The 57,671-nt window shown below is 65.8% G+C and carries 46 protein-coding genes, 1 tRNA gene and 1 riboswitch (1 of these 48 only partly in view); of the genes, 23 read left to right on the top strand and 24 right to left on the bottom strand.

The window, feature by feature from the left end; genetic code table 11:
• Positions 1 to 86 precede the first annotated feature (86 nt).
• From ABIC78_RS01555 to ABIC78_RS01505, 11 genes are all read right to left on the bottom strand, one after another.
• Positions 87 to 1,499, bottom strand: coding sequence for an ammonium transporter (locus ABIC78_RS01555; RefSeq protein WP_107716457.1), 1,413 nt, complete (start codon positions 1,497 to 1,499; stop codon positions 87 to 89).
• Between the two features lie 23 nt (positions 1,500 to 1,522).
• Positions 1,523 to 1,861 (bottom strand): P-II family nitrogen regulator, encoded by a 339-nt coding sequence (locus ABIC78_RS01550; protein ID WP_022674711.1) that lies wholly within the window; start codon positions 1,859 to 1,861, stop codon positions 1,523 to 1,525.
• Between the two features lie 175 nt (positions 1,862 to 2,036).
• A complete protein-coding gene (locus ABIC78_RS01545; protein WP_107716456.1) occupies positions 2,037 to 2,765 on the bottom strand; it encodes an endonuclease/exonuclease/phosphatase family protein in 729 nt (242 codons plus the stop codon).
• Positions 2,766 to 2,782: 17 nt separating this feature from the next.
• The gene (locus tag ABIC78_RS01540) at positions 2,783 to 3,652 is read right to left on the bottom strand and encodes an alpha/beta fold hydrolase (protein ID WP_022676508.1); all 870 of its coding nucleotides are present in this window, start codon (positions 3,650 to 3,652) and stop codon (positions 2,783 to 2,785) included.
• Positions 3,653 to 3,786: 134 nt separating this feature from the next.
• On the bottom strand, positions 3,787 to 5,310 hold the full coding sequence (locus tag ABIC78_RS01535; RefSeq protein WP_022676507.1) for a peptide chain release factor 3: 1,524 nt from the start codon (positions 5,308 to 5,310) through the stop codon (positions 3,787 to 3,789).
• 12 nt (positions 5,311 to 5,322) lie between these two features.
• Positions 5,323 to 6,210, bottom strand: a complete 888-nt coding sequence (locus ABIC78_RS01530) for an aldose 1-epimerase family protein (protein ID WP_062783519.1) — start codon at positions 6,208 to 6,210, stop codon at positions 5,323 to 5,325.
• A 151-nt stretch (positions 6,211 to 6,361) separates the two neighbouring features.
• Positions 6,362 to 8,752 (bottom strand): phenylalanine--tRNA ligase subunit beta, encoded by a 2,391-nt coding sequence (gene pheT / locus ABIC78_RS01525; protein ID WP_354487421.1) that lies wholly within the window; start codon positions 8,750 to 8,752, stop codon positions 6,362 to 6,364.
• The gene (gene pheS, locus ABIC78_RS01520; protein ID WP_354487419.1) at positions 8,749 to 9,849 is read right to left on the bottom strand and encodes a phenylalanine--tRNA ligase subunit alpha; all 1,101 of its coding nucleotides are present in this window, start codon (positions 9,847 to 9,849) and stop codon (positions 8,749 to 8,751) included. The genes pheT and pheS overlap by 4 nt, the downstream gene beginning before the upstream one ends.
• 233 nt (positions 9,850 to 10,082) lie before the next feature.
• A complete protein-coding gene (gene rplT / locus ABIC78_RS01515; protein ID WP_022676504.1) occupies positions 10,083 to 10,445 on the bottom strand; it encodes a 50S ribosomal protein L20 in 363 nt (120 codons plus the stop codon).
• Positions 10,446 to 10,457: 12 nt separating this feature from the next.
• Positions 10,458 to 10,661 carry a 50S ribosomal protein L35 gene (gene rpmI, locus ABIC78_RS01510; protein ID WP_022676503.1) on the bottom strand — a complete coding sequence of 68 codons (204 nt, stop codon included), beginning with the start codon at positions 10,659 to 10,661 and terminating at the stop codon, positions 10,458 to 10,460.
• A gap of 209 nt (positions 10,662 to 10,870) precedes the next feature.
• Positions 10,871 to 11,767, bottom strand: coding sequence for a homoserine O-succinyltransferase (locus ABIC78_RS01505; protein WP_062783514.1), 897 nt, complete (start codon positions 11,765 to 11,767; stop codon positions 10,871 to 10,873).
• 73 nt (positions 11,768 to 11,840) lie between these two features.
• Positions 11,841 to 11,952: riboswitch (SAM-I-IV-variant riboswitch) on the bottom strand.
• A gap of 144 nt (positions 11,953 to 12,096) precedes the next feature.
• On the opposite strand from ABIC78_RS01505, the gene ABIC78_RS01500 reads away from it, so the two are divergent.
• Entirely contained in the window at positions 12,097 to 12,276 is a 180-nt protein-coding gene (locus ABIC78_RS01500; RefSeq protein WP_354487416.1) for a (2Fe-2S)-binding protein, read from the top strand.
• Between the two features lie 97 nt (positions 12,277 to 12,373).
• Positions 12,374 to 12,853 carry a bacterioferritin gene (gene bfr / locus ABIC78_RS01495; RefSeq protein WP_022676500.1) on the top strand — a complete coding sequence of 160 codons (480 nt, stop codon included), beginning with the start codon at positions 12,374 to 12,376 and terminating at the stop codon, positions 12,851 to 12,853.
• 90 nt (positions 12,854 to 12,943) lie between these two features.
• Here the strand turns inward: bfr and ABIC78_RS01490 are convergent, their stop codons facing one another.
• The 3 genes from ABIC78_RS01490 to ABIC78_RS01480 all read right to left on the bottom strand — a co-directional run bounded on the left by ABIC78_RS01490 (position 12,944) and on the right by ABIC78_RS01480 (position 15,893).
• The gene (locus tag ABIC78_RS01490) at positions 12,944 to 14,185 is read right to left on the bottom strand and encodes a Xaa-Pro dipeptidase (protein ID WP_502915633.1); all 1,242 of its coding nucleotides are present in this window, start codon (positions 14,183 to 14,185) and stop codon (positions 12,944 to 12,946) included.
• A gap of 119 nt (positions 14,186 to 14,304) precedes the next feature.
• On the bottom strand, positions 14,305 to 15,075 hold the full coding sequence (locus ABIC78_RS01485) for an SDR family NAD(P)-dependent oxidoreductase (RefSeq protein ID WP_354487411.1): 771 nt from the start codon (positions 15,073 to 15,075) through the stop codon (positions 14,305 to 14,307).
• A 26-nt stretch (positions 15,076 to 15,101) separates the two neighbouring features.
• Entirely contained in the window at positions 15,102 to 15,893 is a 792-nt protein-coding gene (locus tag ABIC78_RS01480) for an inositol monophosphatase family protein (protein ID WP_354487409.1), read from the bottom strand.
• A 151-nt stretch (positions 15,894 to 16,044) separates the two neighbouring features.
• On the opposite strand from ABIC78_RS01480, the gene ABIC78_RS01475 reads away from it, so the two are divergent.
• The gene (locus ABIC78_RS01475; protein ID WP_354487407.1) at positions 16,045 to 16,989 is read left to right on the top strand and encodes a helix-turn-helix domain-containing protein; all 945 of its coding nucleotides are present in this window, start codon (positions 16,045 to 16,047) and stop codon (positions 16,987 to 16,989) included.
• Positions 16,990 to 17,013: 24 nt separating this feature from the next.
• Here ABIC78_RS01475 and ABIC78_RS01470 read toward each other — a convergent pair whose 3' ends face one another.
• Positions 17,014 to 17,949, bottom strand: coding sequence for a ribose-phosphate pyrophosphokinase (locus ABIC78_RS01470; protein ID WP_022676495.1), 936 nt, complete (start codon positions 17,947 to 17,949; stop codon positions 17,014 to 17,016).
• A gap of 170 nt (positions 17,950 to 18,119) precedes the next feature.
• On the opposite strand from ABIC78_RS01470, the gene ABIC78_RS01465 reads away from it, so the two are divergent.
• Positions 18,120 to 19,787 carry an NAD+ synthase gene (locus tag ABIC78_RS01465; RefSeq protein WP_354487405.1) on the top strand — a complete coding sequence of 556 codons (1,668 nt, stop codon included), beginning with the start codon at positions 18,120 to 18,122 and terminating at the stop codon, positions 19,785 to 19,787.
• A 146-nt stretch (positions 19,788 to 19,933) separates the two neighbouring features.
• The gene (locus tag ABIC78_RS01460; RefSeq protein WP_354487403.1) at positions 19,934 to 20,380 is read left to right on the top strand and encodes a hypothetical protein; all 447 of its coding nucleotides are present in this window, start codon (positions 19,934 to 19,936) and stop codon (positions 20,378 to 20,380) included.
• A gap of 319 nt (positions 20,381 to 20,699) precedes the next feature.
• On the opposite strand, the gene rpoC is transcribed toward ABIC78_RS01460, so the two are convergent.
• Together rpoC and rpoB are read right to left on the bottom strand one after the other, a co-directional pair.
• A complete protein-coding gene (gene rpoC, locus ABIC78_RS01455; protein ID WP_022676492.1) occupies positions 20,700 to 24,980 on the bottom strand; it encodes a DNA-directed RNA polymerase subunit beta' in 4,281 nt (1,426 codons plus the stop codon).
• Positions 24,981 to 25,067: 87 nt separating this feature from the next.
• Entirely contained in the window at positions 25,068 to 29,231 is a 4,164-nt protein-coding gene (gene rpoB / locus ABIC78_RS01450; RefSeq protein ID WP_022676491.1) for a DNA-directed RNA polymerase subunit beta, read from the bottom strand.
• A gap of 511 nt (positions 29,232 to 29,742) precedes the next feature.
• On the opposite strand from rpoB, the gene ABIC78_RS01445 reads away from it, so the two are divergent.
• The 15 genes from ABIC78_RS01445 to ABIC78_RS01375 all read left to right on the top strand — a co-directional run bounded on the left by ABIC78_RS01445 (position 29,743) and on the right by ABIC78_RS01375 (position 45,585).
• Positions 29,743 to 30,966 (top strand): GGDEF domain-containing protein, encoded by a 1,224-nt coding sequence (locus tag ABIC78_RS01445; protein WP_354487400.1) that lies wholly within the window; start codon positions 29,743 to 29,745, stop codon positions 30,964 to 30,966.
• Between the two features lie 316 nt (positions 30,967 to 31,282).
• Complete coding sequence (gene rplJ, locus ABIC78_RS01440) at positions 31,283 to 31,798, top strand: 50S ribosomal protein L10 (protein WP_022676489.1); 516 nt, start codon at positions 31,283 to 31,285, stop codon at positions 31,796 to 31,798.
• A gap of 78 nt (positions 31,799 to 31,876) precedes the next feature.
• Complete coding sequence (gene rplL, locus ABIC78_RS01435; protein ID WP_022676488.1) at positions 31,877 to 32,251, top strand: 50S ribosomal protein L7/L12; 375 nt, start codon at positions 31,877 to 31,879, stop codon at positions 32,249 to 32,251.
• Between the two features lie 251 nt (positions 32,252 to 32,502).
• Positions 32,503 to 33,834 carry a chloride channel protein gene (locus ABIC78_RS01430; RefSeq protein WP_354487397.1) on the top strand — a complete coding sequence of 444 codons (1,332 nt, stop codon included), beginning with the start codon at positions 32,503 to 32,505 and terminating at the stop codon, positions 33,832 to 33,834.
• 44 nt (positions 33,835 to 33,878) lie between these two features.
• Positions 33,879 to 35,276, top strand: a complete 1,398-nt coding sequence (locus tag ABIC78_RS01425) for an MATE family efflux transporter (RefSeq protein ID WP_502915604.1) — start codon at positions 33,879 to 33,881, stop codon at positions 35,274 to 35,276.
• Positions 35,277 to 35,472: 196 nt separating this feature from the next.
• Positions 35,473 to 35,760: a co-chaperone GroES gene (gene groES, locus ABIC78_RS01420; protein ID WP_022676485.1), complete on the top strand. Its 288-nt coding sequence runs from the start codon at positions 35,473 to 35,475 to the stop codon at positions 35,758 to 35,760.
• Positions 35,761 to 35,810: 50 nt separating this feature from the next.
• Complete coding sequence (gene groL, locus ABIC78_RS01415) at positions 35,811 to 37,454, top strand: chaperonin GroEL (protein ID WP_054131757.1); 1,644 nt, start codon at positions 35,811 to 35,813, stop codon at positions 37,452 to 37,454.
• A gap of 132 nt (positions 37,455 to 37,586) precedes the next feature.
• Positions 37,587 to 38,540: an alpha/beta hydrolase gene (locus ABIC78_RS01410; protein ID WP_354487394.1), complete on the top strand. Its 954-nt coding sequence runs from the start codon at positions 37,587 to 37,589 to the stop codon at positions 38,538 to 38,540.
• A gap of 77 nt (positions 38,541 to 38,617) precedes the next feature.
• Positions 38,618 to 39,931 (top strand): M48 family metalloprotease, encoded by a 1,314-nt coding sequence (locus ABIC78_RS01405; RefSeq protein ID WP_354488103.1) that lies wholly within the window; start codon positions 38,618 to 38,620, stop codon positions 39,929 to 39,931.
• A 4-nt stretch (positions 39,932 to 39,935) separates the two neighbouring features.
• Positions 39,936 to 40,766 (top strand): DsbA family protein, encoded by an 831-nt coding sequence (locus tag ABIC78_RS01400; RefSeq protein WP_354487392.1) that lies wholly within the window; start codon positions 39,936 to 39,938, stop codon positions 40,764 to 40,766.
• Entirely contained in the window at positions 40,763 to 41,797 is a 1,035-nt protein-coding gene (locus ABIC78_RS01395) for a M48 family metalloprotease (protein ID WP_107716441.1), read from the top strand. The genes ABIC78_RS01400 and ABIC78_RS01395 overlap by 4 nt, the downstream gene beginning before the upstream one ends.
• A 12-nt stretch (positions 41,798 to 41,809) precedes the next feature.
• Entirely contained in the window at positions 41,810 to 42,988 is a 1,179-nt protein-coding gene (locus tag ABIC78_RS01390; RefSeq protein WP_043609233.1) for a sensor histidine kinase, read from the top strand.
• A gap of 103 nt (positions 42,989 to 43,091) precedes the next feature.
• The gene (locus ABIC78_RS01385; RefSeq protein WP_054131754.1) at positions 43,092 to 43,889 is read left to right on the top strand and encodes a LytR/AlgR family response regulator transcription factor; all 798 of its coding nucleotides are present in this window, start codon (positions 43,092 to 43,094) and stop codon (positions 43,887 to 43,889) included.
• A gap of 102 nt (positions 43,890 to 43,991) precedes the next feature.
• Positions 43,992 to 44,855 carry a carboxylating nicotinate-nucleotide diphosphorylase gene (gene nadC, locus ABIC78_RS01380; RefSeq protein ID WP_354487389.1) on the top strand — a complete coding sequence of 288 codons (864 nt, stop codon included), beginning with the start codon at positions 43,992 to 43,994 and terminating at the stop codon, positions 44,853 to 44,855.
• Between the two features lie 16 nt (positions 44,856 to 44,871).
• Positions 44,872 to 45,585, top strand: coding sequence for a ribonuclease T2 family protein (locus ABIC78_RS01375; RefSeq protein WP_169041558.1), 714 nt, complete (start codon positions 44,872 to 44,874; stop codon positions 45,583 to 45,585).
• A gap of 18 nt (positions 45,586 to 45,603) precedes the next feature.
• On the opposite strand, the gene ABIC78_RS01370 is transcribed toward ABIC78_RS01375, so the two are convergent.
• The 3 genes from ABIC78_RS01370 to ABIC78_RS01360 form a co-directional block, all read right to left on the bottom strand.
• On the bottom strand, positions 45,604 to 46,149 hold the full coding sequence (locus ABIC78_RS01370; protein WP_255478278.1) for a GNAT family N-acetyltransferase: 546 nt from the start codon (positions 46,147 to 46,149) through the stop codon (positions 45,604 to 45,606).
• Positions 46,150 to 46,230: 81 nt separating this feature from the next.
• Positions 46,231 to 46,914: an NnrU family protein gene (locus ABIC78_RS01365; RefSeq protein ID WP_309804806.1), complete on the bottom strand. Its 684-nt coding sequence runs from the start codon at positions 46,912 to 46,914 to the stop codon at positions 46,231 to 46,233.
• 168 nt (positions 46,915 to 47,082) lie between these two features.
• Positions 47,083 to 48,882, bottom strand: a complete 1,800-nt coding sequence (locus ABIC78_RS01360; RefSeq protein WP_354487386.1) for a peptide MFS transporter — start codon at positions 48,880 to 48,882, stop codon at positions 47,083 to 47,085.
• 59 nt (positions 48,883 to 48,941) lie between these two features.
• Between ABIC78_RS01360 and ABIC78_RS01355 the strand changes: the two genes are divergently transcribed.
• From ABIC78_RS01355 to ABIC78_RS01345, 3 genes are all read left to right on the top strand, one after another.
• On the top strand, positions 48,942 to 49,271 hold the full coding sequence (locus ABIC78_RS01355; RefSeq protein ID WP_156306535.1) for a hypothetical protein: 330 nt from the start codon (positions 48,942 to 48,944) through the stop codon (positions 49,269 to 49,271).
• Between the two features lie 106 nt (positions 49,272 to 49,377).
• Complete coding sequence (locus ABIC78_RS01350; RefSeq protein WP_022677879.1) at positions 49,378 to 49,659, top strand: integration host factor subunit beta; 282 nt, start codon at positions 49,378 to 49,380, stop codon at positions 49,657 to 49,659.
• A 322-nt stretch (positions 49,660 to 49,981) separates the two neighbouring features.
• A tRNA-Leu gene (locus tag ABIC78_RS01345) sits at positions 49,982 to 50,068 on the top strand.
• Positions 50,069 to 50,111: 43 nt separating this feature from the next.
• Here the strand turns inward: ABIC78_RS01345 and dxs are convergent.
• The 4 genes from dxs to ABIC78_RS01325 form a co-directional block, all read right to left on the bottom strand.
• Positions 50,112 to 52,034, bottom strand: a complete 1,923-nt coding sequence (dxs, locus tag ABIC78_RS01340; RefSeq protein ID WP_354487383.1) for a 1-deoxy-D-xylulose-5-phosphate synthase — start codon at positions 52,032 to 52,034, stop codon at positions 50,112 to 50,114.
• Between the two features lie 98 nt (positions 52,035 to 52,132).
• Positions 52,133 to 53,323, bottom strand: coding sequence for a DUF445 domain-containing protein (locus ABIC78_RS01335; protein ID WP_169041654.1), 1,191 nt, complete (start codon positions 53,321 to 53,323; stop codon positions 52,133 to 52,135).
• Positions 53,324 to 53,424: 101 nt separating this feature from the next.
• A complete protein-coding gene (locus ABIC78_RS01330; RefSeq protein ID WP_354487382.1) occupies positions 53,425 to 56,640 on the bottom strand; it encodes an efflux RND transporter permease subunit in 3,216 nt (1,071 codons plus the stop codon).
• 33 nt (positions 56,641 to 56,673) lie between these two features.
• Positions 56,674 to 57,671, bottom strand: partial view of an efflux RND transporter periplasmic adaptor subunit gene (locus ABIC78_RS01325; RefSeq protein WP_107716434.1) — the 3' portion only. Its footprint extends 154 nt past the window's final position; 998 of the gene's 1,152 nt are visible here — the last part of the coding sequence; the start codon falls outside the window, past its right edge; it ends in the stop codon at positions 56,674 to 56,676.

Here is a 57,671-nt window from a genome sequence, read left to right as displayed (position 1 = left end):
GTCGTTCGCAGGAGGAACATGGTTTGGCGGAGGAGGGGGAGAGAGGGAGAGGATCAGGCCCCCCACCCCGCCAAGCTGGTGAAAACTTACATGTTGTAGGCGCGTTCGCCGTGTTCGGAGATGTCGAGGCCTTCGCGCTCGGCTTCTTCGGTCGGACGCAGGCCGATCGTCTTGTCGAGAGCGATGAACAGGACCGCCGAGACACCGCCCGAGAGCACCAGGGTGACGCACACGGCCTTCACCTGGGTGATGATCTGGGCAACCATGTCATAGGTGCCGGCCTTGGCGGGGAACACGGTGTAGTCGATCCAGCCCTGGCCACCCAGCGACGGGTCGGCCACGATGGCGGTGCCGATGGCGCCGACGATCCCGCCGACACAGTGCACGCCGAACACGTCGAGCGTGTCGTCATACTTGAGGGCGTTCTTGACGGTGGTGACGAAGAAGAAGCAGATCGGTGAGACGACGAGGCCGAGGACGATGGCGCCCATCGGCGCGGCATAGCCGGCCGCCGGGGTGATCGCGACGAGGCCGGCGACGGCACCCGAGGCAGCGCCCAGCATCGAGGGCTTGCCATGCTTGATCTGTTCGACAACCGACCAGGAGACGGCGGCGGCGGCAGTGGCGACGAAGGTGTTGATGAAGGCGAGCGCGGTGGCCGCGTTCGATTCCAGGCCCGAACCGGCGTTGAAGCCGAACCAGCCCACCCACAGCAGCGAGGCGCCGATCATGGTCATGGTCAGCGAGTGCGGCGGGGTGGCTTCCTTGCCAAAGCCCAGGCGCTTGCCGATCACGAGGCAGCCGACGAGGCCAGCGATACCGGCGTTGATGTGCACCACGGTGCCGCCGGCAAAGTCCAGGCCGCCCCAGCCATAGATCAGGCCGGCGTCGGAGGTGTTGGACGACAGGAAGTCAGGACCGGCGAAGTACCACACCATGTGGGCCATCGGGAAATAGACCAGGGTGAGCCACAGCACGGTGAAAATCATCAGCGGGGTGAACTTCACGCGCTCGGCAAAGGCGCCCACGATCAGCGCCGGCGTGATGCAGGCGAAGGTCATCTGGAAGATGACATAGACATATTCGGGCAGGTAGACGTTGTTGGAGAACGTCGCTGCATAAGTCGAGGTGGAAACCCCCGCCAGGAACATCTTGGAGAAGCCGCCGACATAGGGCGAGCCGCCGGTGAAGGCCATCGAATAGCCCCAGCAGACCCAGCACAGCGCCGCGACCGACACGATCATCAGCACCTGCATCAGCACCGAAAGCATGTTCTTGGTGCGCACCAGGCCGCCGTAGAACAGCGCCAGGGCGGGGATGCTCATCATCAGCACCAGAGCGGCCGAGACCAGCATCCAGGCGACGTCACCCTTGTTGACCATGGTGGCCATCTGGTCGGCCGTGGGGGCCTTGATCGGCCCGGTTTGCGCAAAGGCGGCAGAGGCCATGCCGAGGCTGAGCCCGGCTGCCGTCATGCCACTGATCATCTTGCGGATCATATGGTTTCCCCTCTGTTCGGAAGTCACAGCGCCATATCGCCGCTTTCGCCGGTGCGAATGCGCACCGCCGAAGCGAGATCGAGCACGAAGATCTTGCCGTCGCCGATCGCCTCGGTGCTGGCGGTTTGCTGGATGGTCTCGACAATCTGCGCCGCGAGGTCGTCGCTGGCAGCGATTTCGAGCTTCACCTTGGGCAGCATGTTCGTGGAGTATTCGGCGCCGCGGTAGATCTCGGTCTGGCCCTTCTGTCGGCCAAAACCCTTCACTTCCGACACCGTCATCCCAGCAACGCCCAGACCCGACAGCGCTTCACGCACTTCGTCGAGCTTGAACGGCTTGATGATGGCGATGATGAATTTCATTCATGCCCCCTTTCACGGCCTCAACCAGCCGGTGCGGAACCGGCATGAATTGTTAAAGCAAGGGGCGTGCCAAATCCGTTTTTTTACGAAATCAGCGATTCACGGAAACCATATCCATTGTCGAGCGTTTCGCCGCCGCTCGATTCTTGTGCAGCGCACAGAATCTGCCTAAATTTTAGGCAGGAGCTTTCCCACTCAGCCGCAGCCGTGCCCATACCGGCAGGTGATCCGACGCCTGCTGCGCCAGGGGGCTATGGTGCACGCCGATGCCGTCGACCACCCAGTCGTGGCTGGCGACGATACGGTCGAGCTGGCCCAGCGGGCGCCGCGCGGGAAAGCTGCGGCCGGGCGCGAGAACTGAAAGATCGCCGGGAAAGGCCTGGAGCGCGCCGCCGCGCGGCGCCCATTCGTTGAAATCGCCCATCAGCACGCGCGGGCCGCGCCCGGCCGCCGCGCAGGCAACGCGCACCTGCTGGCGGCGGCGCAGGCCCGACAGGTCGAGATGCATGCCGATTACGCGCACGCCCTGCCCGGCCCATTCGAGATCCACCGCCACCGCCCCGCGCGGCTCCAGCGTGGGCAGGGGCACGGCATGGCACCCGGTCACCACCAGGTCACGCCGCACCAGGATGACATTGCCGTGCCAGCCCAGGCTGCCCGCCCGGCGCGCGCGATCGATCACGCCAGGCGCCACCGCACGCCACGGGCTGCCGTGCGCGAGCAGTGTGGGCGGGATCACCGCCTCGCGCGTGCCAAAGCGATTGTCCGCTTCCTGCAGCGCGATCACGTCGGCGCCCACCTCGTGCAACACCATCAGGATGCGCTCAGGATCGCAGCGCCGGTCCGCGCCCACGCCCTTGTGAATATTGTAGCTGGCAAAGACCAGCGAATCGGCCGCCTGCATGGCCGGCACCCGCGCGGTCAGAGGAAATCGCGCAGGGTGGCGACGAAGCGATCGAACTGGTCGTGGTGCAACCAGTGCCCGGCGTTCTCGAATTCGACCACCTCGGCCGAGCGGAAGTGCTCGATCCGCCCGTCACGAATCGGATTGCCCGCCCAGGAATCCGCGCCGTTGAGCAGCAGGGTGGGGCTGGTAATCGCCTCCCACAGCTCGTGCTTGCGGTTCTGGGAAATGTCGTAGGGGTGTTCGATGTGCACGTAGGGATCGAACTTCCAGGTAAACGTGCCGTCTTCGTTGCGGTTGATGCCGTGGATCGTCAGATGGCGGGCCTGGGCGTCGTTGATATAGGGGTTCTGCGCCTTCATACGGGCAATCGCCGCCTCGATCGTGGGATAGCGGCGCGGCAGGCGCCCGGCGGCCTTGCGCTTTTCGGCGATATAATCGCGGATGCGGCGGGCAAAGGGCACGGCGCGCATGCGCGCTTCCCAGTCGGGGGTGGGGAAAATGCCCTCGATCGCCACCAGCTTGGCCACGTCTTCGGGAAACAGCCCGGCATAGCGCAGCGCCACGGCCGCGCCCATCGAATGGGCCACGATGGTCACCGGCGCCAGGCCCAGCTGGTGGATCAGCTGCGCCACGTCATAGACCATGTCCATCACGCGATAGTTGCCGTCAGAGGCCCATTCGCTGTCGCCATGGCCGCGATGATCGAGCGCGATGACATGCCAATCCTCGCACAGCGCCTCGGCCGTCCAGTCCCAGCTGCGACAATGGTCGCGCCCGCCATGGATCAGCAGCAGCGGTGGCTTCTCGGCATTGCCCCAATCCACATAGTGGAGGCGCAGGCGTTGCGAGATGAAGGTGTTCGAAGTGGGACCGAGCAGATTCATGGCCCCACCCTGCCCATGCTGCACTGCGCTGGCAAGAGCGGGAACCATGCTGTCACCGACTTGGGGGAAATACCGCGGGGGTATTCCCGGCGCTGGTACCGCCAAATCCGCTTCAGCGAATTTCGGTCACCACATTAACGCTCCTTGGTGGCACTGAATGCCAGGTCGGGGTTGCGTTCCTGCTGATAGCTCACGTCCCAGGCCGAGCGCGCCATGAAGACGGGATCGCCATCGCGGTCCTTGGCCAGGTTCGACAGGTTGAAATCGGCAAAGGCCCGCAAGGCTTCGGGCGTGCCCTTGAGCCAGCGCGCAGTATCGAACGGCGAGGGTTCGAGCACGGCCTCGACCTTGTATTCCGCTTCCAATCGGCTGATCAGCACGTCGAGCTGCAGCTGCCCGACCACGCCGACGATCCACTGTGAGCCGATTTCCGGGTAGAACACCTGGATCACGCCCTCTTCGGAAAGATCGTCGAGCGCCTTGCGCAGCTGCTTGGTCTTGGTCGGGTCTTTCAGCACCACGCGGCGCAGGATTTCGGGCGCGAAGTTGGGCAGCCCGGTAAAGCGCACGTCGTTCTTTTCCGACAGCGTATCGCCCACGCGCAGCGTGCCGTGGTTGGGAATGCCGATGATATCGCCCGCTTCGGCACTATCGGCAATCTCGCGGTCCTGGGCAAAGAACAGGATCGGCGAATGCACCGCGATCGGCTTGCCCAGGCCTGAGGGGGTCAGCTTCATGCCGCGCTTGAACGTGCCCGATACCATGCGCATGAACGCGATGCGGTCACGGTGCTGCGGGTCCATGTTGGCCTGCACCTTGAAGATGAAGCCGGTCACGTCCTCGCGCGTCGGGTCGATCGTGCCCTGGTCGCTGGCCTGCGGGCGCGGCGGCGGGGCAAAGCGGTCGATCGCGGCGATCAGTTCGGCCACGCCAAAGTTCTTGAGCGCCGATCCGAAATAGACCGGGGTCAAGTCACCATGGCGATAGGCGGCCAGATCAAACTGCGGATAGCCTTCGCGGCCCAGCTCGATCTCTTCGGCAAATTCATCGGGAATGGCCCCAGCGGCCGGATCGCGCTTGCCCAGGAACTCGCGGCTGTCACCTTCGGGGCGGGCGATGGTTTCGCTGGCAAAGTCATAGACGCCTTCGAAGATGCCGCCCATGCCCACCGGCCAGCTCATCGGCGCAACGTCGAGCGCCAGGGCATCGGCCACCTCGTCGAGCGTTTCGAACACCGGGCGGCCTTCGCGGTCCACCTTGTTGACGAACGTGATGATCGGCACCGAACGCATGCGGCACACTTCGAAAAGCTTGCGCGTCTGCGGCTCGATCCCCTTGGCCGCGTCGATCACCATGATCGCCGAATCGACCGCGGTGAGCGTGCGATAGGTGTCTTCGGAAAAGTCTTCGTGGCCCGGGGTATCGAGCAGGTTGAAGACGGTGCCGTCCTTCTGGAACGTCATCACCGAAGAGGTCACCGAAATGCCGCGCTGCTGCTCGATCTTCATCCAGTCAGACCGGGCACGCCGCGCCTGGCCGCGCGCCTTCACTTCGCCAGCCAGGTGGATGGCGCCGCCTTGCAGCAGCAGCTTTTCCGTCAGCGTGGTCTTGCCCGCGTCGGGGTGGGAAATGATGGCAAAGGTGCGGCGATTGGACATAGTCCGCGCCGCTTAGCCGCCCCTGACGGTCACGTCCATGCGGAAGCTGCGGCTCTCGCCCGGGGCAAGCAGGACGATGCCCGGCTTTTGCGTGATATCGCCGGTAAAGCCTTCGGGATCGGCGTGGCCGGCCCAGGGCTCGATGCAGATATAGTGCGCGCCGGGCACCTGCCACAGGCCCAGCATCGCCATGTCGGGGAACGCCACGTCGAGTGCCGGGCCGCCTTCCACGCCATAGGTCAGCGCGCGGCTGGCGAGGTCGGTCCAGATCACCGCGTCGTTGGTGAACAGTTGCTCGCGCAGCGGCAGCATGCGGCCGCGGACCGGGGTGGCATAACGGCGTTCGAGCACCAGCCCGGTCTGCTTGTTGACCCGCGCGATCGGCTCGGGCTCGTCCTTGGTGAAGACCAGGCGGTGGGCATGCTTGTCGGTGCTGCCCGGCAAAGGCCAGGCAAAGGCTGGGTGATAGCCAAAACTGAACGGCAGCGTTTCATTACCCGGATTGCTGACGGTCGCGGTCACCGCCAGAGTCGCCCCTTCCACGGCAAAGGCCATGTCGAGCACGAAGGCAAAGGGATAGACCGCCCGCGTCTCGGCCGAATCGCGCAGGCGGAAATGGGCCGTGGCGCCATCATGGGCGACGAGCGCAAAATCAGACCGGCGGGCAAAGCCATGGCGCGGCAGCGTATAGGCCTTGCCATCGTGATGCAGCGTATCACCCGCCAGCGACCCGACGATCGGGAACAGCACCGGCGCATGGCCGGTCCAGAACGCCGGATCGGCATCGGTCATCCACTGCTGCCCGGCGCGGTCGGTGATCGACCACAGCTCTGCCCCCAGCGGATTGATCGCGGCGGTCAGCGTCTCGGACGCGATCGTGACAAGAGCAGGCTGGGTCATGGCGACAGGGTATGGCCAGAGCGCGCGCTCTTCGCAAGTGCGGTATGATCAGGCGTTGCGCGAGTGCCCTTCGACAAGCTCAGGGCGAACGGACACAGGCAAAACCTGAAAACCCCGTTCGGGCTGAGCCTGTCGAAGCCCAAAGGCTGCTCTAGCCGCGCAGAACCCCGCCCTGCTTGGCCGCAGCGGCGACGATCTTGTCGGAAATCTCCTTGAGGGCGGCTTCGTCGAAGCTCTTGTCGCCTGGCTGCAACGTCACCTCGAGACCCAAGCTGCGCTGGCCTTCGGGAACGCCCTGGCCGCGGAAATCGTCGAACACGCGGGCCGCGACGATGCTGGCCTTGTCCGCGCCCTTGACCGCGCGCAGCACGTCGCCGGCCGGCACCTTGGCATCGACCAGGAACGCAAAGTCGCGCGTCACGGCCTGGAGCGCGGGCGGGGCAAAGTGCGGACGGGCAAAGCCCGGCGCAGCCTTCTTGGCCGGCACGCGATCGAGGAACAGCTCGACCACCGCGACCGGCACATCCAGGCCAAAGGCCTTGGCCGTGGCGGGGTGGATCATGCCAAAGCGCGCCAGAACCTGCTTGGGGCCAAGGCGCAGCGTGGCCGACTGGCCGGGATGGAACTGGCTGCCCGCCTCGCCCATCACCTGCAGGTTTTCCACCGGGGCGCCGGCCTGGGCCAGCAGGGCCATGGCTTCGGCCTTGGCATCGAACGCGTCAAAGGCCTGAGCCTTGCCACTGGCCCAGCCACGCGCCGTGCGCTCACCGGCCAGGACCACGGCCAGGCTGAGGCGTTCGTCGCTGCTGCCATCGTCGGCGCGCAGATAGCGGCGGCCGATTTCGAACAAGCGCACGCTGGACGCGCCGCGATCGCAATTGCGCCGTGCCGCCGCCAGCAAGCCGGGCAGCAGCGAGGGGCGCATCGCCTTCAAGTCTTCCGAGATCGGATTGGCCAGCGTCCACACGAATTGCCCATCGGCAAAGTGTTCGGCCTGGGCCGGGGGCAGGAACGACCAGGTCACCGCCTCATGCAGCCCACGCGCGGCCGCGGCGCGGCGCAGGCGGCGTTCAAGCATCTGCACCGGGGTAGCAGTGGGCCGTGCCACGCCATCGGTGCGCGGCAGCGGGGTGGACGGCACGGCGTCGAGGCCATGCACGCGGATCACTTCCTCCACCAGATCGGGCGCGCCGGCGATGTCAGGGCGCCAGGTTGGCACGGTCACGGTCCAATCCGCGTCCACGCCAAAGCCCAATGCGGCCAGGATACGCTTCTGTTCACCCTGGGCCACGGCAACGCCGCCCAACTGGCCAGCCAGCGCCGGATCATAGGCCAGGCTGCGCTGCGCCACCGGCGGCGTGCCCACGCGCACCACTTCGCTGGCTTCGCCGCCGCAGATCTCCAAGATCAGCGCGGTCAAAAGGTCCATCCCGGTATCGAGGAACGCAGGATCGACCCCGCGTTCGAACCGGCCACGGGCATCGCTGGCCAGCGCCAGCGCCTGGCCGGTGCGGGCGATATGCGCGGGATCGAAATAGGCCACTTCGAGCAGCACGTCGGTGGTCGTATCCGAACAGCCGGAATGCTCGCCACCCATGATGCCGCCGATATCGTGCACGCCAGCGTCGTCGGCAATCACGGTCATGAACGGCTGGAGCACATATTCCTTGCCGTTGAGCGCGACGACGGTTTCGCCTTCGCGCGCCAGCCGGGCGGTGACGGCGCCGGTCAGCTTGGCCAGGTCATAGGCATGGGCCGGGCGGCCATAGCCGAGCATGACGTAGTTGGTGATGTCCACCAGTGCCGAGATCGGGCGCTGGCCGGCAGCCTTGAGCCGGTCCTGCAGCCACTGCGGCGAGGCGCCGTTGGTCACGCCCTTGATCACGCGGCCATAGAATGCCGGGCAGCCGGCCGCATCCTCGATGCGGATGTCGACCGGGCACGGGCCAGTGCCGGTCACCGGGGCCACGTCGATGGCGCGGAGCGTGCCGATGCCGGCCGCCGCCAGATCGCGGGCAATGCCATAGACGCCCATGCAATCGGGGCGGTTGGGCGTGATCGCCACGTCGAACACCGGGTCAGACCCGATATAGTCGGCAAACGACTGCCCCAGCGCGGTGTCTTCGGGCAGTTCGATGATGCCGTCGTGTTCCTCGCCCAGGCCCAGTTCGCGGGTGGAACACATCATGCCGTTGGATTCGACACCGCGAATCGCGCTCTTGCGCAGTTCCATGCCATTGGCGGGAACAACCGCACCGGGCACGCCGAGCACGCCAACCAGCCCCGCGCGCGCATTGGGCGCGCCGCAGACCACTTGGAGCGGCGAGCCATCACCCAGATCGACGCTGAGCACCTGGAGCTTGTCGGCCTGCGGATGCTTTTCCGCCGTCAGCACGCGGGCGACGCGGAACTGCTTGAGCGCGGCCGAGGCGTCGGTCACGCTTTCGATTTCCAGGCCCAGGCTGGTGAGCTTTTCGGCAATCTCGGTGGCGCTCGCTTGCGTATCGAGCAGGGCCTTGAGCCATGACAGGGAAAACTTCACGGCTTCACTCCCACGCCGCCCGAAAGGGTGGGCACGTCGAGCGCCCCGAATCCATAGTGGCCAAGCCAGCGGGCGTCGCCATCGAAGAAGGCGCGCAGGTCATCCAGGCCGTACTTGAGCATGGCCAGGCGATCGACGCCGGTGCCAAAGGCAAAGCCCTGCCATTCATCTGGATCGAGCCCGCCAAATTCGATCACCTTGCGGTTGACCATGCCCGAGCCGAGCACTTCCATCCAGCCGCCGCCCGGCGCATCGCCGCTGCCGCCAACAACGCGCTTGCCGTTCACCAAGGTATAGCCCACGTCCACTTCCACCGAGGGTTCGGTGAACGGGAAATAGCTGGGGCGCAGGCGCAGGACGATGTCGTGGCGCTCGAAGAAGGCCTTGAGGAAGGTTTCCAGCGTCCACTTGAGGTGGCCCAGGTGAATGCCCTTGTCGATCACCAGGCCTTCGATCTGGTGGAACATCGGCGTGTGCGTGGCGTCGCTGTCAGAGCGATAGACGCGGCCCGGCGCGATGATGCGCAAGGGCGCGCCGTCTTTCAGCATGGCACGGATCTGCACCGGAGAGGTGTGCGTGCGCAGCAGCATGTCGCGCCCCTGCCCGTCCTTGTCCGGGAAATAGAACGTGTCGTGCATGGCGCGCGCCGGATGCGTTTCGGGCATGTTGAGCGCTGTGAAGTTGTGCCAATCGTCTTCGATTTCCGGGCCGCTGGCCACGGCAAAGCCCATGTCGGCAAAGATTTCCGCCAGCTCGTCCATCACCTGGCTGACCGGGTGGACGCTGCCGCGCGGGCTTTCCGGCGCGGGCAGCGACAGGTCCACCGCCTCGGCCGCCAGGCGCGCATCGAGCGCGGCGCTTTCCAGCGCAGCCTTGCGCGCGGCAAGCGCAGTGGTCACCGCCTCGCGCGCGCCGTGAATCTGCGGGCCCTTGGCCTGGCGCTCTTCCGGGCTCAACTGGCCCATGGTCTTGAGCAGGGCGGAAACCCAGCCCTGCTTGCCGAGCGCGGACACGCGGATCGCCTCCAGCGCATCGAGCGTGGTGGCATCGGCAATGGCGCCGAGCGTTTCGGCCTGCTGTTGGTCTAGCTGTTCCATCGCGCCTGCCGCTAGCGCTTTGCGGGGCAGAAGGGAAGATGGGTTGCGTGGGTTGTAGGGTGGCAACACGCCCTCCCCCAACCCCTCCCGCAGGCGGGAGGGGAGTCTTGTTGCTCTCCCCCTCCCGCCTGCGGGAGGGGGTCGGGGGGAGGGCATGCTTTGAACACCCCCAAAGCAAAAGGCGCCCGCTCCTTTCGGAACGAGCGCCTTGCAAAGCTGTATCGCTATGGCGATCAGGCGGCCGGAAGGGCAGCCTTGGCCTGGGCGATCACGGCCGCGAACACGCCGCCTTCGTTCATGGCGAGATCCGCCATGGCCTTGCGATCGAGTTCGATGCCAGCAAGCTTGGTGCCGTGGATGAACTGCGAATAGGTCAGGCCTTCAGCGCGGACGGCCGCGTTGATGCGCTGGATCCACAGGGCACGGAACGTGCGCTTCTTGACCTTGCGGTCGCGGTACGCGTACTGGCCAGCCTTTTCAACGGCTTGGCGGGCAACGCGGATCGTGTTCTTGCGACGGCCGCGGTAACCCTTGGCCTGGTCGAGAATACGCTTATGCTTGGCACGCGTGGTGGTGCCGCGCTTGATACGGGACATGGATCAGCCTCCTCAGTTCAGCCCGTAGGGCGCCCACTTCTTGATCACCTTCGCGTCAGCGTCGGAGATCACGTCGGTGCCGCGGTTCTGGCGGATGTACTTGGCGTTGTGGCTGATCAGGCGGTGGCGCTTGCCGGCCACGCCGTGCTTCACCTTGCCCGTAGCGGTAAGCTTGAAGCGCTTCTTCACACCGCTCTTGGTCTTGAGCTTGGGCATTTTCGTCTCCTTGTTCGACGCGGTGTACCTGCCGTGGCAGCCCTATGTGGCCAGGCAGGAACGCAGATCCGCGTGGATTGAAGGGGCGGCCCTTAACGAGGGTGGGCCGGTTTGGCAACTTGATTCGGGCGGGTGGGGAACCAGGCCCCTCCACCACCGCTTTGCGGCGGTCCCCCTCCCCATCGCTGCGCGACAGGGAGGATCTGGAATCAGCCGATATCGTCCAGATTGAACGGCGTGGTCTGGTAAACCTCGTTGATCCAGTTGCCGAACAATTGGTGGCCATAGGTGCGCCAGGTGTTGCGCGGCAGTTGGGCCGGGTCGTTGTGCGGATAATAGTGGCGCGGCACGATGCGTTCGCCATCGCGGCGATATTCGGTATCGAGCGTGAGCGTATCGTATTCCAGATGGTTGAACATGTGGATGGCGCGGTGCGCCGGATCGTCGACCAGGCAGGGCCCGACCTCTTCACTGTCGAGCAATACGGCAAGGCCGGCGGGCAGGTCTGCCGCGCGAATCTCGCTCCAGCGCGAAACCGGCACGGGCACCACGTCAGACATGCCGCGCAGCCAGGGGCTGGCCGGGGCGCGGTTGACGTGATCGAACACGCCATGCGCCTTGGCCCCCAGGGCATGCTTGGGCACCCCGTGGAAATGCGCCAGCGCCGCCATGGCGCCCCAACAGATCGTCAGCAGGCGGTGGCAGTGGGTCTGGCTCCAGTCAAAGATCTGGCGCAACTCGTCCCAATAGGTCACCTCGCCATAGTCCATCGTTTCCACCGGCGCGCCGGTAACGATCAGGCCATCGAAGCGCTCTTCGCGCACGGCGGAAAACGGCGAATAGAACTCCGCCAGATGCCCGGCCGAGGTGGTCTTGCTGACATGGCCCGACAGGCGCACCAGCTTCAATTCGATCTGCAGCGGCGTGGCGCCGAGCAGGCGCGCCACCTGGGTTTCGGTGGTGATCTTGTCGGGCATCAGGTTGAGCAGGGCGATGCGCAAGGGGCGGATATCCTGCCGCGCGGCCTCGGTTTCGCCCATCACGATCACGCCTTCGGCTTCCAGCGTGCGGCGGGCGGGGAGGTTGTCGGCGATCCTGATCGGCACGGGCGTAGCTTTCCTTCAAATCCTGCACAGCCAAATCCTGTACAGCGCGAGAGGAGGGAAAGGACGCCTGGGGCTTGCTCCGTTTCGTTGCCGGATCGGCCACATCCTCCCGGTGGGGAGCGCCACCTTGCCCGGAAACCGGCAGGTTGGCGTTGGGGCGTCGCCCCCAACTCTCGATGCTGGCGGCCCATGTAGCGGCGCCCCTTACGCATTGCAAGGCATGGCAGGAACGCTACGCAACCGGCGGCAAGGATTGCTTTACCCCTTGCTCATGAGAATGAATCGCATTACCTTGCGAATCGTTCTCATGAGCGAAAGCACTCAGCGCCATGTACATCTGCATCTGCAATGCCATCCGCGAAAAAGATCTGCGCCAGGCCGCCCGTTGCCACGCCCGCGGCGATGCCGAAGCGCTCTATGGCACGATGGGTTGCCAGGCGCAGTGCCGGCAATGCCTGGACGATGCCGACGACGTGGTGGCCGACGAGCGCGCCTGCGCCATGGCGTGATAAGGCCGACCGTGGTGCGCGGCGCAACTGCGCATTGCCCCGGCTCCCTCGCTCGCTTACCCTGCCTTCCAGTTCAACGGCATAGGAAGGTTCGGCCATGAAGGGCGATGCCAAGGTCATCGAGTTTCTGAACAAGGCCCTGTTCAACGAACTGACCGCGATCAACCAATACTGGCTGCACTATCGCCTGCTCTCGCACTGGGGCGTGAAGAAGCTCGCTGATTTCGAACGGCACGAATCGATTGACGAGATGAAGCACGCCGATCTCCTGGCCGATCGCATCCTGTTTCTCGATGGGTTGCCCAATTTCCAGGCGCTCGGCCGCCTCAAAGTGGGCGAATCAGTGGAAGAAGTGCTCAAGGCCGACCTCGCCCTGGAATACGAGGCGGTGCCCCTGCTGAAAGACGGCATCGCCCATTGCGAGACGGTGCGCGACTATGTCAGCCGCGATCTGCTGCAAAAGATCCTCGAAAGCGAGGAAGAGCATATCGATACCCTGGAAACCCAGCTTGATCTGATCAAGCAGATGGGCATCCACAACTATATCCAGTTGAACAGCCAGGCGGCGGAGGATTAAGTTTTCGGGGCTTGGTCGGGGAACATGCCCTCCCCCAGCCCCTCCCGCAAGCGGGAGGGGTTTGGGGAGGGCGTGTTACCGCCCCACCCTTCAAGCGGCCGGCTTCACCACCTCGCCACCCTTCATCACGAAAGCGACGTGTTCCAGCGTGCGCACATCGGCCAGCGGATCACCATCCACAGCGATGAGATCGCCATAACGGCCCGTGGCAATGGCGCCCACGTCGCCCGTGCGATCGAGCGCTTCGGCGGCGCTCTTGGTGGCGGCCTGGATCGCCTCGATCGGGGTCATGCCCCATTCGACCATCTTGGCGAACTGGCGCGCGTTGTAGCCGTTGGGATAGACGCCGCCATCGGTGCCGAACAGCAGCTTGACCCCGGCAGCATGGGCTGCGCGGAAGGTTTCGCGCTGCTTGCGGCCGATCATCTTTTCCTTGGCCAGGCTTTCCGGGAAGACGCCGTTCTTCTCGCCTTCGGCCAGGATATAGTCGTCGTTGTAGATGTCCATGTCGAGCCAGGCACCCTTGGCCTTGGCCAGCTTGAAGCTTTCCTCGTCGGCCAGGCTGGCGTGCTCGATCGTGTCGATCCCGGCGCGCAGCGCATCGTTGATGCCGGCGGTGCCATGGGCATGGGCCGCCACGCGCATACCGAGCATGTGCGCCTCGTCGGCCACGGCCTTCAATTCGTCAAAGCTCATCTGCTGGGCGCCGACCGAATCGGTCTTGGAAAAGACGCCGCCGGTGGCGCAGATCTTGATCACTTCCGCGCCATACTTGCGCACCTTGCGCACCAGCGCGCGGAACTCTTCGGGCGTGTTGGCGATCTGCGGCGAAGGCACGGTGATCGAGGGCGGAAATTCGGTAGAATCGCAATGGCCGCCCGTGGCGCCCAGGGCATAGGTCGCCGGCACGATGCGCGGCCCGGGCACATAGCCCAGTTCAATACCCTGCTTGAGCGCGACGTCGTCATAGTTGGCCGAGCCGACGTTGCGCACCGTGGTAAAGCCGGCTTCCACCGTCTTGCGGGCATTGGCGACGCCGATCACGGTGGACAGGTTGTCGGTGAACTCCAGTCCGCGATAGCCGCTGAGCGTGGGATCGCCGGTCAGGTGCACGTGCATATCGATCAGGCCGGGCATCAGCGTGCGCTGTCCCAGATCGACCACTTCGGCCCCGGCGGGCACAGCATCGCCACTCTTGCCAACAGCCGTGATACGGCCATCGGTGATCACCACTTGCGCGCCATCGACCCGCTTGCCCGCCAGCACGTCGATCATGTGCGCGGCGCGCACCACCACGGTCTTGGCCTGCGCGCTGCCGGTTGCCAGCGCCATCAGCGCGGCCGCTCCCAGCGCCACGCTCTTTATCGTTGTCATGCACCATCCTCTTGTTGGGGGATGGCAGGCAAGGTTGCATGGGTAACGATATTGAACAAGTGTCTAATCGGCCGCCATCATTCGGCGTAGATCATCTTGCGGGTCATGCCGCCGTCCACCACGATCTGCTGCCCGGTGACAAAGCCGGCGTCAGCGCTGGCCAGCCAGGCAATGGTGGCAGCAATATCGTGCACCGTGCCCACGCGCCCAGCGGGATGCTGCTCCCGGTCGACCGCGCGCTGATCGGGTTCATGCGCACGATCGGCGCGCTGCCAGGGGCCAGTCTCGATCCAACCGGGCAGCACGGCGCTGACCCGCACCTGCGGCCCCAGCCCCACCGCCATGGCATGGGTGAGCGCGCAGAGGCCGCCCTTGGCCGCAGCATAGGCATATGTATCGGGTTCGGACTGCAAGGCCCGCGTTGACGCGATGTTGACCACGCTGGCGCCGCTGCGCCGTTGCAGCAAGGGCAGGGCGGCACGGCTGCACAGGAACGCGGCGGTGAGCGAAGCATCGATCCAGCGCTGCCAGTCCGCCAGGGCCAGGTCTTCCAGCGGGCCGCAATAGGGATCGGCGATGCCGGCGTTGTTGACCAGGCAATCGATACCATCGCCTGCCCAATCGGCAATGCGGGCAAAGGCGCGGGCCACGGGCTTTTCCCGGCCCACGTCGCAAGCGATTGTCAAGCCCTGCCCGCGCGGCAGCATGGCCCCCAGTTCCTTGAGCGCCTTGGCATCGCGATCAAGCGCGACCACGCGCCAGCCGAGCGCGGCAAAGTGCAAGGCGGTGCCCCGGCCGATACCGGCGCCCGCGCCCGTGATCACGATGGTGGATGCAGCAGTCGTCATGGCAGGCACAACGCGGCCGAAGCCGTTCAGTGCCGGTGGCTGTGCCCTGCGGCCAGCGCTTCGATCGCATCTTCCAGCCGCGCCGGATCGCCGAGCGCCAGGACGTGGCCTTCCGAACCGATATGCAGCGGATCGCCATTCCAATCGGCCATGGTGCCGCCCGCCCCTTCGACCACTGGCACCAGCGCGGCCCAGTCGTGCAGCTTGAGGCCCGCCTCGCACACGATGTCGAGCTGGCCGGTGGCGAGCATGGCATAGTTGTAGCAATCGCCGCCCATCACCATGCGGCGGTAGTCGGTCTGGCCGGCCAGGGCCATGAAATGGTCGCCCTCGTGCTGGCTGAAATAGTGCGGCCCGGTGGTGGCGATCGTCGCCTCGGCCAGTTCGCGGCAGGGGCGGGTCTTCACCGGCTGGCCGTTGAGCGTGGTTTCGCGGCCCGAGGCGCCCAGCCAGCGTTCGTTGGCGATCGGCTGGTCGATCACGCCCATCACCGGAAAGCCATCGACCAAGAGCGCGATCAGCGTGCCGAACAGCGCGCGCCCGGCGAGGAAGCCGGCCGTGCCATCGATCGGGTCGAGCACCCAGCTGCGGCCCGAAGTGCCCTCGCGCGTGCCGAATTCCTCGCCGATGACGGTGTCATCGGGGCGCTCAGCGGCCAGAATGGTACGCATCGCCTCTTCTGCCGCGCGGTCTGCCAGGGTCACCGGCGTGGCATCCCCCTTGCGTTCGGCGGTCACGCTGCGAAAATAGGGCCGGATCGCGGCGCCGGCAGCGTCGGCCAGGCGGTGGGCCAGGGCAATGTCGTCATCGAGCTTCATGGCCCAGTGCTTTGCCGATCGGGCCGAAGCGGTCAAGAACGTTGCTCCGGCCCGGTGCGGCACGGCGGCAGTACAGGGGCAGGATGCAACATTTGAGGTTTGCGAAAGGCGGACAAGAGAGCAAGCAGGGCATTCAGGGGGCAAAGCAAGCATGAGTCGCCAGATCAGGCCGGCTGTGGACCGGGCGATTGCGCCGGCCGCGGGATTCACCCGCCAGGGGCAGCCACTGTCTTACAACCGCGCGCCAGCGCTCGACCTGGCGCCGTGGATCGGCCGGTTCTATGTCACCGTGGTCGATGCCCCGGCGGGCCATGCCCTGCAATGCGGGCTACTGGCCGATACCGCCTGCATCCGCGTGCAACTGCGGGGGGAATGGACAGCGCAGACCCGCGATGGCTTGCGCGCGCTGGGCCGGGCGGCACTGGTCTTTGGCCCCAATACCAAGCGCATGGCCGTGGGCGTGACCGGCAGCTTTACCAGCGTGGGCGCCGTGTTGCGTCCGGGCGCGGCCCACGTTCTGGCCCGCCTGCCCGAGGCCGAGTTGACCGACCGCTTTGCCACGATCGACCAGTTGGGCCTGAACCCGGATCACTGGCTGGAGATGTTCGATCCGGCCGCCTCGCCCGAAGACTGGTGCCAGGCGATGGAGCAAGCCCTGCGCGCCGTGATCGCCTGGCGCGGCACGGCAGAGCCTGATGCGGTTTCCGCCCGGTTCGAAGCGGCAGCGCTGGCCAACCCCGCCATCGGCGTGGGCGAATTTGCCCAGCAATGCGGGATCGAGCAGCGCCGGCTGGAGCGGATCGTGCGGCGCGATTTCGGCATGACGCCCAAGCAGGTGCTGCGCCGCGCCCGCGCGCTCGACATGGCGAGCCACCTGCGCGGCGTGGCCGACGATGCGGAAGGGGAAACCCTGGCGCTGCGCTATTACGACCAGAGCCACCTGATCCGCGAATTTACCGCGATGTTCGGTATGTCGCCGCGCCAGTTCGTCGATCTGGCGCAGCCGCTGATGACGCTGTCGCTGGAAACCCGCCAGGCGCGCCGCCTGGAAATGACCGAGCGGATCGCGCCGGGCGGCATCCGGCCCTGGCAGTAATACCCAGGGCCGGATCGCGCGCGATCAGTCGAACAGGCTGGAGACCGAGCTTTCGTCGGCAATGCGGCGGATCGCCTCGCCGATCAGCGGAGCGATGGTCAGGATGCGGATGCTGTCGCAGTCCTTGGTCGCTTCGGTCGGCAGGATGGTGTCGGTGATCACCAGTTCCTTGAGCGCCGAATTGCCGACGCGGGCCACAGCCGCGCCCGACAGCACGCCGTGGGTGATATAGGCCGCGACCCCGGCCGCACCGGCATCCATGAGGGCCTGCGCCGCGTTGCACAGCGTGCCGCCCGAATCGATGATATCGTCGATCAGGATGCACATGCGGCCCTTCACGTCGCCGATGATGTTCATCACTTCGGACTGGCCGGGACGATCGCGGCGCTTGTCGACGATGGCCAGCGGCGCATTGTCGAGCCGCTTGGCCAGGGCGCGGGCGCGCACCACGCCGCCCACGTCGGGCGAGACAACCATCAGTTCCTGCCCGCCGTAACGGGTCTGGATATCGGCGGCCATGACCGGCGCGGCAAACAGGTTGTCCGTCGGGATATCGAAGAAGCCCTGGATCTGCCCGGCGTGAAGATCGACCGCGAGCACGCGATCGGCCCCGGCCGTGGTGATCAGGTTGGCCACCAGCTTGGCCGAGATCGGCGTGCGCGGACCCGGCTTGCGGTCCTGGCGGGCATAGCCGAAGTACGGCACCACGGCGGTGATCCGCTTGGCCGAGGCGCGGCGCAGCGCGTCGATGCAGATCAGCAGCTCGAGCAGGTTGTCGTTGGCGGGATAGCTGGTGGACTGCACCAGGAAGACATCTTCGCCGCGCACGTTCTCGTGGATTTCCACGAAGACTTCCTCGTCGGCAAAGCGGCGCACCGAGGCGTCGGTCAGCGGCAGTTCCAGATAGGCCGCAATGGCGCGGGCCAGCGGCAGGTTGCCGTTGCCGGACATGATCTTCATGGCGTTTCCCTCGAGTCCTTTGGTGATCCTGATCCTCGCGCCGCCCTTAGCCCAAGATGACAGTTTTGCAACGCCCCAGCGTCCCGAACGGGCCGCAAACAGGCCGTTTTGCGCCCCACCACGGTACAGCCCCCTTGCCCGCCATGGCTGATGCCGCCTAGGGTCTGGCCATGGCCGACACACTGATCATCACGCTTGCACAACTCAACCAAAGGGTTGGCGACCTTGCCGCCAACGCCGCCGCGATGCTGGAGGTGCGGGCAAAGGCCCCGCGCAGCGACCTGATCGTCTTTCCGGAAATGCAGCTGATCGGCTATCCGCCCGAAGACCTTATCCTGAAACCCGCGCTGATCGAACGCGCGGCGGTGGAACTGGAACAGCTGGCGCGCGCCACCGCCGATGGCGGCCCGGCGATGCTGGTGGGATCGGTGTTCGTGCGCGACGGCGCGCTGCACAACGGCGTGGCGCTGCTCGATGGCGGCAAGATCGTGGCGACGCGCTTCAAGTACGAACTGCCCAACTATGGCACGTTCGATGAAAAGCGCCTGTTCCTGCCCGGCCCGCTGCCCGAACCGGTGCCGTTTCGCGGCGCCGTTCTGGGCCTGCCGATCTGCGAGGATATCTGGCATCCCGACGTGTGCCGCCACCTGGCGCAGTTAGGCGCGGAAATCTTCCTCTGCGTCAACGGCAGCCCCTACGAGATCGACAAGGACGTGCTGCGGATCGACGGCGTGGCCAAGCGCCGCGCGATCGATACCGGCATTCCGCTCGCCTATGTCAACCGCGTCGGCGGCCAGGACGAGGTGGTATTCGATGGCGCCAGCTTCGTCGTCGGCCCCGAAGGCGCGCTGTGGGCGCAGCTTCCCGAATGGGAAGAGGCCGTGGTCGAAACGGTGTGGAACAAGGTGCCGTTCGGCAACAGCCACCGCTGGCGCTGCCAGGCAGCCCAGGTGGCCGAGCCGACCGAGCATCCCGAAGATATTTATTGCGCCATGGTCATGGCGCTGCGCGACTATGTGAACAAGAACCGCTTTCCCGGCGTGCTGCTCGGGCTTTCCGGCGGGATCGATTCGGCGCTCTGCGCCGCGATCGCGGTCGATGCGCTGGGCGCTGATCGGGTGTGGTGCGTGATGCTGCCCAGCCGCTATACCAGCCAGGAAAGCCTGGACGATGCCGCAGGCTGTGCCCAGATGCTGGGCGTGCGGCTCGATACCGTGCCGATCGCGCCGGCGGTGGACGGCTTTACCGATATGCTCAGCCCCCTGTTTGCCGGGCGAGAGCCCGACCTGACCGAAGAGAACCTGCAATCGCGCATCCGCGGCACCACGCTGATGGCCCTGTCCAACAAGTTCGGGCCAATGCTGGTCACCACCGGCAACAAGAGCGAGATGAGCGTGGGCTATGCCACCATCTATGGTGACATGAACGGCGGCTACAACCCGCTCAAGGATGCCTACAAGACCACCGTCTTTGCCCTCTCGCGCTGGCGCAATGAACACCGCCCGCGCATCGGCATGGGACCGGACGGGCCGGTGATGCCCGAGCGGATCATCACCAAGCCACCCAGCGCCGAACTGCGCCCCGACCAGAAGGACGAGGATTCGCTTCCGCCCTATGACGTGCTCGACGCCATCCTGCTGGGCCTGGTCGAGCATGAAAAGAGCGTATCCCAGATCACCGCTGAAGGGTTCGAGCGCGCCACGGTGGAGCGCATCGAGCGGCTGCTGCACCTGGCCGAGTACAAGCGGCGCCAGGCCCCGCCGGGGGTGAAGCTGGGCATGCGCAATTTCGGGCGCGATCGGCGCTATCCGATCACGCAGGGCTTCCGTACGGCCTGACATCTTTTCGCGCGATGTTTGCAAACGCCGGCTGCCCCTGGGGTGGCCGGCGTTTGTTGTTGCGCTCAAGCGTGCCATTTTTGCGAATGATTCGCATTGACGACGCGGAGCCACCGCCGTACGCTGCGAATCGTTCTCAAAAAGGAGTGCCGCTCTTGTCCACTTCGACCACTGCATCGGCCGCGGCCACGATTGCCGCGTTGGCCCGCCCCCAGGATGTGCGGGCACTGTCCCTGACAGCCCTGCACGTGGTCATGGCCATGCGCCTGTCGGCCATGTTCGAGCGCGCGGGGCGCGACCCTATCCCCGACTTGGCGCAACGCTATCGCAGCATCGAGACCGCCGCCGCCGTCCATGCGCTGGTGCGCCGCGTGATCCGCACCTGGCCCGAACGCTTCCTCGTCAACCGTCCGTGCCAGCTGACCATGACGCCCGACGAGGCAACGCTGGCGGCCATGGTGCGCCATGCCCTGCTGGCCGATAACGAGGGTTTTGCCGGCATGCTGCACGGGTTCGTTCGGGCCGACCGGCAGGACGGGCTCTACCACGCCACCCAACACGCGGCCGCGCTGCTGTCAGGACGCAGCGCGTAACCGCGTGCCCGTTCCGGGCCGGCACTCCCCCGGCGCTGCGGTGCCCCGCTCCTGCCCTGGCAGCGCCGGAAGCCGGCCCGGAACGGGCTTCTCTTTTGTGAACATGTCTTTTTCACACGAAGACACGAAGACACGAAGAGAGGGAGACTGGCGCAGCCAGCGCGTCACCCTTCTTCCTTCGTGTCTTCGTGGCTTCGTGTGAAAAAATCCAAGCAGCTTCGCTGCACACACACACACGCACACACCAGGGCCAAACAAAAACCCCGCCGGTTGCCCGACGGGGTTTCTGCTGTTTGCGTAGACCGCAGCGCGGCGAGGATCAGTCCTCGTCGCCCTTGATCAGGTAATCGGCCGCATCGGCGTCGGTGCCGTGGGTTTCCCCTTCGACCGAAGCGAGCGGATCGTCGCCGATCGCGGCTTCGGGGCCCTGGGCCAGTTCGGCGGCATGCTCTTCAGCGGCGGTGCGCGGCGCGATCAGGGCTTCCTGAAGGCGACGGTTGGCGGCGCGAAGGGCAGCGTCGCGGCTGTTGGCCGCCACGCGCATGCGGTTCATGCCCGCGCCGGTGCCGGCGGGGATGAGACGGCCGACGATGACGTTTTCCTTGAGGCCGATCAGGCTGTCGCGCTTTCCTTCGACCGCCGCCTGCGTGAGCACGCGGGTGGTTTCCTGGAACGACGCGGCAGAGATGAACGAACGCGTCTGCAGCGAAGCCTTGGTGATGCCGAGCAGCACCGGCTTGCCTTCCGCGAGGCGCGAGCCCCCCGGCATCTTGGCGTTGGTTTCGTTCATTTCCTCAAGGTCAACCTGCTCGCCCGGCAGCAGGGTGGTGTCACCGCCATCGGTGATTTCCACCTTCTGCAGCATCTGGCGAACGATCACCTCGATGTGCTTGTCGTTGATCTTCACGCCCTGCAAGCGATAGACTTCCTGGATTTCCGCGACGAGGTATTCCGCCAGGGCCTCGACGCCGAGAACCTCGAGAATGTCGTGCGGATCGGGCGAGCCCGAGATCAGGTTGTCGCCCTTCTTGACGTAGTCGCCTTCCTGGACGTCGATCACCTTGGACTTGGGGATCAGGTACTCGACCGGTTCGCCCTCTTCTGGGATGATCGCGATCTTCCGCTTCGCCTTGTAGTCGCGGATGAACTCGATGCGGCCCGAGATCTTGGCGATGATCGCGTTGTCCTTGGGCTTGCGCGCTTCGAACAGCTCGGCCACGCGCGGCAGACCGCCCGTGATGTCGCGGGTCTTGGCGGCTTCGCGGCTGGCGCGGGCCAGCACGTCACCGGCCTGGACTTCCTGGCCGTCTTCCACCGACAGGGTGGTGCCCGGCGCCATCATGTAGCGCGCGGTTTCACCCGAGGCGTCGTCGAGCAGGGTCAGGCGCGGACGCAGGTCTTCCTTCTTGGCGCGGCCACCGGCACGGTTTTCGGTGACGACGCGCTGGGCAATACCCGTCGCTTCGTCGACCTGTTCCGTCAGGGTGCGGCCGTCGATCAGGTCCTGATAGCGCACGATACCGGGCTTTTCCGTGATCACCGGCAGGGTGAACGGGTCCCACTCGGCCAGGCGCTGGCCCTGGGCCACCGTCGCACCGTTTTCGTGCAGCAGGTGGGTACCGTAAGGCACGCGGTGCATGGCGCGTTCGCGACCATCGGTATCCATGATCACGATTTCGCCGTTGCGGGCGAGCGACAGGCGGCGGTTGCGGCTGTCGGTGATCGTCGGGATGTCGCGATAGTGCACGGTACCGTCGCAGATCGATTCGAGATGCGACTGTTCGTTGACCTGCGCGGCGCCACCGATGTGGAACGTACGCATGGTCAGCTGCGTGCCGGGTTCACCGATCGACTGGGCGGCGATGACGCCAACCGCTTCACCGATGTTCACCGGCGTACCGCGGGCAAGGTCACGGCCATAGCAGGTGCCGCACACGCCCTGGGGCGCTTCGCAGATCAGCGGCGAGCGGATGCGCGCCGACTGGACACCAGCCGCTTCGATCCGGGCGATCGCGGCTTCGTCAAGCAGCGTGCCCTTTTCGCAGATCACGTTGCCGGTCTTCGCCTCGATCATGTCTTCGGCCAGGGTACGGCCGAGAATGCGTTCGCCCAGCGAGGCGATGGTGGCGCCGCCCTGAACGATCGCGCGCATTTCCAGCGCCCGCTCGGTCCCGCAGTCGTTCACCGTCACCACGCAGTCCTGCGACACGTCGACCAGACGGCGGGTCAGGTAACCCGAGTTCGCCGTCTTGAGCGCGGTATCGGCCAGGCCCTTACGAGCGCCGTGGGTCGAGTTGAAGTATTCAAGGACGGTCAGGCCTTCCTTGAAGTTCGAGATGATCGGCGTTTCGATGATTTCGCCCGAAGGCTTGGCCATCAGACCGCGCATCCCGGCCAGCTGCTTCATCTGGGTTGGCGAACCACGGGCGCCCGAGTGGCTCATCATGTAGATCGAGTTGATCGGCTTTTCACGGCCGTGCTCGTCGCTCGGCGTGGCGCGGATCTCGTCCATCATGGCGTTGGCCACCTGGTCGCCGCAACGGCTCCAGGCGTCGATCACCTTGTTGTACTTTTCCTGCTGGGTGATCAGGCCGTCCTGGTACTGCTGTTCGTAGTCGGCGACGAGTTCCTTCGTCTCGGCCACGAAAGCGTCCTTGGTCGCCGGGATGATCATGTCGTCCTTGCCGAACGAGATGCCCGCCTTGAACGCGTTGCGGAAGCCCAGGCTCATGATCGCGTCGGCGAAAAGGACAGTCTCCTTCTGGCCGGTGTGGCGATAGACCTGGTCGATGACGTCGGCGATTTCCTTCTTCGTCAGCAGGCGGTTGACCAGCTCGAAGGGCACCGTGTGGCTCTTGGGCAGGCATTCGCCGATCAGCATGCGACCGGGCGTGGTTTCATACCGCTTGAGATAGGACTTCCCGTTCTCGTCGGTCTGCGGCACGCGCGCCACGATCTTGGTGTGCATGGTGACCGCGCCGGCAAACAGCGCCTGGTGCACTTCGGCCATGTCGGCCAGCAGCATGCCTTCGCCCGGCTCGCCCTTGCGGTCCATCGACAGGTAATAGAGGCCCAGCACCATGTCCTGCGAAGGCACGATGATCGGCTTGCCGTTGGCGGGCGAGAGGATGTTGTTGGTCGACATCATCAGCACGCGCGCTTCGAGCTGGGCTTCCAGCGAAAGCGGCACGTGGACGGCCATCTGGTCACCGTCGAAGTCGGCGTTGAAGGCCGAGCAGACGAGCGGGTGCAGCTGGATCGCCTTGCCTTCGATCAGCACGGGTTCAAAGGCCTGGATGCCCAGACGGTGCAGCGTCGGCGCACGGTTGAGCATGACCGGGTGTTCGCGGATCACTTCGTCCAGGATGTCCCAGACTTCCTTGCGTTCCTTTTCCACCCACTTCTTGGCCTGCTTCAGAGTCATCGACAGACCCTTGGCGTCAAGCCGCGCATAGATGAACGGCTTGAACAGCTCGAGCGCCATCTTCTTGGGCAGGCCGCACTGGTGCAGCTTGAGTTCCGGGCCGGTCACGATGACCGAACGGCCCGAATAGTCGACGCGCTTGCCGAGCAGGTTCTGACGGAAGCGGCCCTGCTTGCCCTTGAGCATGTCGGACAGCGACTTGAGCGGACGCTTGTTGGCGCCGGTGATCACGCGGCCACGGCGGCCGTTGTCGAACAGCGCGTCAACCGCTTCCTGCAGCATGCGCTTTTCGTTGCGTACGATGATGTCGGGTGCGCGCAGCTCGATCAGGCGCTTCAGGCGGTTGTTGCGGTTGATGACGCGACGATAGAGGTCGTTCAAGTCCGAGGTGGCGAAGCGGCCACCGTCGAGCGGCACCAGCGGGCGCAGTTCGGGCGGAATGACCGGCACCACGTCGAGGATCATCCATTCCGGGCGGTTGCCGGAATCGATGAACGATTCCACCACCTTGAGGCGCTTGATGATCTTCTTGGGCTTGAGTTCCGACTTGGTCTCGGACAGCTCCTTGAGCAGGTCTTCGCGCTCCTGGACCATGTCGAGGTCCATGAGCATGTGCTTGACCGCCTCGGCGCCGATGCCGGCCGAAAAGGCGTCTTCGCCATATTCGTCCTGCGCGTCGAGCAGTTCGTCTTCGGTCAGCAGCTGGTAGCGTTCAAGCGGGGTGATGCCCGGCTCGATAACCACATAGCTTTCGAAGTAGAGGATGCGTTCGAGCTGCTTGAGCTGCATGTCGAGCAGCAGGCCGATGCGCGAGGGCAGCGACTTCAAGAACCAGATGTGCGCAACCGGCGCGGCCAGTTCGATGTGGCCCATGCGCTCGCGGCGCACCTTGGTCACGGTCACTTCGACGCCGCACTTTTCGCAGACGACGCCCTTGTACTTCATGCGCTTGTACTTGCCGCACAGGCACTCGTAGTCCTTCACGGGACCGAAGATGCGGGCGCAGAACAGGCCGTCACGTTCGGGCTTGAACGTGCGGTAGTTGATGGTTTCCGGCTTCTTGATTTCGCCGAAGGACCAGCTGCGGATGCGCTCGGGCGACGCCAGACCGATCTGGATCTGATCGAAGGTTTCGGGCTTGGGAAGCTGGTTGGTGAATTTCGTCAGGTCGTTCATTGCGTGATCCTCACTGGGAGGGAAACTCTGTGCATGCGGCAGGCCAGGGCGGCGGCAGAGCATGTCCGCCGCCGCACCACGACCGGCTTATTCGGCTGCCTCGGCCAGGCCATCGTCGTCTTCGGTCTCGTCGATCGACGAGAGTTCGACGTTGAGACCCAGGCTGCGCATTTCCTTGACCAGCACGTTGAAGCTTTCGGGAATGCCGGCCTCGAAGGTGTCGTCACCCTTGACGATCGCTTCATAGACCTTGGTACGGCCGACAACGTCGTCGGACTTGACCGTGAGCATTTCCTGCAGCGTGTAGGCGGCGCCATAGGCCTGGAGCGCCCAGACCTCCATTTCCCCGAAGCGCTGACCACCGAACTGGGCCTTACCGCCCAGCGGCTGCTGGGTGACGAGGCTGTAGGGGCCGATCGAACGGGCGTGGATCTTGTCGTCCACCAGGTGGTGCAGCTTGAGCACGTACTTGCAGCCAACGGTGACCTTGCGGTCGAACGCCTCGCCGGTGCGGCCGTCGAACAGCGTGACCTGGCCCGATTCATCGAGCCCGGCCTTGCGCAGCATGGCGGTCACATCGGCTTCCACCGCGCCGTCGAACACCGGCGAACCCATCGGCACGCCTTGGCGCACGTTCTGGGCCAGCTCGACGATTTCGGCATCGCTGCGGGCCTTGATCTCTTCGGCGTAGTTGTCGCCATAGATATCGACCAGCAGTTCGCGCACCGCTTCGGGCGGCTCGCCCGCCTGCGGATCGGGATTGGCTTCGCGCCAGGCGTCGAGCGCCGCCCCGATCTTGTGGCCCAGGCCGCGTGCGGCCCAGCCCAGGTGGGTTTCGAAGATCTGCCCGACGTTCATGCGCGAGGGCACGCCCAGCGGGTTGAGCACGAAATCGACCGGGGTGCCGTCTTCCAGGAAGGGCATGTCTTCCTGCGGCAGGATGCGGCTGATGATGCCCTTGTTGCCGTGACGGCCGGCCATCTTGTCGCCCGGCTGCAGCTTGCGCTTCACCGCGACGAAGACCTTGACCATCTTGAGCACGCCCGGCGCCAGTTCGTCACCGCGTTCGAGCTTTTCCTTGCGGTCCTCGAACTTCTCCTGGATCGCCTTAATCGCCGTGTCGTACTGGCCCTTGGTCGCTTCCAGCTGCTGCTGGCGCGCATCGTCGGCCACGGCGAACTTCCACCATTCGTGGCGTTCCACATCGGCCAGCAGCTGCTCGTCGATGTCGACACCCTTCTTGATGCCCTTGGGTGCGGCCGTGGCCACCTGGCCCAGCAGCATGTCCTTCAGGCGGTTGAAGGTGGCACGGTTGAGAATGGCGCGTTCGTCTTCTCGGTCCTTGGCGAGGCGTTCGATTTCCTCGTTCTGGATGGCGCGGGTACGGTCGTCGATCTCGATGCCGTGGCGGTTGAACGTGCGCACGTCCACGATCGTGCCCGAAACGCCCGGCGGCAGACGCAGCGAGGTATCGCGCACGTCGGACGCCTTTTCACCGAAGATCGCGCGCAGCAGCTTTTCTTCCGGCGTCATCGGGGATTCGCCCTTGGGCGTGATCTTGCCGACGAGGATATCACCGGGGTGCACTTCGGCGCCCACATAGACGATGCCCGCTTCGTCGAGGTTGCGCAGCGCTTCCTCGCCCACGTTGGGGATGTCGCGGGTGATGTCTTCGGGCCCGAGCTTGGTGTCGCGGGCCATGACTTCGAATTCCTCGATGTGGATCGAGGTGAAGACGTCTTCCTTGACGATGCGCTCGCTGATCAGGATCGAGTCTTCGTAGTTGTAGCCGTTCCAGGGCATGAACGCGACGAGCACGTTGCGGCCCAGCGCCAGCTCGCCGAACTCGGTCGAGGGACCGTCAGCCAGGATATCGCCCTTTTCGACGATATCGCCCACGCTCACCAGCGGGCGCTGGTTGATGCAGGTGGACTGGTTGGAGCGTTCGAACTTCTGCAGGGTGTAGATGTCCACGCCCGACTTGCCCGGTTCAACGTCGCCCGTCACGCGGATCACGATACGGGTCGCGTCCACCTGGTCGACAATGCCGCCGCGCAGCGCGGCAATCGCGGCGCCCGAATCGCGCGCCACGGTGCCTTCCATGCCGGTGCCCACGAACGGCGCATCGGCCTTGACCAGCGGCACCGCCTGGCGCTGCATGTTCGAGCCCATCAGCGCGCGGTTGGCGTCGTCGTTTTCCAGGAACGGAATGAGCGAGGCGGCCACCGAGACGAGCTGCTTGGGGCTGACGTCCATCAGCGTCACGGTTTCGCGCGGCGCCATGACGAATTCGCCGTTCTGCCGGGCCGAGACCAGTTCTTCCACGAACGAGCCATCGGCGGTGGTTTCGGCCGAAGCCTGGGCCACCGTGTGCTTCTGCTCTTCCATGGCCGAGAGATAGACCACTTCGGACGAGACCTTGCCGTCGAGCACCTTGCGGTACGGCGTTTCGATGAAGCCGTACTTGTTGACGCGGGCGAAGGTCGAGAGCGAGTTGATTAGACCGATGTTGGGCCCTTCGGGCGTTTCAATCGGGCAGATACGACCATAGTGCGTGGGGTGAACGTCGCGCACTTCGAAGCCGGCGCGCTCACGCGTCAAGCCACCCGGCCCGAGGGCCGAAACGCGACGCTTGTGCGTCACTTCCGACAGCGGGTTGGTCTGGTCCATGAACTGCGATAGCTGCGAGGAGCCGAAGAATTCACGCACCGCAGCCACCGCCGGCTTGGCGTTGATCAGGTCGTTGGGCATCACGGTCGACACGTCGACCGAGCTCATGCGTTCCTTGACCGCACGCTCCATGCGCAGCAGGCCGACGCGGTACTGGTTTTCCAGCAGCTCGCCCACCGAACGCACGCGACGGTTGCCGAGGTTGTCGATGTCGTCGACTTCGCCCTTGCCGTCCTTGAGGTTCACCAGTTCCTTGACCACGGCGAGGATATCGTCGGTGCGCAGGGTGGTGATGGTGTCCGGGCAATCCAGGCCCAGGCGCATGTTGAGCTTCACGCGGCCCACGGCCGAGAGGTCGTAGCGGTCAGCATCGAAGAACAGGCCGTCGAACAGCGCTTCAGCGGTTTCGCGCGTCGGCGGTTCGCCCGGGCGCATGACGCGATAGATATCGGCCAGCGCGTGGTCGCGATCTTCGGCCTTGTCGGCCTTCATCGTGTTGCGAATCCACGGGCCGGTGCTGACGTGGTCGATGTCGAGCAGGTCGAGCTGGTCCACCCCGGCGCGGTCGAGCACGTCGAGGTTTTCGGGGCCGACTTCATCGCCCGCTTCGATCCAGATGCGGCCGGTCGATTCGTCGATCAGGTCCTTGGCGGCATAGCGGCCAAAGATTTCCTCGGTCGGGATCAGCAGCGACTGCAGACCATCCTTGGCCGCCTTGTTGGCAGCGCGCGGGCTGATCTTCTGGCCAGCGGCAAACACCACTTCGCCCGAAGCAGCGTCGACGATGTCGAACGTCGGCTTCGCGCCACGCCACTGGTCGAGCACGAAGGGCACCTTCCAGCCGCCCTCGGCGCGCACCCAGGTAACCTTGTTGTAGAAGTGGTCGAGGATCTGCTCGCCATTGAGGCCCAGGGCATAGAGCAGCGCGGTGACCGGCAGCTTGCGCTTGCGGTCGATACGCACGTTGACGATGTCCTTGGCGTCGAATTCGAAATCGAGCCACGAGCCGCGATAGGGGATGACGCGCGCGGCAAACAGGTACTTGCCCGAAGAGTGCGTCTTGCCACGGTCATGGTCGAACAGCACGCCCGGCGAACGGTGCATCTGCGACACGATCACGCGCTCGGTGCCGTTGATGATGAAGGTGCCGTTGTCGGTCATGAGCGGGATATCGCCCATGTAGACGTCCTGCTCCTTGATATCGATGAGGCTCTTGGTCTCGGTCTCGGCGTCCACTTCAAACGTGGCGAGCTTGAGCGTGACCTTCATCGGCGCGGCGTAAGTGATGCCGCGCTGGCGGCATTCGTTCACGTCGTACTTGGGCGCTTCGAGCACATAGCCGTCACGCTCCTTGATATCGAGCGAGGCGGTGCCGGCAAAGTCCTGGATCGGGAACACCGAGCGCAGGGTCTTTTCCAGGCCCGAGACATAGCCGGTCGACGGATCGGAGCGGAGGAACTGCTCGTACGATTCGCGCTGAACCTCGATCAGGTTCGGCATCTGCACGACTTCGTGAATGTCACCGAAGATCTTGCGGATGCGCTTCTTCAGACCGGCGCGGACTGGAGCCTTGGTTGCCATAGGAGGTGAATGCCTCTTTGCTTGTCACGAGCCGGCCAAAACCGGCGGAAATCTGCCATGCGCGGCGGGTGGCACGGCACAAACGCAAACAAGGCCACGGGGCACCGCACACCCTTCCCGGATGCCCGTGGCCCGCAGCCTTCGCGTTGTACCGATGCCCGCTGCTTCCTTCCTTGAGCCTTCCCCCGCGCATGGGAAAGCCTTGCTCGAAACAGCAGGTGTTGGATCGCCATATAGGAGCACCGCCCTGCAAAGTCAAAGGCCGGCCGGGCAAAAGCAGCCCGATGCGGCGACGCGATGCCCCTCCCGGCCGGCAGCGCCCGACGACACGGCGCGGGGAATTGTAATTAATTCTAAAATGCGCCTGTTTCTCCGCACAAACCACTACCAGGATGGAGCAAAAGTTTGCGTTCTGTTTACCGTGACCGCATAGGCATGGCGCACCGCAGGACGCACATCGCGCTGGTTTGCGCGCTGTTGCCTCGTGCCTATTGCCCTAGCCGCGAGTTTCATGGACGATCGATTCGCCTTTATCTTGCCGGTCATGCAGGTTGCCTTCGGCATTGCCGCCGTCCTGGCGGGGCGCTGGCGAGTCTCCAGCGCGGGCTGGTGGGCGGGCGGATTCCTCGCCAGCGCTGCCGGCTTTGCCATGCCGGCACTTACTTTCCTGATGCCCGAAGGCGGCCGGGCCGTGCTGGCCTCGGGATTGTTTGCAGCAGCGTTTCTCTGTTTCGGCCAGGCGATGGGCGAACACTTCGGCCTGCGCCGCAGCCATGTCTCGCTCCGCCTGGGAATCGCGGCCCTGTCGGTAATGGCAAGCGCCTGGGGCGTGATGAGCGACAGCTTGCGCCTGCACCTGGCCGCATCGGACGCAGGTTGCGCACTGCTCATGGCAGTGCCGCTGCTGGCGGCGCGCGGGCGCACGCGGCGCAGCGGGGATCGCGCGCTGATCGTGGTCAGCTGGGTGGTCGTGGCCGATGCCGGCCTGCGCGCCGCTGCCATTCGCTGGCTGGCGAGTGGCGGCCTTGGCGACTTTGCGGCCAGCCCTTACGCCTTTGTCTATCAGATCACCGGATCGCTGATCGGCGTGGCCTTTGCCATGGCGGCGCTTGCCTCGGTGATGATCGGCGTGCTGATGCGCTATCGCGACTGGGCGATCTGCGATCCGCTTACCGGCCTGCTCAACCGCCGCGGGTTCGACGAGGCGCTGGCCGGGCGCAGCGCCCACGAAAAGAGCCACGCCGCCGTGATCGCCTGCGACATCGATCACTTCAAGGCCGTGAACGACCAGTTCGGCCATCATCGCGGCGATGAAGTGATTGCTCTCCTGGCCAACGCGATCGATGCGCATCTGCCCGCACGGGCCTTTGCCGCGCGCTTTGGCGGAGAGGAGTTCGTGGTCTATCTGCCACAGGGCGCGCTGGCCTTGGCGGGGGGCCTGGCTGGCACCGGTGCGGTTGGCACGGCGGCAGACCTGGCCGAAACGGTGCGCCGCGATTTTGCCCAGCGCGTGCAGCGTCTGCTCGGCCGCGATTTTGCCGTCACCGCCAGCTTTGGCATCTCGGCCATGTCGCCAGGCGAAGTCATGCTCGATGCCGCGCTGCGCCGCGCCGACCAGGCGCTGTACCAGGCCAAGAGTGCGGGACGGAACTGCTGCGTGGTCAAACCCGCCCTGGCTGGCCAGCCCGCCTTGCACCTGCCGCGCCATGGCAGCAGCGCCACGCTGCACGCCTGACGCGACACTCCTGCTTGACTGCGCGCCCGCGTCTGCTATGGGCCGCACCCGAGTGGCGGACCTGGTCCCCGCTCATCCGTCCGAGACCGTCGGCGCCGGGGTTTGCCCAGGCTTAATTTCCGACCTAGGCGGGGAAAAGAGATTTCACGGCCGCACGCTTCGTTTTCGGATCGTGGCGCCCACCGCACTGGCCATGGCCGGCGCGCAACCTCCTTCCCTTGTCGAACGGACTCGCCCCAGGTCGCTTGCGGCCCGGGACAAACGTAGCCGGCTGCAGGGGGCTTTGCCCCAGGCAGCCATTGTGAAGGAGTAAGGCATGGATCGTTCGCAAAAAGCCGAATCGGTCGCTTTCCTCAACGAACTCGTGAGCGGTTCGGGGGCGGTTATCGTCACTCGCAACCTCGGCATGACGGTGGCCCAGTCCACTGCCCTGCGCACGAAGATTCGTGAGGCCGGTGCGACCTACAAGGTTGCGAAGAACCGTCTTGCCAAGCTTGCCATCCAGGGCACCGATTACGAAGGCATTGGTGAATTTTTCACCGGGCCGACCGCCATCGCTGCCTCGGCTGATCCCGTCGCCGCCGCCAAGGTGATCGTCGAGTTCGCCAAGACCACCGACAAGATTGAAATCGTCGGTGGCGGGATGGGTTCGCAGGTTCTCAGCCCCGATGGTGTCAAGGCCCTGGCCACGATGCCCTCGCTCGATGAACTGCGTGCCAAGCTTATCGGTCTCATCCAGGCTCCGGCCACGAAGATCGCCCAGCTCACCACCGCTCCGGCGGCGAAGCTGGCTCGCGTCTTCAACGCCTATGCCGAGAAGGATGCGGCCTGAGCCGGTTCAAACGACTTTTGCCCGTGCGCACCGCATGCCGCGGACGCCGGGCGCCACATATTAACGGAGTGAAACATCATGGCCGATATCGCCAAGCTCGTTGAAGAACTGTCGCAGCTCACCGTTCTCGAAGCTGCTGACCTCGCCAAGGCTCTTGAAGAAGCATGGGGCGTGAGCGCCGCTGCTGCCGTGGCCGTGGCCGCTGCCCCCGCCGGTGAAGCTGCTCCGGCTGCTGAAGAAAAGACCGAATTCGACGTCATCCTGACCGGCGACGGCGGCAAGAAGATCCAGGTCATCAAGGAAGTCCGCGCGATCACCTCGCTCGGCCTGACCGAAGCCAAGGCCCTGGTCGAAGGCGCGCCGAAGGCTGTCAAGGAAGGCGTGTCGAAGGCTGAAGCCGAAGATATTAAGAAGAAGATCGAAGAAGCCGGCGGCACCGTCGAAATCAAGTAATCTTCTTCGGGTTCTTCCCGACGAAATGGAGAAAGGGCGGGCCGCAAGGCTCGCCCTTTTTTCGTTGCCGGTCATGCCCCTCCACCACCGCTTCGCGGCGGTTCCCCTCCCCGCCTTTGGCAGGGAGGATCTTCAGATCCTCCCCATATCGTGGGGAGGTGGCAGGCCCAGAGGGCCTGACGGAGGGGCTTTTTCCCGAACCGCAACCTTTTCAGGCGAAATTCAGGTTCGGGCGCGCTAGGCCCTGCCGCATGCCCACCCGCCAATTCCGCAAGCCGCTGGCCGCCGCCAGAAACCTGCAACCGCGCATCGCCGCCCTGGGCGGCGCGCTGGCCCTGGGGATTGCGGCCATCCTGTTTGCCCGCGCCGGCGAGGCGGTGCAGGGCCTGTTCACCCGGATCGTCACGGCCCATCCGCTCGTGCCAATCGTGCTGACCCCGGCGATCTTCGTGGTCGTCACCTGGGCCACACGCACGCGTTGGCCGGCCGCCCGCGGATCGGGCATTCCCCAGGTCATGGCCGCAGCCGAAGCGCCCGATCATCCCGTGATGGCGCCGCTGCTGTCGATGCGCACCGCGCTCGCCAAGGTGGCCGGAACGCTGGCCATGCTGCTGGGCGGGGCATCGGTGGGACGCGAAGGGCCGACCGTGCAGTTGAGCGCGGCGATCATGGTGGCGGTGCACAAATTCCTGCGCGTGCCGGTGGGCGCGGGCGTGATCATCGCTGGCGGCGCGGCGGGCGTTGCCGCCGCGTTCAACACCCCGCTGGCCGGGGTGGCCTTCGCCATCGAGGAACTCGCCTCTGCCTTCGAACAGCGCCTGGCGCTGCTGGTCATGCTGGCAGTGATGACCGCAGGCCTGGTCAGCCTGGGATTGTCTGGCGATTACATCTATTTCGGCGCGATGAGCCAGCACGTGCCGATCGTGCCGGCCATGGTGGCCGCGCTCGGCTGCGGGGTGGCTGGCGGCTTGGCCGGTGGCGTCTTTGCCCGCGTGCTGAGCGGCTTTGGCAATATCGATCATGGCTGGATCGGCGCGCTGCGCGCCCGCCCCGTGGCGCTGGCCGCAGGGCTGGGCCTGATCGTCGCGGTGGTTGGCGTCGCCACCCAAGGTCTTGGCCCCGGTGGATTGGCCTGGGGCACCGGCTATGGCACCACGCGCGGGCTGCTGTCGGGCGCGGAAACCTCGCTGTGGTTCGGACCGGCCAAGTTCGTCACCTCGCTGGCCACGGCCTTGAGCGGCGCGCCCGGCGGCATCTTTGCCCCGTCGCTGTCGGTTGGCGCGGGGCTGGGCCAACTGGTCAGCACGCTGTTTCCGCCAGACTATTCGGGCGCGGTGGCGATGCTGGGGATGATCGCCTATTTCGCCGGGGTGACGCGCGCGCCGCTGACTGCCGTGATCATCGTCATGGAAATGACCGCCGACCGCGCGATGATCCTGCCGCTGTTCGCCGCGGCGCTGGTGGCCGACCAGGTGAGCGCGCAGGTCTGCCCGGAAAAGCTCTATCATGCGCTGAGCCATCCGTTCCGCGCGCCCGGCGGGAAGCATGGCTCCACGGCCACGCCTGACCAAAAGACGCACTGACCTTTTCCTTTCCCCGGCGCGGGCCATTCCCTATGGCCCAAGCCATGACCGTCGCCACTCTGCCTACCTCTCCCGATCTTGCCGGGCCGCATGCCACGGCCGAATGGCGCGAGATGCTGCGCCTGGCCGCGCCGCTGGTCGGGGCCAACCTGTTGCAGATGGCAGTGTTCGCCGTCGACGTGCTGTTCGTGGCGCGGCTGGGGGCAGAGGCGCTGGCTGCATCATCGCTGGCGGTGTCGATCTTTGGCCTGCTGATCTGGAGCCTGACCGGGCTGGTCGGCGCGACGTCTCCGCTGATCGCGGCGGAGCTGGGCCGCCGCCGCCATGCCGTGCGCGAGGTGCGCCGCACCGTGCGCATGGGCGCATGGGTGGGCGTGCTCGCGGCCGTGGTGGCCATGGCGCTGTGCCAGCTGGGTGGGCCGCTGCTGCGCGCCACCGGGCAGAGCGAAGCAGTGGTGGTGCGCGCCGTGCCGTTCCTGGCCGTGCTGTCGCTGGCCTGCGTGCCGGCGGTGCTTTCCTCCCTACTGCGCACGGTCGTTTCCACGCTGGGCCGGCCGGGCATTGGCACGGCGATCACCGCGCTGGCCGTGGTGGTCAATGGCACCGGCAACTGGATCTTTGTCTATGGTCATGCCGGGATGCCGGCGCTGGGCCTGATGGGGTCGGCCTGGTCGAGCGTGGTGACCAGCAGCGCGATGCTGCTCGCCTATGCCATGGTGCTGCGGTTTGACCGGCGGCTGCACCGCTATCACCTGCTCGGCCGCTGGTGGCGCGCGGAATGGCGTCGCTTTGCCGATGTGTGGAAGATCGGCCTGCCGATCTGCGCCACGATCGTGGCCGAAGCCGGACTGTTCAACGGCGCGGCCTTGTTGATCGGGCGCATCGGCGAAGTGCAGCTGGCGGCCCATACCGTGGCGATGCAGCTGGCGGGCATGACCTTCCAGGTGCCGTTCGGCCTGGGCCAGGCCGCCACGATCCGGGTCGGGCTGGCCTATGGCGCGCGCGACCATGCCGGGATTGCCCGCGCCGGGTGGACCGCCCTGGCGATGAGCGTGGGCTTCATGGGCACGATGGCCGCAGTGATGCTTGCGATTCCCCGGCTGATCCTGGGCCTGTATATCGATGTGGGCGATCCGGCCAATGCCGCGCTGGTAGGCTATGCCCTGCAATTCCTGATCGTGGCCGCCGCGTTCCAGCTGTTCGATGGCGCGCAGGCCACCTGCGGCGCGGTGCTGCGCGGCCTGCAGGATACCCGCGTGCCGATGACCATTGCCATGTTCGGCTATTGGGTGCCGGGCCTGCTCACGGCCATCGGCCTTGGGCTTTATACTCCGCTGGGTGGGATGGGTGTGTGGCTGGGCCTGATGGCCGGGCTGGTCTGCGTGGCGGCGCTGCTGATCTGGCGCTGGCATCGCCGCGATCGGCTGGGCCTGCTGCCCTGATCAGCCGGCCGCATTCGCCCCGTGGCGATTCTGGCGCGTAGCAACGCACGACACGCCAAAACGAAACAAAGAATCTGTAGCTGCCCCCTTGACGCTGGCGGGCGGCGCCACCCATATGCGCCCCGCTGGCACTCTCGAGGTGAGAGTGCTAGCGCAGATTTCGTAAGCCAATTCTGATTGGAAGAGGGAGCAACCCATGACTTTCCGTCCGCTGCACGACCGCGTGCTGGTGCGCCGCGTCGAAGCCGAGGAAAAGACCGCCGGCGGGATCATCATCCCCGACAGCGCCAAGGAAAAGCCCGCTGAAGGCGAAATCGTTGCCGTTGGCACCGGTTCGCGCGCCGAAAACGGCACGATCACCCCGCTCGACGTCAAGGTCGGCGATCGCGTGCTGTTCGGCAAGTGGTCGGGCACCGAAGTGAAGGTGTCGGGCGAAGACCTGCTGATCATGAAGGAATCGGACATCCTGGGCGTGATCGGCTGATCACCCGATTTTTCCGAATTTCCATTTCCCGTATTCAAAGGAACTGAGCAATGGCTGCCAAGGACGTACGCTTTTCGCGCGACGCGCGCGAACGCATTCTCAAGGGCGTCGACATTCTCGCCGATGCCGTGAAGGTTACGCTCGGCCCCAAGGGTCGCAACGTCGTGATCGACAAGAGCTTTGGTGCGCCGCGCATCACCAAGGACGGTGTCTCGGTCGCCAAGGAAATCGAACTCAAGGACAAGTTCGAGAACATGGGCGCCCAGATGCTGCGCGAAGTGGCATCGAAGGCCAACGACAAGGCCGGTGACGGCACCACCACCGCCACCGTGCTGGCCCAGGCCATCGTGCGCGAAGGCATGAAGTCGGTTGCCGCCGGCATCAACCCGATGGACCTCAAGCGCGGCATCGATATCGCCGTGACCAAGGTTGTCGAAAACCTCAAGTCGCGTTCGACCCCGGTTGCCGGTTCGTCGGAAATCGCCCAGGTCGGCATCATCTCGGCCAACGGTGACGTGGAAGTCGGCGAAAAGATCGCCGAAGCCATGGAAAAGGTCGGCAAGGAAGGCGTGATCACCGTGGAAGAGGCCAAGGGCCTCGAATTCGAACTCGATGTCGTCGAAGGCATGCAGTTCGACCGCGGCTACCTTTCGCCCTACTTCATCACCAATCCCGAAAAGATGGTGGTGGAGCTCGAAAACCCCTACATCCTGATCCACGAGAAGAAGCTCTCGTCGCTGCAGTCGCTGCTGCCGATCCTGGAAGCCGTGGTGCAGTCGGGCCGTCCGCTGCTGATCATCGCCGAAGACATCGAAGGCGAAGCGCTGGCCACCCTGGTGGTCAACAAGCTGCGCGGTGGCCTCAAGATCGCCGCCGTCAAGGCGCCGGGCTTCGGTGACCGTCGCAAGGCCATGCTGGGCGACATCGCCACGCTGACCGCTGGCGAAATGATCTCGGAAGACCTGGGCATCAAGCTCGAAACCGTGACGCTCGGCATGCTGGGCCAGGCCAAGAAGGTCACGATCGACAAGGACAACACCACGATCGTCGACGGCGCCGGTGCGGCCGAAGACATCAAGGGCCGTGTCGAGCAGATCCGCGCGCAGATCGAAGTCACCACTTCGGACTATGACCGCGAAAAGCTGCAGGAACGCCTGGCCAAGCTGGCTGGCGGCGTGGCCGTGATCAAGGTTGGCGGTGCCACCGAAGTCGAAGTCAAGGAACGCAAGGACCGCGTTGACGACGCCCTCCACGCCACCCGCGCTGCGGTGGAAGAAGGCATCGTGACCGGCGGTGGCACGGCTCTGCTCTATGCCACGCGCGCTCTCGAAGGCCTCACCGGTGCCAACGAAGACCAGACCCGCGGCATCGACATCGTCCGCAAGGCGATCACCGCCCCGGTCAAGCAGATCGCTGAAAACGCCGGCAGCGATGGCGCCGTCGTGGCGGGCAAGCTGCTCGACCAGGCTGACGAAGGCATCGGCTTCAACGCTGCGACCGACGTCTATGAAAACCTCAAGGCTGCTGGCGTGATCGACCCGACCAAGGTCGTGCGCACGGCGCTGCAGGACGCGGCTTCGGTCGCCGGTCTGCTGATCACCACCGAAGCGGCGATCAGCGAAAAGCCGGACGACAAGCCCGCCCCGGCCGGCATGCCCGGCGGCATGGGCGGCATGGGCGGCATGGACTTCTAAGTCCACGCCAACCGCTTGGAAAAATGGGAAGGGCCGTTCGGGAAACCGGGCGGCCCTTTTCCTGTTGTGGGCCCGCCCGGGCAGTGCCATCGGACGGGAACCGCCATCGGCGTGGGGGAGTTTGCACAAACGATGAAATTCTCTCGATGGTTCGTTGGCTCGGGCTTGCTGGGCTGGGCAACGATTGGCCTTGTCGGCCACGCCCTTTATCGCCGCGCCCTGGCCCGCAACCCGGTGGCCCTGCTCGACGCCGCAGACCTGGCGCTGCGCGGCGGCCGCAGTGGCATCGCCTGCCAGGCGCAGGCCCGCTTTGGCCCCGATCCGCAGCAGCGCCTGGAAGTCTATGCCCCGCCGGGCACCGCGCCCGATGCGCGCCTGCCGGTGGTGGTCTTCATCCACGGCGGCGCCTGGGACAGCGGCCGCCCGCAGGACTATCGCTTCATGGCGCGCAGCCTGATCGGCGCGCAGGCGCCCCAAGGCTGCCTGGTCGTGCTGGCGGGGTATCGCCTGCTGCCACAGGGCCGCTGGCCGATCATGCTGGCCGATGGCGCCCGCGCGCTGCGCTGGGTAGCCGACCATATCGGCAGCGTGGGCGGCGATCCGGCCCGCGTGGTGCTGATGGGCCATTCGGCGGGCGCCTACAACGCGCTGGCCCTGGCGCTGGACAAGCGCTGGATGGCCGACGAAGGACTTGATGCCGATGCCCTGGCGGGGGTGATCGGCCTTTCCACCCCGGCGGATTTCCTGCCGCTGGACGATCCCGCCTCGATCGCCACGTTCGGCCATTGCGCCGACCTGGCGCAAACCCAGCCGATCACCCATGCCCGCGCCGGCGCGCCGCCGCTGCTGCTGCTGCACGGCGCGCAGGACACCCGCGTGCGCCCGCGCAACAGCCTGGCCCTGGCCGCCGCGATGACCGCTGCCGGCCAGCCGACGCAGGCGCAGGTGCTCGACGGGATCGATCACGAGCGGATGATCATGGCCTTTGCCCGCCCCTTTGCGCGCGAGGCGCGGCCCCTGGCGGCCGTTACCGCGTTCATCACCACGGTTTGCGCTTCACCATCGGTTCATTCCGCGCCACAATAACCGGTATCGTGAAGCCCGCCCTCATTTCCTCCCGTCTGCGCCGCGCCCTGGCTGCGCTGTGTTCGGCCGTCTTGGCCATGGCGCTGACCGTGCAACCGGTCATGGCGCAAGAGGTGCTGCGCGACGCGGAGACCGAAGCGCTGTTCCGCGACATGTCGGCCCCGCTGATCAAGGCGGCCGGGCTCGATCCGCGCAATGTCGATATCATCCTGCTCAACGATGGCTCGATCAACGCCTTCGTGGCCGGCGGGCAGGCGGTCTATATCCATTCCGGGTTGCTGGGCGCGGCCGACAATATCAACGAAGTGCAAGGCGTGGTGGCGCACGAATTGGGCCACATCACCGGCGGCCACGTGATCAGCACGGCAGGGTCGAAGCCCGCCACCGGCATCACCCTGCTGTCGTTGCTGCTGGGCGGACTGGCCGCGGCTGCCGGCTCCGCAGATGCCGGCCTCGGCGTGTTCATGGCCGGGCAGCAGGCGGCGCTCGGCAGCTATCTGTCGTTCAGCCGGGCCCAGGAATCGCAGGCCGACGCCGCTGGCGCGCAGTTCCTGTCCAAGGCGGGGATTTCCGGGCGCGGGTCGCTGGATTTCTTCAAGAAGCTGCAGAATCAGGAATTCCGCTATGGCTTTACCCGCAATGCCGACGCGGAATTCTATTCCACCCACCCGATGACGGCCGACCGCCTGACCTATCTTCAGGATGTCTACGAGCACGATCCGGCCTGGAACACCCCGATGGACCCGCAGCTGCAGGCCCGCTTCCTGCGCGTGAAAGCCAAGCTCTATGGCTACCTGGCCGAGCCGCAGGACACGCTGCGCGCCTTTCCCGATTACCTGCAGGATGCCCCGGCCCACTATGCCCGTGCCTATGCCTATCACAAGGAAGCGCTGATGGACAAAGCGCTGGCCGAAGTGGACGCCATGCTCAAGCAACTGCCCGATGATCCCTATGCGCTGGAACTCAAGGGCCAGGTGCTGCTCGAATCCGGCCAGCCGGCCGATGCCATCCCGCCCCTGCGCCGCGCCACGCAGTTGACTGGCAACAACCCGCTGATCGCCACCACCTTTGGCCACGCCCTGCTCGCCACCGAGGACAAGACCAACTTTGCCGAGGCGGAGCGCGTGCTCAAGGCGGCGGTAGCCAAGGACCGCGAAAATCCGTTTGCATGGTATCAGCTTGGCGTGGTCTACGAGGCCGAAGGGGATACCCCCCGTGCCCGCCTGGCCAGTGCCGAGCAGCAGTTGATGCAGATGCAGTTGCCCGAGGCAGCACGCAGCGCCCAGGCGGCCGAGGACGGCCTGCCCAAGGGCACGCCCGACTGGCTGCGCGCGCAGGATATTGCCATGTCGGCCCAGGCGATGATGGAACGGCAAAGGAAGAAGAAGTAAGCCGATGACAGCGCCTGCCCAACGCCGTTCGTTCGTGGTTCTGCTGGTCCTGGTGGCAGCCGTGGCTGCCGCCCTCGCCTGGTGGGTGGCCTCGAGCCGCCACCGTGATGCCGTCGCCCAGACGGAAACGGCCCAGCTTGACGAAGCGCAGCTGACCAAGGCCCTGGCCGATGCCGGCATCGACGGCAAGGAACGCCAGGCGCTCGAAGGGCTGGTGCGCCAGACCTTGCTCGATCATCCCGAAATCCTCAGCGATGCCGCCGCCAGGCTGGAAGCGCGCGAGGCATCGAGCCGCGTGGCGCCCTTGCGCGGCGCGCTGGAAACGCCATTTCCCGGCGCCGTGCTCGGCAACCCGCAGGGCCGCGTGACGCTGGTGGAATTCACCGACTTTGCCTGCACTTATTGCCGCGGCAGCGTGGCTGACGTGGAAGCGCTGGTGGCCGCCAATCCCGATCTCAAGGTGGTGGTGCGCGAGTTGCCGATCATCTCGGCGCAGAGCGTTCCGGCCGCGCGCATGGGCCTGGCTGCCGCCGCGCAGGGCAAATATCCGCAGTTCCACAAGGCGATGTTCAGCGGCGAGCGGCCCAGCCCGGAAAGCATCACCGCAGCCGCCGGCAAGGCCGGGCTCGATACCACGGCAGCGACTGCCTTTGCCGCGCAGCCCGGCACGATGAAGGAACTGCAGCGCAATCTCGATCTCGCGCGCCAGCTGGGCGTGAGCGGCACGCCCGCCTGGGTGGCCGGTGACCAGTTGCTGAGCGGCGCGGTGGGCAAAGAACGGCTGCAACAGGCGATCGACGCCGCGCGCAGCGGCGACAAGGCGCAAGGCGCATGATCGGGTGGCGCCAGGCAGCCGGCCTGGTGCCGCTGCTGCTTGCCATCGCCACGGCACAGCCCGCGCTGGCCCAACCCACTATGGCCAAGCCTGCTCCCCTGCAGCCGGTTGACGAGATCCAGCGCAATGACGTGACGGTGCAGAGCATCGGCTGGAAGCTCGCTCGCGCCAATGCGCTCTATTGCGCGCGCGTGGCGCCGGGCATCGGCGTGATGCTGCAGGATGTGCGCACGTTCGATGATCCGGCGCTGGCGCGGCAGGTCTATGGCCTCGCCGGCGATATTGGCGTGGGCGCGATGGCAAGCGATGGCCCGGCAGCGCGCGCGGGCCTGCCACTCAATGCCACGGTGGAGAGTGTCGATGCGCTGGCGGTATCGAGCCTGCCGGTGCCACGCCAAGGCAAGTGGGACCGGCTGTTTGCAGTGCAGGATGCGCTTGAACGCGATGCCGCGCGCGATGGCCGGGTCACGCTCGGCCTCGCCGGCGGGCAACGCCTGACGATTGCCGGCGAGCCAGTGTGCCAGGTGCGCTTCCTGATGGATGACAGCAAGGGCAATGCCGGCGCCAACCGCGACACGGTGCGCATCGGCCGGCCGATGGCCGAAGTGGCCAAATGGGACGAGGCAGAGATCGCCGCACTCACCGCGCACGAGCTGGCCCATGCCGTGCTCGATCATCAGACCTGGCTGGAACATGGCGGCAGCGCCCGCAAGACCGAGCGCGAGGCCGATCGCCTGTCGGTGTGGCTGCTGCAGAACGCCGGCTATGATCCGGCCGCCGCCATGGCATGGATGCGGCGCATCGGCCCGCGCTATGAAATCCTGTTCTTCGCCTCACCCGATCATGGCAGCTGGCGCACCCGCGTGCGCACCATGGCGGCAGAGATCGCGACGATGCAGGCCGCCACCCACCATGGCGTCAAGGCCGATTGGCCACGCCTGTTCCGCCGCGAGGATGGCGCCCCGCCAATGCCGCAACCGGCCGGTGTTGTGGACAAGGCACCCATGGCGCCCGGCGCGCCAAGGCGCTAGAACGCGATGGTCATGGCCATGCTGCCGCTTCGCCCCACGCCGTTCTTCGGCAACAAGAACCGCGCCTTCTGGCGGCTCCAGTTCGTTGGCTGGGGCGGCGCCATGTTGCTGCGCGCCATGTCCAGCCTGGCCAATGCCCAGCCCTGGTCGTTCCTGCTGATCGTGCTGATCGCCTCGATCACTGGCTTTTCGATCTCGTCGATCCTCTCGGTGATCTATCGCGCGTTGATCAACCGGCGCCCGATCATCACCTGGGGTGCCACCGCGCTGGTCCTGGCCGTGGCCGTGGGGCTCTATGCCTTCATCGATGCCTGGGTAATCAGCCTCTACCGCCCGGGCAGCGACGCCGGCTTTGCCCAGCTGTTCCTGGGCGTGTTCTATATCGACCTGACGCTGCTGGGGGCTTGGTCGGCGCTCTATTACGCGATCAACTTCTATATCCAGGTGGAAGAGCAGAACGACCAGCTACTCTATCTCGAGGCGCAGGCGACATCGGCCCAGCTGGCCATGCTGCGCTACCAGCTTAACCCGCATTTCCTGTTCAACACGCTCAATTCGATTTCCACGCTGGTACTGCTGAAGCAGACCGAGCCGGCCAATGCAATGCTGACCCGGCTTTCTGCCTTCCTGCGCTATACCCTGATCAACGAGCCAACCGGCCGGGTGACGGTGGCGCAGGAAGTGGAGACGCTCAAGCTCTACCTCGATATCGAGTTGATGCGCTTTGAAGAGCGGCTACGGACCGAGTTTCGCATCGATGACGCTGCGCGGTCGGCGCTGATGCCCTCGCTGCTGCTTCAGCCACTGGTGGAAAACGCCATCAAGTATGCGGTCAGCGCGCTGGAAGACGGCGCCCAGATCACCATCGCGGCGCAACTCGTCGGCCCCATGCTGCGGGTCACCGTGTCGGACACCGGGCCGGGCTTGCCAGCAGGCACCGATCCATCAACGCTGTTCGGTGTGCAAACCGACTCTGCCGATAGCCCATCCGCGCCGGGATACCCGGTTTCCACGGGCGTAGGCCTGCCCAACATTCGTGATCGCCTGGCGCAGGCCTATGGCAGCCAGCAGCGCTTCGAGGTGGGCAACCGCCCCGAAGGTGGCTTTGCCGTAACCATCGAACTGCCGTTCGAAGCGAAGGAGGAGCCCGCCACGCTCGCCCAACCGGGCAACCGGCTGGCACGGGCATGACGACGCAGGTGGGCATGCCTCGGGAACTTTTCGGGCTTGTCGCATTTGTCACGCGGGGGCAGAAAAACCACAACAGGGCAGACGCTCCAGGCAAAGGTAGCAAATGACCATCCGCACGATCCTCGTCGACGACGAGAAACTCGCCATCCAGGGCCTCCAGCTGCGTCTCCAGGCCTTCCCCGATGTCGAGGTGATCGACACCTGTTCCAACGGACGCGAGGCGATCCGCAAGATCAAGACCGAAAAGCCCGACCTGGTCTTTCTCGATATCCAGATGCCCGGCTTTGACGGGTTCAGCGTGGTCAAGGGCGTGATGGAAATCGATCCGCCGCTCTTCGTCTTCGTCACCGCCTATTCCGAACACGCGCTCAAGGCGTTCGAGGCCAATGCCGTGGACTACCTGCTCAAGCCGGTGGAGGAAGACCGCCTGGCCGATGCGCTTGACCGGGCGCGCACGCGCATGGCCGAAAAGCGCGGGCTGGAGGAAGTGGAAAAGCTCAAGAACGTGCTGGCCGAAGTGGCGCCCGACGCCATGCCCGAACTGGAAGACGATGGCGAAGTGGCTGCGGGCCGCTTTGAAAAGCTGATCAACATCAAGGATCGCGGCCAGATTTTCCGCGTCGATGTCGACACGATCGAGCGCATCGAGGCCGCCGGCGACTATATGTGCATCTATACCGGCGACAATTCGCTGATCCTGCGCGAAACGATGAAGGATCTCGAACGCCGGCTCGACCCGCGGGTGTTCCAGCGTGTCCACCGCTCCAAGATCGTCAACCTCGATCAGGTGCGCCAGGTGCGCCCGCATACCAATGGCGAATGCTTCCTGGTGCTGGAATCTGGCGCCGAGGTGAAGGTGAGCCGGTCCTATCGCGACGTGGTGGCCCGCTTCGTCCACTGACGGCAATGCCGGGCTGTGCCAAGCGCCAGCCCGGCACCGTCCCGCAGGCCCGATCGGCCAATTCCGATTGGCACCTCCGCGCCCAGTCGGTAAAGCCGCGCCATGACCGATTTTGCCATTCCGGGTTTCGACCTCACCGCCTTTGTCCGCGCCACGCTTGAGGAAGATCTGGGCCTGGGGCTGCCGGGCGGTGGTCATGATGTCACCAGCGAAAGCGTGATCCCGGCCGAGGCGCGCTTTGCCGGGGTGATGGACAGCCGCGATGCCATCACGGTGTGCGGACTGCCGATTGCGGCCGCGTTCTTCCGCGCGCTCGATCCATCGGTCGATATTACCATCCTGGTGGACGAAGGCGCCCGCGTGGAACCGGGCACGGCGCTGATGTGCCTCGCCGGCAATGCCCGCGCCATGCTGACGGCGGAACGCTCTGCGCTCAATACCGTGCAGCACCTTTCTGGGGTGGCCACGCTGACGCGGCAGTATGTCGATGCCATGGGGCAGACGCGGGCGCGCCTGCTCGATACGCGCAAGACCATCCCCGGCTTTCGCCACCTGGAAAAATATGCCGTGCGCACCGGCGGCGGGCACAACCACCGCATGGGCCTGTGGGATGCGGCGATGATCAAGGACAACCATGTGCTGGTGGCCGGCGGCGTGGCCGAAGCGGTGCGCCGCGCCCTGGCCGCCGGGGTGGCCGACGTGATCTGCGAGGTCGATCATCTCGACCAGATCGAACCGGCGCTGGCGGCGGGGGCGACGCGCCTGCTGCTCGACAACATGGGGCCAGACATGCTGCGCCAGGCCGTGGCGCTGGTCGCCGGTCGCGTGCCGACCGAAGCCTCTGGCGGGGTGCGGCTCGACACCATCGCCGCGATCGCCGCATCGGGGGTGGATTACGTTTCGGTCGGCCGGCTGACGCAAAGCGCCCCGGCGGCCGATATCGGCCTCGATTTCTCGCCGCTGTAACGCCAAGGTGATGCCGATGAAGCCCCTGCTTGCTGCTCTTGCCCTGCCGCTGGCTGCCCTGGCGCTGCCCGTTGCTGCCCTGGCGGCCGAAGCGCCGGCCTGCCGCCTGCCACCGCGCATCGATCCCGAACCGCTGCCCGCCCCCGATGGGCCGCGCCGCACCGGGCCGATGACCGGCACGACGCTGGCGCTGTCATGGTCGCCGCAGTTCTGCCGCAACCACACGGGTGACGCCATCGGCGGCACGCAGTGCGATGGCAGCCTGGGTCATTTCGGCTTTGTGCTGCACGGGTTGTGGGCCGATGGCCTGCCCGGGCAGTGGCCGCAGTGGTGCCCCGCCACGGTGCCCAGCGCCGAAACCCTGCGCCGCGCCATGTGCATGACGCCCTCGGCCCGCCTGCTCGCCCACGAATGGGCCAAGCATGGCGCCTGCATGGCCCCCACGCCAGAGGCTTATTTTGCGCAAGGGGCGCGGCGCATGGCCGCGCTGCACCTGCCCGACATGGACAGCCTGGCCCGCCGCCGCGTGCTGACTGCGGGTGACCTGCGCCGCGCGTTCATCAGCCGCAACCCCCGCCTCACCCCGCAGTCGATCCGCATCAGCGCCAGCCCCGGCGGATGGCTGCAGGAAGTGCAGCTCTGTGCCGACCAGGCCGATCGGCCCAAGACCTGCGATGGCCTGGGCCTGGATGATGGCAGCCTGTTGCGGATCTGGCAGCGCAAGCGCTGAATGCGGGGCGGCGGCGGCCTATCCGTTGCCCCCACCCCGCTCCAGCAGCACCAGCGGCACGTCGCGGGCGCCATCGGCGTGTTCGGCATAGCGGGTAAAGCCCAGGCGTGCCGCCAGCGCGAGCGAGGCCGCGTTGTCCCCATCGATCATGCAGGCCACGCGGCGCGGGCCCTGTGGCGTGGCATGCGCGGCATCGAACCAGTCGAGCACGGCCGTCATCGCCTCGCGCGCCAGGCCCTGGCCCCAGCAGGATGGGGCAAATATCCAGCCGGCTTCGGGCACATCGTCCAGCCCCTGGCCAAAGCCGCGCCAGGAATGGAACACGCCGGCAATGCCGATCACGGCATCATCATCGCGGCGGCGGCAGGTGAAGATGCCATAGCCGTAGAGCGCCCATGAGCCGGCGTTGCGCAGCAGGCGCTGGAATTCCTCGGTCACGCTGGTGGGGCGGTTGCCAAGGTGCCGACGCACGTCCTCAGGGGCAAGCAGATCGACCAGCCCGGCATGATCGCGCGGGTGAGGATGCCACAGCGCGAGACGCTCGGTCACAAGGGCGGGCTGCAAGGCAGATTGCTGGGCGGGCGCGGAGACGGTCACAGGTTCCATTCCCGAAACCTGCCCGATTTCCGCGGCGATGCAAGCCGATCAGCTTTCGAAAAAGCGCCAGGGCCCGGCGGGAATGCCAGCCAGCAGCCAGTGCAACGCCGTGATCAGCCCCCACAGGATCAACGCCCCGCCCCAGGCCCAGCCGAGCTGGCCCAGGTTGCGCAGATCGGGCCAGAACGGCGAGCGGCGCGACCAGATTCGCCATTCCTTGTCATAGAGCGCCTGGAACTTGGCATCCTGGGTGCGTGCACCGCCCACCGCCATCAGTGCCAGGCCGCCGTTGAGCAGCAGCGAACGCAGGCTGGGCGCCACGATCAGATGCGAAATGCCCCACAGCGCGATGGCAAACATCATCGGGTGGCGGGTGACGCGGAACACGCCCTGGGGCAGCGCGGTGGACAGCCCGTTCATGTTGCGGGGGGCCAGCGCCGGATTGCGCGCGAACGAGGCCAGCAACAGCGCCATGGCGGTAAAGCTGAGCAGCGAGCCAGCCAGCCAGGGCAGGACAGCATAGCCATTCCACAGCATCGGCCCATCGGGCGCGCGATCGTGCATGATCAAGACAAGGATCAGCGCGACCAAGGCGATGATGGAATAGACCGCAAGAAAGCCATTCAGCCCCAGCGCCTTGACGGCGGGTTTGCGCAAGGGATGCGAGAGTACCCAGTGGGAACCGGCAAAGAACAGCATCGCCAGGGCCAGGGGTAGATGTGATTCGATCAAGACATGCTCCGTACCCGCTGCATTGCAGCGCTCCCACGCCACTGCAAGCTAGCCTAACAATTGTTTACCATGCTCGCTTAGGCGAGCATAGACGCGTGGCATCCCCCAAGCATGTCTCATTGCCGAACAAATTGATCCGAAGTGGCGCCAGGACGGCGCCACGCCGAACTACCGCACCCCGTGCATCAATTTGCGCAAAACCCCCGAAAGCAGCAGAAGAACGACCCCAATCCCCACCGCGAACCAGCCGATCACATTGAAAACGCTGGTATAGGTGTCAAGACTCAGCTTGAGGTTGGTAACCTCTCCCCCCACGGTTTCCACACTTGCAACCTGCGCAACGATTCCGCCGACATATTGTGCCATGGCAATCGACAAATACCACACGCCCATCATCAGGCCGACGATGCGGGCCAGCGACAGCTTGGTGATCATGCTCATGCCGACAGGCGAGATGCACAGTTCCGCGACCGAGTGGATCAGGTAGAGGCCAGCCAGCCACCACACCGAAACCTTGAAGTCGGGGCCGGCAAAGCGGGTGCCCCAGACCAGGAACAGGAAGCCGGCGCCCACGCCCGCCAGGGCCACGCCGAACTTGACCGGGATCGAGGGTTCCAGCCCGCGCGCGGCCAGCTTGCCCCACAGGATGGTCAGCAACGGCGCCAGGGTGACGATGAACAGCGCGTTGAAGAACTGCGTCTGCCCGGCCGAAATGCTGAACAGGCCAAACACCGAAAGATCCGTGTTGCGATCGGCGAACAGCGTGAGCGAGGAACCGGCCTGCTCAAACAGCGTCCAGAACACGGTGTTGAACGTGGTCAGCACCATGGCCGCCACCATCATCTCGAATTCGACCCGGTTGCCGGTGCGCCAGGCATAGACCAGGATCGCGGGTACGCCGATCAGGAAACTGGCGAAGAGGATCTTGCCCAGCAGCGGCAGCGCCAGCACATAGGCCAGCAGGCTGGATCCGGCGGCAACCGGCTTGGCATCGAGCAGGTTCTGGAACAGCAGGATAACCGCGCCCACGGCGACCAGGCCGCCGACATAGATGAACGGGGTCAGGTCACGGCCGCGCTGGACCGGTGGCTCGCCGTAACCGGCCAGGCGCCCGCCATCGAACTGGATGAGCATCCAGGCAACCGCCATGCCGATCGCGGCCAACAGGAAGCCGGCCCACCACCCCACGGAATCGGCCAGCCAGGGGCAGAGGATCTGCGAGAACAGCGACCCCAGGTTGATGCCCATGTAGAAGATGGTGAAGCCGGCATCGCGGCGGCGGTCACCCGGGGCGTAGAGTTCGCCCACCACGGTCGCGAGGTTGGGCTTGAAGAACCCGTTGCCCACCGCCACCAGCGACAGGCCGAGCAGCATCAGCAGCACGTAGAACGACGAGCGCGTGCCGCCGGTGGCGAACTGGTCACCCGGCACGGTGCGGGCGACGTGGCCATCGGGCGCGAGCAGCGCCACGCTGCCATCGGCATTGCCCTTGATCAGCAGCTTGCTGCCATCCATGAACACATAGCGCTTTTCCAGGCCCGTGGCGGTAGGACGATCGACGGTGTTCTCAGCCACCACGTCATAGCGCTGGCCAGCGATTTCGGCATGAGGCTTGGCGGTTTCCCCGCCAAAGCACAGCACGAAATAGCCCAGCGACATCATGATCGCGCCGTATTTGACCGAGCGCTTGGAGCCGAGCACGCGATCGGCGATCAGCCCGCCCACCAGCGGGGTGAGATAGACCAGCGCGGCAAAGCCGCCGTAAAGCCCGTTGGTAGTGCTGTCGCTGAACAGGAAGTGCTTGGTGAGGTAGAGCGTGAGCAGCGCCCGCATGCCGTAGAAGCCGAAGCGCTCCCACATTTCGGTGGTGAACAGCCGCGCCAACTGGCGGGGATGGCCGAACCACCCGGTGTCACCATGGGCACTGGTGGACGACGGGGATGAAGGGGGCGTGTTCGCCTCGGTCATGGATGGATGCGCTCCGTGAAAAGCTGCCGGCGGGCGGGGCCGATGAATAGGCAGGGCCGATGGATATGCGACGATCGACGGTTCTGGTGGACGGCTCTTGTCGAGGGAAAAGCAGTCCGGTTGCGGCGGAAACTACCCGGATTGCGCGGTTTGGAAAGGCGCAATTTGCAACCGCGCGCCGCTTTGCAACGAACATGCGCGACAGCGGCAAGCGACTGAATATTCCTTTCTGGAAGCCAAGCCCCACCGAAACAAACCATCGCGGCATGCGTTTTTCGCCACTGACCGCGCCGGTCCAGCCCCACACCGGAGAGAATTTCACCTGGTGGCCGAAAATTGCGCGGTTTTCGGCAAATTTCCCTGCATTTTTTGAACGTTCGATAAGTTGAACACTCGTCCGACATCTGGCACAGTGCAATTTGCGCCGTGACGGGGGTCAATCGGCGCACAAGGGACTTCATACGATGCCGGGGGGCATCGCGGAGGGGGAGTGACATGATACGTTCCGAACTGCTGCAAGCTTTGGCCAAGGACAGCCCGGGCCTTCGCGCCGAAGAGATCGAGCGCGTGGTTGACGTGTTCTTCGACGAAATCGCCGGGCGCCTCGCCGATGGTGGCCGGGTGGAACTGCGCGGCTTTGGCGCCTTTTCCACGCGCGAACGCGATGCGCGCAAGGGCCGCAACCCGCGCACCGGCGAATCCGTCGACGTGCCGGGCAAGCGCGTGCCCTATTTCAAGCCGGGCAAGGAAATGCGCATCCGGCTCAACGCCGAGTGATCCTGCGCGGCTGATACGGTTTGGCGCCGGCGCGGCCCCGCCAAGGGCCACCACGGCGCCAGGGACGCTGCTGCCAAGGGGCACGGTAGCAGCGTTACAGGGGGGGCAGGCAGCGTTTTTGCACGAGACAATGGCGCTGCCTGCCATTCATATCCCGCCAACGCACCACAGCCGGCGCGACCAGGCGACAAGTCCCAAATCTACCAAGTCTAACAGGCAGTCAGGCTCGCGTCCGGCATAGGGACAGCGGGCCTTTTTTGCAGGGGTGCCGCGCCGCCCCCTTGGCGCGCGGCGGCCACCTGCCTATAGCCGCACAAGCCGTGCGGGCGTGGCGAAATTGGTTAGACGCAACGGACTTAAAATCCGTCGGGCTTTGCCCATGCCGGTTCAAGTCCGGCCGCCCGCACCACCATCACCTTCATGCGACAGTGGCACGCCGGCCGGCTTGAGGATCAGGCGCGCGCTTCCTGAACCCCGGCGCTGTTGTGACGCAGCGCCTTGAGCACGGTATCGACGATATGCGGAGCATTGAGCCCGGCCGCGTCATACTGCTTTTCGGGCGCGTCGTGATCCTGGAACACATCGGGCAGGCGCATGGTGCGAATCTTGAGGCCGCTGTCGGTCAGCCCTTCGTCGCTTGCCATGGTCAGCACATGGGCGCCTAGGCCGCCAATCGCGCCTTCCTCGATCGTCACCACCACTTCGTGCGTGGCGATAAGGCGGCGGATCAGCGCATCGTCCAGCGGCTTGACGAAGCGCAGGTCGGCCACCGTGGTGGACAGCCCGCGTGCATCGAGCTGATCTGCGGCCTTGAGCGCTTCGGCCAGGCGCGTGCCGAGCGAGAGGATCGCCACCTTGCTGCCCTCGCGCACGACGCGGCCCTTGCCGATTTCCAGCCGCTCGGGAACGGTGGGCAGCGGCACACCCACGCCATTGCCGCGCGGATAGCGGAAAGCGATCGGGCCGCTGTCATGACAGGCGGCGGTGTGCACCATGTGAACCAGTTCCGCCTCGTCGGCGGCGGCCATCACCACCATGTTGGGCAGGCTGGCCAGATAGGTCACATCGAACGAGCCGGCATGCGTGGCGCCATCGGCGCCGACCAGCCCGGCGCGGTCGATGGCAAAGCGCACCGGCAGGTTCTGGATCGCCACATCGTGCACGACCTGGTCATAGGCGCGCTGCAGGAACGTGGAATAGATCGCGCAGAACGGCCGCATGCCCTGCGCCGCAAGGCCGGCGGCAAACGTCACGGCATGCTGCTCGGCAATGCCGACGTCGAACAGGCGATCGGGAAAGGCCTTGGCAAACTTGTCGAGCCCGGTGCCCGACGGCATTGCCGCGGTGATCGCGCAGACCGTGGGATCGGCCTTGGCCTCGGCCATCAGGGCCTGGGCAAAGACATTGGTGTAGCTGGGCGGGCCACCCGCACTTTTCATCTGTTCGCCGGTGATCACGTCGAACTTCTGCACGCCGTGATACTTGTCGGCCGCTGCCTCGGCCGGGGCATAACCCTTGCCCTTTTGCGTGACGACGTGGACCAGGCACGGCCCTTCGGCCGCATCGCGCACGTTTTCCAGAACCGGGATCAACTGGTCGAGGTTGTGCCCGTCGATCGGCCCGACATAGTAAAAGCCCAGTTCCTCGAACAGGGTGCCGCCCATGGCCATGCCGCGGGCAAATTCGTCGGTCTTCTTGGCCGCATGGTGCAGCGGGCGGGGCAGCTTGCGCGACAGGCGCTTGGCCAGTTCGCGCAGTTCCAGGAACGGGCGCGACGATACCAGCCGCGCGAGGTAGCCCGAGAGGCCGCCGACGGGCGGGGCGATCGACATATCGTTGTCGTTGAGGATCACGATCAGGCGGTTGCCGGCGGCTTCGGCGTTGTTCATCGCCTCGTAGGCCATGCCCGCGCTCATCGCGCCATCACCGATCACCGCGATCGCCTTGCCCGGCTTGCCGGCCAGCTTGTTGGCCACGGCAAAGCCCAGCGCTGCCGAGATCGAGGTCGAGCTGTGCGCGGTACCGAACGGATCGTATTCGCTTTCGCTGCGCTTGGTGAAACCGGAAAGGCCACCGCCCTGGCGCAGGGTGCGGATACGGCTGCGCCGCCCGGTGAGGATCTTGTGCGGATAGGCCTGGTGGCCCACATCCCACACCAGCCGGTCATCGGGGGTGTTGAACACGTAATGGATCGCGGTGGTCAATTCCACCACGCCCAGGCCGGAGCCAAGGTGCCCGCCGGTCTGCCCCACGGCCGAGATCATCTCGGCGCGCAGTTCATCGGCCAGTTGGCGCAATTGACCAGGCGCCAGGCGGCGCAGGTCGGCGGGGGTATCGACGGTGTCGAGCAAAGGCGTGGCCGGGATTTCGGTCATTATCGCGCCTTACACCCCTTGCCGCGCGCTGTCGAGAAAACCCCTATGGTTCGCACCAAGGGGCGTGGAAACAGCAGCTTGGGCCTTGTCGCTGGCCCTCACAACGCCATGTCGAGCGCGTGGAGGGCAAGGCCCACCAGCCCGCCCACCAGCGTGCCGTTGATGCGGATGAACTGCAGATCTCGGCCCACGGCGCCCTCGATCCGCGCGGTCACGGTGCGGGCATCCCAGCGGCGGATGGTTTCCGACACCAGCCGCACGATCTGGCTGCCATAGCGGCTGGCCACGCCCACCAGCGTGCGCCGGGCAAAGCGGTTGACCAGCAGCGCCAGTTGCCGATCGGTTTGCAGGGCGCGGCCCAGGTCTGCCAGGGCCACGCCGATCTGGCCCGACAGCGCGCCATTGCCACCGCCGCGCACCGCCGCCAGCAAGCCGCCGCGCGCGCGCTCCCACAGCGCGTCGAGCCAGTCGGTGAACGCGGGGTTGGCCAGCACTTCGGCCTTCATGCCTTCGACGCGGGCGCGCATCGCGGGGTCTTCGACGAGGTCGTGGGCAAGCTGTTCCAGCCCTTCTACGATCTTCATACGCAACGGGTGATCGGGATGCACTACGGCTTCGGCGAGCAGCTTGTAGATGCCATCGAGAATGGTGTTGGCCAGCCGTTCGTCCAGCTTGACCAGCCGCACCAGGGCATTGGCGCGATCGTGGATCAGGGTGCGCAGCAGCGCCTCGTTGGCTTCCAGGGTCTGCGCCGTCTTGGCCAGCAGCGCCTCGATCAGCGGCAGGTGGCGCCCGTCGGCGATCATCGCCTGCAACATCTGGCCCAGAAGCGGCGCCAGGTCGATCCGGTCTATCTGCTGGCGCAAGGCCTGCTTGGCCATGCCGCCGAGCTTTTCGCGATCGAGCGATTCCAGGATATCGGCCGCCAGGCTGGCGGCACCGGCGGCCAGGCGCCCCTGCTCCCCGCCCTGGCGTGGTGCCGCCAGGAAGGAACCGGCCGCCCCGGCCACGTCCAGCCCGGCCATGCGCCGCGCCACCACCTGGGGGGTGAGGAAATTGGACTGGAGGAAGCCGGCCAGGGAATCGGCGATGCGATCCTTGTTTTCCGGGATGATCGCGGTGTGCGGGATCGGCAGGCCCAGGGGATGGCGGAACAACGCGGTGACGGCAAACCAGTCGGCCAGGCCGCCAACCATCGCCGCCTCGGCAAAGGCGCGCAGATAGCCCCAGCCCGGCGCGGCGCCCGGCGCGGCCAGCATGGTGCGCGCCAGAGCAAACAGCCCGGCCATCACCACCAGCAGGCCGGTGGCGACAAGGCGCGTGGTGCGCGCCCGGTCAACGGGCTGGATCAGGGGCCTTGCAGCGCGGGCCAGACGGCGGGGAGTGATGGTCACTCCGCCGGGAATGCCTCATGCGCGGTGTGGTTCCCGGTTGCAGGGCCGGTGGCAGGGCCGCGCGGGTCCGTTGCGCCAGGCGCCGCAGGACGCGGCTGGGCGGCCAGGAACACGCGGGCAAGCCAAGGTCCCAGCCGCTTTTCAAAGCCGTCAGCCAGGCTGAAACCGGCCGGCACGATCAGCAGCGTGAGCAGGGTGGAGAGCGTGAGGCCGCCGATCACCACCGTGCCCATTGGCGCGCGCCAGCCCGCGTCACCGCCCACCGAAATGGCCGTGGGCACCATGCCGGCGATCATCGCCACGGTGGTCATGATGATCGGCTGCGCGCGCTTGTGCCCGGCCTCGGTAATCGCCTCCAGCTTGCCCTTGCCGGTCGACATTTCCTCGATCGCGAAGTCGATCAGCAGGATCGAGTTCTTGGCGACGATGCCGAACAGCATCAGCACGCCGATGAACACCGGCAGGCTCAGTGCCTGGCCAACCAGGCCCAGCAGCATCAGCCCACCCAGCGGCGCCAGGAACAGCGAGCCCATGTTGACCAGCGGCGAGACAAAGCGGTGATAGAGCAGCACCAGCACCGAGAACACCAGCAGCACGCCAGTGGCGAGCGCGATGAAGAAGTTGGTGAGCATTTCCTGCTGCCAGCGGTCTTCCCCGGCCGGGGCGTTGGACACGCCGGTGGGCAGGTTCTGCATGATTGGCAGCTTGGCAATGGCATCCATCGCCGTGCCCTTGACCACGCCGGGCGGCAGATCGGCGCCCACAAAGATGCGGTGGTTCTGGTTGTAGCGCTGGATCGTCGTCGGGCCCGAGCCAAAGCCGATGCTGGCAACGCGCGCCAGCGGCACCGAGGTGCCCATCGCGGTCTGCACCGGCAGGTTTTCGATGGTCGACAGATCGCGGCGGGAATCGAGCGGCAACTTGACCCGGATCGGTACCTGGCGATCGGACAGCGAGAACTTGGCGCTGTTCATGTCGATTTCGCCCTGGGTGGCGATGCGGATCGTCTGGCTGAGCGCCTGGGTCGTCACGCCGAGCGAGGCGGCCAGATCAAGATGCGGGGTGATGACGATTTCGGGGCGGCGCAAATCGGCGCTGATGCGCGGCGCCACCAGTTGCTTGAGCCCGCTCATCTGCTGCACCAGGGTTTGCGCGGTGCGCTGCAGGAGATCGGGATCGGAGCCCGAGAGCATCACGCTGATCGGCCGGCCCGAGCCGCCACCGCCGCCGCCATTCTGGCTTTGGAACGTGACGCGGGCATCGGCGATCTGCTGCAGGCGCGGGGTCAGTTCGCGCTGGAACTGCAGGCTGGTGCGCGGGCGGTCCTTGCGCAGCGTCATGATGATGCGCCCGCTGCCCTCGGTGATCCGCTCCAGCGCCACTTCGATCTCGGGCTCGTTGCGGATCAGGTTGTACACCTCATCCACCTTGGCGGCCGTCTGGTCGATCGTGGTGCCGGGCACCATTTCCACGTTGATCTGCGAGAAATCGCTATCGGTATCGGGGAAGAACTGCGTGGGAATGACCACGAACATAGCGCCCGTCAGCACCAGCGCGCCAAGGCCAATGCCCATCATCCACAGGCGGTGATCGCGCAGCCGCGCCCGCACGCGGCGGCGCGGATGCAGCGCGCGATAGGCCGCCGCGCGCGTGGTATCGAGCGACCAGCGCAGCACCGCCATATAGCGGTCCATCCACGGGCCTTCGCCATGGGGAATGTCGCGCTGGTCACGCTTGAGGAAATAGGCGGCGACCATCGGCGTGATCATGCGCGCCACCAGCAGCGAGAACAGCACCGCCACCACCACGGTCAGGCCAAAGTTCTTGAAGAACTGGCCCGAGATGCCCGGCATCAGGCCCACGGGAAGGAACACCGCCACGATCGAGAAGGTGGTCGCCACCACCGCCAAGCCGATTTCGTCGGCGGCGTCGATCGCGGCCTGGAACGGCGTCTTGCCCATGCGGATATGCCGCACGATATTCTCGATTTCCACGATCGCATCGTCCACCAGCACGCCCGCCACCAGGCCCAGCGCAAGCAGCGACATGGTGTTGAGCGTAAAGCCCATGAGATGCATCACGGCGAACGTGGGAATGGCCGAGAGCGGAATGGCGATGGCCGACACGAACGTGGCCCGCCAATCGCGCAGGAAGAAGAACACCACGATCACCGCCAGCACCGCGCCTTCGACCATCGAGGACATCGAGGTGTGGTACTGCTGCTTGGTGTAGTTCACGCTGGTGAACAGCTGGGTGAAGCGGATCTTGTGGCCCTGCTCGGCCGAGATCTTGGCCAGTTCCTTGACCGTATCGTCATAGACGCTGACATCGGATTCGCCGCGGGCGCGGGCGATGCTGAACGTGACGACCGGCTTGCCGTTGAACTTGGCGATCGAGGTGATTTCGCTGAAGCTGTCGCGCACGTCGGCGACATCGGACAGGCGGATCACCCGGCCGGCTGCCACGGAAATCTGCGTCTGCCCCAGATCGAAGGCGGACCGCGCGTTGCCGAGCACGCGCACCGACTGGCGCGCACCGGCCACTTCGGCCTTGCCGCCCGCGGCGTTGAGATTGACCTGGCGCAGCGCATTGTTGACCTGCATCGCGGTCACGCCGAACGACTTCATGCGCATGGGATCGAGCGTCACGGCGATTTCACGGGTCACGCCGCCGGCGCGGTGGACCTCGGCCATGCCAGGCACCGCCAGCAGGCGCTTGGCCACGGTATCGTCGACGAACCACGACAGTTGCTCGATTGTCATGTCGTCGGCCGAAACCGCCCAATAGGCGATGGGATCGGACGAGGTTTCGGCCTTGAATACCTGCGGTTCCAGGATGCCGTCGGGCAGGTCGCCACGCACCTGGTCCACCGCGTTCTTCACTTCGGCCACCGCGCCATAGATGTCGGTGCCGATCTTGAACTGCACCATCGTCTGGCTGGAGCCTTCCGACGCGGTGGAGGTGATCGTGTCGACCCCGGCGATAGTGCGCACGGCGCTTTCCACCCGCTGCGTGATCTGGGTCTCGATTTCGGTCGGCGCGGCGCCGGGCTGGCTGATCTGCACGATCACCAGCGGAAACTCGATATCGGGCTGGTCCTGCACCTTCATCAGCATGAATGAGACCAGGCCCGCCAGGGTCAGCCCCAGGAACAGGACGATGGGAACGACCGGGTTGCGGATGGACCAGGCCGAGAGATTGCGAAAGTTCATGGCCGTTTCCCTGGTCCGATCACGGGTGGTCGATCAGTGCGCCGCGGCGGCAGAGCCGGCCGTGACCGGCCGGACCGTATCGCCGGGATTGAGGAAGCCGCCCGCGCGCAGCACCACGCGCTCGTTGCCCGAGAGACCTTCGCGCACGACGATCCCATGCGCGGTAACGTCGCCGATCTTCACCGCGCGGCGCGTCACCTTGTTGGCGCCATCGAGGATATAGACGAAGCTGCCGTTTTCATCGCTGAGGATCGCGGTTTCGGGCAGGACCGGCGCCGTGGTTACGCCGCTGCGGATCGTGGCGCTGGCAAAGCCGCCCGGACGCAGCGCCGGATCATAGCGCAACGCGATGCGGGCAATGCCCTCGCGCGTGGTCGGATCGATCGTGGGAGCCACCTGCCACACCGTGCCGGTAAAGCTTTGCGCCGTGCCGACCGGGGTGATCTGGGCGGTCACGCCCACGTGCATACGCGCCAGATCCACTTCGGCAAGGCGTGCCTGCATTTCCAGTTCGCCATCCTTGGCCATGCGGAACAGCGTGCCGCTGCCCGCGCTGACGATCTGGCCGGGCTCTACCGCGCGGGTCAGCACCAGGCCATCGGCCGGGGCCACGATGTTGAGCCGCGCCGTGCTGGCGCGCAGCTGGCCCAGCGTGGCGCGGGCCACGCGCACCTGCGCCACGGCGGCATCGCGCGTGGCGGTCAGCTGATCGATATCGGCCTTGGAGATAAAGCCCTTGGCCACCAGCTTGAGCGCGCGATCAAGGTTGCTCTGGGCGATGCGGGCGTTGGCTTCCTGCACCTGCACCCCGGCGGCCTGGCTGGCCACCTGCTGCACCTGGACCGAACGATCGACCACGGCCAATACCTGCCCGGCATGAACCCAGGTGCCGGCATCGACCAGCACGCTGCGCACGATACCGCCTTCGCCGGCAATGCCCACGGGCATTTCGCGCTTGGCGGCAATCACGCCGCTGGCCACCACGGTGGCGTCAACGGTCTGCTGGCCCGGCGCCACCACCGTAACGGTCT

This window comes from Novosphingobium sp. 1529 (genome assembly GCF_040544855.1).
Lineage (GTDB): Bacteria > Pseudomonadota > Alphaproteobacteria > Sphingomonadales > Sphingomonadaceae > Novosphingobium > Novosphingobium capsulatum.
Note: the sequence above shows the minus strand (reverse complement) of the source record. Positions and strands in the feature narration are given on the sequence as shown.

Bases quoted from the DNA above. Each gene is read 5' to 3' on its own strand.
- bfr (WP_022676500.1), top strand. From the start codon at position 12,374: ATGAAGGGCGATGCCAAGGTCATCGAGTTTCTGAACAAGGCCCTGTTC.
- ABIC78_RS01335 (WP_169041654.1), bottom strand. From the start codon at position 53,323: ATGGCCGGGCTGTTTGCTCTGGCGCGCACCATGCTGGCCGCGCCGGGC.
- ABIC78_RS01385 (WP_054131754.1), top strand. From the start codon at position 43,092: ATGACCATCCGCACGATCCTCGTCGACGACGAGAAACTCGCCATCCAG.
- pheS (WP_354487419.1), bottom strand. From the start codon at position 9,849: ATGGAACAGCTAGACCAACAGCAGGCCGAAACGCTCGGCGCCATTGCC.
- ABIC78_RS01545 (WP_107716456.1), bottom strand. From the start codon at position 2,765: ATGCAGGCGGCCGATTCGCTGGTCTTTGCCAGCTACAATATTCACAAG.
- rpmI (WP_022676503.1), bottom strand. From the start codon at position 10,661: ATGCCCAAGCTCAAGACCAAGAGCGGTGTGAAGAAGCGCTTCAAGCTT.
- ABIC78_RS01405 (WP_354488103.1), top strand. From the start codon at position 38,618: ATGGCGCTGACCGTGCAACCGGTCATGGCGCAAGAGGTGCTGCGCGAC.
- rplL (WP_022676488.1), top strand. From the start codon at position 31,877: ATGGCCGATATCGCCAAGCTCGTTGAAGAACTGTCGCAGCTCACCGTT.
- ABIC78_RS01330 (WP_354487382.1), bottom strand. From the start codon at position 56,640: ATGAACTTTCGCAATCTCTCGGCCTGGTCCATCCGCAACCCGGTCGTT.
- ABIC78_RS01395 (WP_107716441.1), top strand. From the start codon at position 40,763: ATGATCGGGTGGCGCCAGGCAGCCGGCCTGGTGCCGCTGCTGCTTGCC.
- ABIC78_RS01485 (WP_354487411.1), bottom strand. From the start codon at position 15,075: ATGACGACTGCTGCATCCACCATCGTGATCACGGGCGCGGGCGCCGGT.
- ABIC78_RS01410 (WP_354487394.1), top strand. From the start codon at position 37,587: ATGAAATTCTCTCGATGGTTCGTTGGCTCGGGCTTGCTGGGCTGGGCA.
- ABIC78_RS01350 (WP_022677879.1), top strand. From the start codon at position 49,378: ATGATACGTTCCGAACTGCTGCAAGCTTTGGCCAAGGACAGCCCGGGC.
- groES (WP_022676485.1), top strand. From the start codon at position 35,473: ATGACTTTCCGTCCGCTGCACGACCGCGTGCTGGTGCGCCGCGTCGAA.
- ABIC78_RS01535 (WP_022676507.1), bottom strand. From the start codon at position 5,310: ATGTCCAATCGCCGCACCTTTGCCATCATTTCCCACCCCGACGCGGGC.
- rplJ (WP_022676489.1), top strand. From the start codon at position 31,283: ATGGATCGTTCGCAAAAAGCCGAATCGGTCGCTTTCCTCAACGAACTC.
- ABIC78_RS01530 (WP_062783519.1), bottom strand. From the start codon at position 6,210: ATGACCCAGCCTGCTCTTGTCACGATCGCGTCCGAGACGCTGACCGCC.
- ABIC78_RS01475 (WP_354487407.1), top strand. From the start codon at position 16,045: ATGAGTCGCCAGATCAGGCCGGCTGTGGACCGGGCGATTGCGCCGGCC.
- ABIC78_RS01430 (WP_354487397.1), top strand. From the start codon at position 32,503: ATGCCCACCCGCCAATTCCGCAAGCCGCTGGCCGCCGCCAGAAACCTG.
- nadC (WP_354487389.1), top strand. From the start codon at position 43,992: ATGACCGATTTTGCCATTCCGGGTTTCGACCTCACCGCCTTTGTCCGC.
- rpoB (WP_022676491.1), bottom strand. From the start codon at position 29,231: ATGGCAACCAAGGCTCCAGTCCGCGCCGGTCTGAAGAAGCGCATCCGC.
- ABIC78_RS01480 (WP_354487409.1), bottom strand. From the start codon at position 15,893: ATGAAGCTCGATGACGACATTGCCCTGGCCCACCGCCTGGCCGACGCT.
- ABIC78_RS01355 (WP_156306535.1), top strand. From the start codon at position 48,942: ATGGATATGCGACGATCGACGGTTCTGGTGGACGGCTCTTGTCGAGGG.
- groL (WP_054131757.1), top strand. From the start codon at position 35,811: ATGGCTGCCAAGGACGTACGCTTTTCGCGCGACGCGCGCGAACGCATT.
- rplT (WP_022676504.1), bottom strand. From the start codon at position 10,445: ATGTCCCGTATCAAGCGCGGCACCACCACGCGTGCCAAGCATAAGCGT.
- ABIC78_RS01465 (WP_354487405.1), top strand. From the start codon at position 18,120: ATGGCCGACACACTGATCATCACGCTTGCACAACTCAACCAAAGGGTT.
- dxs (WP_354487383.1), bottom strand. From the start codon at position 52,034: ATGACCGAAATCCCGGCCACGCCTTTGCTCGACACCGTCGATACCCCC.
- ABIC78_RS01490 (WP_502915633.1), bottom strand. From the start codon at position 14,185: ATGGCGCTGGCAACCGGCAGCGCGCAGGCCAAGACCGTGGTGGTGCGC.
- ABIC78_RS01425 (WP_502915604.1), top strand. From the start codon at position 33,879: ATGACCGTCGCCACTCTGCCTACCTCTCCCGATCTTGCCGGGCCGCAT.
- ABIC78_RS01470 (WP_022676495.1), bottom strand. From the start codon at position 17,949: ATGAAGATCATGTCCGGCAACGGCAACCTGCCGCTGGCCCGCGCCATT.
- ABIC78_RS01445 (WP_354487400.1), top strand. From the start codon at position 29,743: ATGGACGATCGATTCGCCTTTATCTTGCCGGTCATGCAGGTTGCCTTC.
- ABIC78_RS01390 (WP_043609233.1), top strand. From the start codon at position 41,810: ATGGCCATGCTGCCGCTTCGCCCCACGCCGTTCTTCGGCAACAAGAAC.
- ABIC78_RS01540 (WP_022676508.1), bottom strand. From the start codon at position 3,652: ATGAATCTGCTCGGTCCCACTTCGAACACCTTCATCTCGCAACGCCTG.
- rpoC (WP_022676492.1), bottom strand. From the start codon at position 24,980: ATGAACGACCTGACGAAATTCACCAACCAGCTTCCCAAGCCCGAAACC.
- ABIC78_RS01400 (WP_354487392.1), top strand. From the start codon at position 39,936: ATGACAGCGCCTGCCCAACGCCGTTCGTTCGTGGTTCTGCTGGTCCTG.
- ABIC78_RS01555 (WP_107716457.1), bottom strand. From the start codon at position 1,499: ATGATCCGCAAGATGATCAGTGGCATGACGGCAGCCGGGCTCAGCCTC.
- ABIC78_RS01500 (WP_354487416.1), top strand. From the start codon at position 12,097: ATGTACATCTGCATCTGCAATGCCATCCGCGAAAAAGATCTGCGCCAG.
- ABIC78_RS01550 (WP_022674711.1), bottom strand. From the start codon at position 1,861: ATGAAATTCATCATCGCCATCATCAAGCCGTTCAAGCTCGACGAAGTG.
- ABIC78_RS01360 (WP_354487386.1), bottom strand. From the start codon at position 48,882: ATGACCGAGGCGAACACGCCCCCTTCATCCCCGTCGTCCACCAGTGCC.
- ABIC78_RS01375 (WP_169041558.1), top strand. From the start codon at position 44,872: ATGAAGCCCCTGCTTGCTGCTCTTGCCCTGCCGCTGGCTGCCCTGGCG.